Origin of the sequence: Streptomyces sp. JJ38 (assembly GCF_019303475.1) — a bacterium.
GTDB lineage: Bacteria > Actinomycetota > Actinomycetes > Streptomycetales > Streptomycetaceae > Streptomyces.
On sequence record NZ_JABLSI010000007.1, the window covers coordinates 1 to 57,671 of the forward strand.

The following is a 57,671-nucleotide window of genomic DNA, read 5'->3' on the forward strand; positions in this document are numbered from 1 at the left end:
ACGCCCCGACGATCCCGGCCGCGGCCCCGGCGGCCCGGGAGGCTCGCGCTGCCGACGCCCCCGGGACGCCGGCCGGGCCCGCTGAGGCCCCGGCGGCCCCCGCGCCGGGCGAGGACGCGTACGCGACCCGGGCACAGCTGGCCGAGCTCTCCGCCCGGATCGAGCAACTGGCCGAACACCAGGCCCAGCTGATGCGACAGCTCACGCTGCTGCTGGACGCCCAGCTCGCCGCCCGCCCGAACGGCCAGGTGGCCCGATGAACGCCCTGGACGAGGTCGCCGAGCTCTCCGCCCGGATCGAGGCGCAGCTCGCCCGGCTCCACGGCACCGCGCCCGCCGGGCCATCCCCCGCCACACCCCCGGCTCCACCCCCGTCCCCCGCCGCCGAGGCCGACCCGCCCCCGGTGGTGCACGGGCCCCGCGTGTCGGTCCCGCGGGACGCCTCGATGGCGGCCGACGGCGTCCCCGGCACCCGGGCCCACCTGGCCGACGTCATCCAGCGCTTCACCGCCCGCACCGCCCGGTCCAAGGAGCTGGCCCAGCGGCACCGCCGGGTGCTCGCCGACAGCCGGGCCACGGTCGGGTTCCGCAGCAGCACCAAGGAGATGCTCTACCCCCTGGCCGCCGCCGCGGCGCGCGGCGCGCGGCTCACCGACGTGGACGGCAACGACTACGTCGACATCACCATGGGCTTCGGCACCCTGCTCTTCGGCCACGAACCGGAGTTCCTCACCGAGGCGCTGCGCGAGCATCTCGCCTCCGGGCTCCGGCTCGGTCCGCGCGGCCCGGAGGCCGGGGAGGCCGCCGAACTCCTGGCCTCCCTCACCGGGATGGAACGGGTCGCCTTCGCGACCTCCGGCACGGAAGCCAACGCCTCCGCGATCCGGCTGGCCCGCGCCGCCACCGGACGGGACAAGATCGTCGTCTTCCACGGCGCGTACCACGGCCACGCCGACGCCACCTTGGGCCGCGGCGTCGTCCAGGGCGGCGAGCGCACGACCGTACCGCTGTCACCGGGCATCGCACCCGGCGCGATGAGCGACCTGATCGTCCTCGACTACGGCGACGACGTCGCCCTGGAGGTCATCGCCGAGCACGCCGAGGACATCGCCGCCGTCCTGGTGGAGCCGGTGCAGAGCCGCCGGCCGTCGCTGCGGCCCGTGGACTTCGTGCGACGGCTGCGCGAGCTGACGGCGCGCCGGGGCATCGTCCTGCTGTTCGACGAGATGCTCACCGGGCTGCGTCCCCACCCGCGCGGAGCCCAGGAGCTCTACGGCGTCGTCCCGGACCTGGCCACCTACGGCAAACTGCTCGGCGGCGGCTACCCGGTGGGCGCCATCGCCGGGCGGGCGGACCTGCTGGACGGGGTGGACGGCGGCGCCTGGAGCTTCGGCGACGACAGCTACCCGGCCCGCGAGACCACCTTCTTCGGCGGCACCTACCTCCAGCACCCGCTGGTCATGACGGCCGCCCGCGCGGTGCTCGCCCACCTCACCGAGCAGGGACCCGTCCTCCAGGAGCGGCTGGGCGCCCGTACCCAGGAGTTCGCGGACTCGCTCAACCGCCTCTTCACCGAGGAGGAGTTCCCGCTGCGCGTGGCGCACTTCGGCTCGATGTTCCGCTTCGAGCACCGCGCCAACATGGAACTCCTCTACCACCACCTGATCCTCAAGGGCGTCTACGTCTGGGAGTGGCGGAACTTCTTCTTCTCCACCGCGCACGACGAGGGCGACATCGCGCGGGTGCACGACGCGGTGGTGGACTCCCTGCGCGAACTGCGTGCGGCGGGCTTCTTCCCCCGCCGCACCCCGGCCGCCACGGCCCCCGTGGCTTCCGCGGCCGCCCGCACCGCCGCCCCCGCCCCCGCCGCGGCGGCCGGCCGGGGCGCTCCGGAACGTCCGGCCCCGGAACTCAGCCTGTACTTCTTCGGCGACTACCCACAGGACGCCGGGGAGGCGGGGGGAGCCACCGCCGCCGCGTCCTACGAGACCATCACCGAGGCCGCCCGCTTCGCCGACCGGGCCGGCTTCCACGCGCTCTGGCTGCCCGAACGGCACTTCCACTCCTTCGGCGGCCTCTTTCCCAACCCGTCCGTCCTGGCCGCCGCCCTGGCCCGCGAGACCGAGCGGATCCGGCTCAACGCCGGTTCCGTGGTGCTGCCGCTGCACGACCCGGTCCGGGTGGCCGAGGAGTGGTCGGTCGTGGACAACCTCTCCGGCGGCCGGGTGGGCATCGGCTGCGCCCAGGGCTGGAACGCCCGCGACTTCGTCTTCTTCCCCGAGCGCTTCGGCGCCCACCGGGAGCTGATGTACGAGCAGGCCGAGCAGGTGCGGGAGCTGTGGCGCGGTGGAACGCTGCGCAGGCGCACCGGGGACGGCGAGGCGGACATCACGCTGTACCCGCGGCCGGTGCAGCGTGAGGTACCGCTGTTCACCGCGATCGTGGGCAACCCGGAGTCCTACGAGCGGGCGGCCCGGCACGACCTGGGCGTGGTCACCAACCTCATGGGCCAGTCCCCCGAGCAGCTCGCCGAGAACATCGGCCGCTACCGGCGCGCCCGGGCCGCCGCCGGGCTGGACCCCGACGCCGGACACGTGGCAGTGCTGCTGCACACCTACCTCGACGAGGACCTGGAGCGGGCCAGGACTGCCGCGTACCAGCCCCTGCTGCGCTACATGCGCTCCTCGCTCTCCCTCTTCGGCCAGATGACCAGCAGCCTGGGCGGCAGGATCGACCTCGCCGCCCTGAGCGAGAGCGACCTGGAGGCCGTCTTCAGCCGCGCCTACGAACGCTACTGCGACCAGCGGGCGCTCATCGGCACCCCGGAGAGCTGCCGCCCGGTGATCGAGCGGCTGCGCGCGGCGGGCGCGGACGAGGTCGCCGCGCTGGTGGACTTCGGCGTCCCCCCGCGGGCGCTGCTGGACGGCCTGCCGAGGCTGGGCGCCCTGCGCCGGGCCGTCCACGGCGCATCCCACGGCGACGACCACGCCGAGGCCGGACGGCCGCCCGGGGGACGGGAGTCCATACGGGCCACCGGATCACCCGCCCCCGTCGCCTCGCCACCGGACCCCCCGGACCCCCGGGAGGGGCCGCTGTCACCGGGCCAGCAGCGCATCTGGATCAGCCAGCGCACGCACCCCGCCAGCACCGCCTACAACGAGGCGGGCGTCGTCCGCCTGGACGGCGAACTCGACGTGCCCGCGCTGCGCACGGCGTTCGCGCGTCTGGTGGACCGGCACGGTGCCCTGCGCACGGTCTTCACCACCGTCGACGGTGAACCGCGCCAGCGGGTCCGGCCGCCGGGCGCGGCCGGTGCCCCCGCGGTTTCCGACCTCACCGTCGAGGACGCCGCCGGGCGAGCCGAGGCCGACGTGGCGCGCGAGGCGCTGGCGGCCGAAGGCACGCACCGCTTCGACCTGGAGCACGGGCCGCTGTGGCGTGCCCGGCTGCTGCGGCTGGCCGAACGGCGCCACCTGCTCGTGCTGGGCTTCCACCACATCGTCGTGGACGCCGCCTCGCTGGAGGTGTTCAGCCGCGACCTGTCCGCGCTCTACCGTGCCGCCCTCACCGGCCGTCCCGCCGGACTCCCCGCCCCGGGCACCGACTACCTGACGCACACCGCCCGGCTGCGCGCGGGGCTCGGCTCGGCCCGGCAGCAGGCGGACCTCGCCTACTGGCAGGACACCCTGCGGGGCGCTCCGCCCGTGCTGGCCCTGCCCACGGACCGGCCACGGCCCGAGGTGCCGAGCTCCCGCGGCTCCTGGGTGCACCGCGACCTGGACCCCGAACTCGCCGATGCCGTCCGGGCACTGGCCCGCGGCTCCCGCGTCACCCCGTTCATGACCCTGCTGGCCGGCTGCGCCGCGCTGCTGGGCGAGGTGAGCGGGCAGCGGGACCTGGTCGTCGGCACCCCGGTCAGCGAACGGCCCGAGGACTGCCGGGAGACCATCGGCTTCTTCCTCAACACCCTGGCCCTCCGGCTCGACCTGACCGGGGACCCGTCCTTCCGGGAGCTGCTGACCCGGGTCCGCCACACCACACTGGACGCCTACGACCACGCGGCCGCGCCCTTCGACGCCGTCGTCCGGACCACCTCCGCGCAGCGGGACGTGAGCCGCTCACCGGTGTTCCAGGTGTTGGTGGAGTACGAGACCGGCGAGCCCTTCGCCCTGGACCTGCCGGGGGTGAGCGCGGAACCGGTGGCGATCGGCGCCGACAAGGCACTGGTGGACCTGGCCTTCTACCTCACCGCGAGCACCCGGGGCATCGGCTGCCGGCTGGAGTACCAGACCGACCTGTTCGACGAGGAGACCGCGTCCGGCCTCCTGGCCCGGCTCGAGGACGTGCTGCGGCGCGCCGTGGCCGCGCCCGACGCGTCGCTGAGCGCCCTGCGCGGCGTCCTGCACGGCCCGCGCCGGACGCTGCCCGCGACGACGGTCGACCGTCTCGTCGCCGAGCAGGCCGCCGCCCACCCGGACCGCCCGGCCGTGCTGGACGCCGACGGCACCCTCGGCTACGGGCGGCTCCTCCAACGCGCCGAGCGGCTGCGCCGTCGACTGCCCGCCCCGGAGTCGGACCCCGACGCCCCGGTGGCGCTGTGGCTGCCCCGCTCGGCCGCCCTGGTGACCGCCCAGCTCGCGGTCCTGCGCTCCGGGCGCGCCTTCCTGCCGCTCGACCCGGGGCTGGGCGCGCAGCGCGTCGCCGCCGTCCTGCGGGACAGCGGCGCCCGGCTCCTGCTCACGCACCCCGACGCTCCCCCGGTGCCGGACGTGCCGGAGTCGGTCACCGTGCTCTCCCTCGCCGACGAGACGGGAGCCGCGGGCCTGCCGGACCGTCCGCCCGCCGACCCGGACCCCGACCGAGCCGCCTGCGTCATCTACACCTCCGGCTCCGAGGGCACGCCGAAGGGCGTCGTCGTCACCCACCGCAGACTGCTCAACATGGTGCGCTGGCAACACCGCCGGTTCGGCACCGACGCGAACGCCCGGGCGGCGATGGTGTGCAGCCAGAGCTTCGACGCCGCGCTGCTGGAGGTCTGGCCCGCGCTGACCGCCGGGGCCTCGCTGGCCGTCGCCGGGGATGACGTCCGTCTCGACCCGCGGGCGCTGGCGCGCTGGTACGGCGAGCGGGAGGTCACCTTCGCCGTCCTGCCCACCGCGCTGGCCGAACAGCTGCTGTCCCTCCCCGACGACCGCCAGCCGCCCCTGCGCCACCTGGCCACCGGCGGCGACGCGTTGCGGGTCCGGCCACCGGCCGCCGCCCCGTACGAGACGGTCAACATCTACGGGCCGACCGAGGGCACCGTCCTGGTGACCGCGCACACCGTCGCCCCCCGGGGCACCGCCGAGGGGCCCGTCCCCATCGGCCGTCCGATCGACAACACGCGGCTGTACGTCCTGGACGCCGAAGGGCACCCCGTGGCCCCGGGTGAGCGGGGCGAGCTGCACCTCACCGGCGCCGGAACAGCCGCCGGCTACCACCGGGACCCCGCACGCACCGCCCGGCGCTTCCGCACCCGCCCGGACCTGGACCCGGACGTCCTCTACGCCACCGGCGACCTCGTGAGCACCGACGAGCAGGGCCGGCTGCTCTACCACGGGCGCCTGGACGACCAGGTGAAGATCCGCGGCTTCCGGGTGGAGCCCGCCGAGGCGTCCCACGCGCTGCGCAGCCTGCCCTCCGTCGCCGACGGCGCCGTGCTGGGCCGCAAGGACGGCAGGGGCGAGTCGGTCCTGGCCGGATACGTCGTCCCGCACGGCCCGCGTCCTGCCGACCCGGCGGCGTTCCTGGCCGGAGTGGAGCGCGAGCTGTGCGGGCTGCTGCCCGACTACCTGGTCCCCCGCGGCTGGGCGCTCCTGGAGGCACTGCCGCTGAACGCCAACGGCAAGCTCGACCGCACCGCGCTCCCGGAGGCGCGCGTCCCGCGGCCGGACGGCGGGGCGGGCCGGACCGCCCCGGCGCCGCTCGACGCGACCGCCCGGCTGCGGAAGCTGTGGGCCGCCGAACTCGACTGCGCCGAGCAGGAGCTGGAGGAGGACGCGTCCTTCTTCGCCCTCGGCGGCGACTCGCTCGGCGCGATCCGGCTCGCCGGACGGGTCAGCGAGGAGTTCGGCACCGACTACCCGGTGGTGGAGTTCCTGCGCCGCCCGACGCTGGACGCCATGCGGGCGCGGGTCACCGACGGCGCGCCCGGTGCCGAACGGGTCCGGGGGGCGGTGTGAGCACGCCGGAGGAGCTGGACCTCGAAGCGCTGCTGAACCACCTGGCCGCCCAGGACGTCAGGCTCACCCCGGACGGCGCCCTGCTGCGCTACGACGCCCCCGCCGAGGCCGCCGGGCCCGCCCTGGAGGCGGCGCTGCGGCGTCACAAGGAGCAGCTGCTCGCGTGGGCCGACGGGAAGCCGGTGGTCCTCGCCCGCGAGCGCGCCGCCGACGGGGCCGCCGACCTGGCCCTGCGCCACGCCGCCGAGACCCGTCCGGAGACGTGGAACGTCGCGATCGCCATGGACCTGCGCGGACCGCTGGACCCCGAGGCACTCGGCAGCGCCCTGACGGCCCTGACCGCCCGCCACGAGGCACTGCGCAGCCGCTTCGTCCCGGCGGCGGACGGGGTGTGGCAGGAGGTACTGCGCGCCGCCCCGGCCTCCCTGCCCACCGAGGACCTCCGCCCCCTCGTCCCCGCCGCCCGCGAGGCACGGCTCGCCGAGGCGTGCGCCGAACTCGCCGACCGCCCCTTCGACCTGACCGAGGGCACCCACCCCAGGACGCGGCTGCTGCGGCTCGCGGACGAGGAGTGGCGGCTCGTGCTCGTCCTGCACCACGTCACAGTCGACGGCCGGGCCTTCACCGTCCTGCTGCACGAACTCGGCGTCCTCTACCGGCAGGCGGCCGGCGACACGGGCGTCCCGGCGCTCCCGCCCGCCCCCTCCTGCGTCGCCCACGCCCGCGCCGAGGCCGCCCGGGCCCCGGACGAGGCCGAGGAACGGCGCCGTCTCGCCTTCTGGGCCCGCGAACTGGCAGCCGCCTCGGCCGAGTGCGGCCTCCCCCCGGACCGGCCCCGGCCCCCGCGGCTCTCCGGCCGCGGGGCCACCGACCGCATCGCGGTCGAGCCCCGCGTCCGGGAGGCCCTGGAGTCCTTCGCCCGCGGACACGGCACCACCCCCTTCGCCGTCACCCTGGCCGCGACGGTCCGCATGGTGACCACCCTGAGCGGCCAGCGGGAGGTCGTGCTCAACACCTCCTACGCCAACCGCCCCGACCCGGCCTCCCAGTCCCTCGTGAGCTGCACCGCCACGGCCCTGCCCCTGCGCATCCGTTGTGAGCGGGGCGACACCTTCGCGACACTCTGCGCGCGCGTGCACGCCCAACTCGTGGAGGGCATCGCCCACCTGCTGCCGTACGGCCGCATCCGCGAGGGCCTGGCCCGCCACCACGACCTGGACGTACCCGCCCCGCTGCCGCTGAGCATGACGTACCAGAGCTCCCTGGAGACCGCCCTCGACCTGCCCGGCCTGACCGTGACGCTGGTCGACCTCCACCCGCCCGGCGCCCGCCGCGACTGCACCTTCGGCTTCACCCCGCTCCCCGACGGCTCAGGCGAACTCACCGCCGAGTACAGCACCGACCTCTACGACCCGGGGACGGTCCGAGGCTGGCTGGACACCTGCGTCACCCTCCTGGCCGAGCTGGAAGCGACGGAGCCCGTCGCCTAACCGCCCCACGCATCCCGGGACCATCCCGTTGACGACGCGGCGAACGCTGCTTCCGCCCGCGCGGCTGGACTCGACCGTGTGGCCACCCGGGCACGACAATGCCCGTGCGAGCACGCCACACCCATGGCGGGCCGGGTGCCGGTCCGGAACACTGCTGAGGATGTGAACACGATGAGCGATCGGGGCACCGGAAGCGGCAAGGTGGTCGTCAACAGGTCGATGTCGCTGGACGGCTTCATCGCCGCTCCCGGCGACGAGATGAGCTGGATCTTCGACGTCATGGCGCCGGACGCGTTCCCGGAGATCGCGGCGGCCACCGGCGCCATGCTCGTCGGCCGACGGACCTACGAGGTAGGGGCCGCCATGGCGGCCGAACAGCCCGGCGGCGCGGACTATCCCTTCTCCGGCCCCGTGTTCGTCCTCACGCACAGGCCGCCGGACACGTCCGACCCGGCGGTCACCTTCCTCACCGGTGACATCGGGGAGGCGGTCGCCACGGCACGCGCGGCGGCGGGCGGCAAGAACCTGGAGGTTCTCGGCGCCGACGTGGCCGCCCAGTGTCTGCGCCGGGGGCTCGTCGACGAGATCCTGGTGTACGTACTGCCGGTACTGCTCGGCGACGGCGTCCGCTTCTCGCCCCCGGGCCTCGGCAGGGTCGACCTGGAACCGGTGAGCAGCACCCGTGCGGGCGCCGTCACCGTCCTCCGCTTCCGCGTCCCCGCCACTGCGGGGTAGGGGCCGAACGCCGGGCCCCAGCCAGCGATGATCGGCTACTCCCGCTGCCAGATCCACCGAGGTGAGTGGACGCCCCGGCAGCGGAGGAAGACCAAGAAGCGCTGACACCACCAGGCAGCGGACTGCCGCCAGGCCGCCGAGACGCTCGGTGGCCTGGGACGCCATCAGGATGACACCGGTGGTGCTCAGGCACGGCGGTAGGTGTCCCGCCAGCGCTTGCGGTGGGCTCGATCGCCCTGGCCGGTGCCGTTCAGCGGCACCATGGCCTGCAACGGGGTTCCCGTGTTCCACACACCGAGCAGATCGCGGTGGACGGCGAGCACCCCATGCCGCACCGCCAGAGCGAGGGCGGCCCTGCTGAACGGACAGGTGGCCGCGAAGACGGCTACGTCGGCCTTGTGGTGCAGCCAGGCGGTGCCGAGGAACTTCTGCATGTCGCCACTGGGCACGTAGCGGTGCGGAGCATAGTGCTTGCACTGGATGACCAGCAGCCGGCCGTCGGGCAGCCTGGCGACGACATCGGCCCCGAGGTCGCCCGACTTTCCGCTCACCTCGACGTCCGTACAACCGTCGCGGCGGCACAAGCCCGCAACGTACTGTTCGAACTCCTGCCAGGTCATCGCGTCCACCTCAGCCAGTAACCGCTGGCCTTCCTGGATCGCGTCCTCGCGCCGCCACCGCAGGTCCCGTCGACGCGCCAGCCGGTCCGTACGCCAGAGCCAGCAGGCCCCGCCGCACAGACACCCGAGGACCCCGATGCCCGCGAGGTACGGCCAGACCTGCGACCAGAACGTTGCCAGCAGGGCCGCCACCAACGCCCCAGCAAGCAGGACCGTGTCGCGTCGCCCCTTGCGTCTCGTCCACGCGACCGCTCGACGCCTGCGCTTCCTCGCCACTCTTCCCCCTGTGCTCTCAACCCGTTGCCGAAGTCTGGCGAGGGTCACGCCGAAGGAGAAGGCCGCCTTCCCGGCCAGTGGCTCGATTCCGCCGCGGAGCCATGCCCCACCCGGGGCGCGAGGAATCGCCGAAGGCCGCTACCCGTGTTCCGGGTGGCGGCCTTCGGCGCATTGCCTGATGCCCACGTTCGGCCCGGTTTCCACCCAGCCGCCCTCGGCTCTTAGATGTCGAAGTAGAGCTCGAACTCGTGCGGGTGGGGGCGGAGCTGCATCGGGGCGATCTCGTTGGTGCGCTTGTAGTCGATCCAGGTCTCGATGAGGTCGCTGGTGAAGACGCCGCCGGCCTGCAGGTACTCGTTGTCCTCCTCCAGGGCGTCGAGGACGGCCGGGAGGGAGGTCGGGACCTGCGGGACGCCGGCGTGCTCCTCGGGGGCCAGCTCGTAGAGGTCCTTGTCGATCGGCTCGGCCGGCTCGATCTTGTTCTTGACGCCGTCCAGGCCCGCCAGGAGGAGGGCGGAGAAGGCCAGGTACGGGTTGGAGGAGGGGTCGGGGGCGCGGAACTCGACGCGCTTGGCCTTCGGGTTCGAACCGGTGATCGGGATGCGCATCGCGGCGGAGCGGTTGCGCTGCGAGTACACCAGGTTGACCGGGGCCTCGAAGCCCGGGACGAGGCGGTGGTAGGAGTTCACCGTCGGGTTGGTGAAGGCCAGCAGCGACGGGGCGTGCTTGAGGATGCCGCCGATGTAGTAGCGGGCGATGTCCGAGAGGCCCGCGTAACCCTGCTCGTCGTAGAAGAGGGGGGCGCCGGCGCTCCACAGGGACTGGTGCACGTGCATGCCGGAGCCGTTGTCGCCGAAGATCGGCTTGGGCATGAAGGTGGCGGTCTTGCCGTTGCGCCAGGCGACGTTCTTCACGATGTACTTGAAGAGCATCAGGTCGTCGGCGGCGGCGAGGAGGGTGTTGAACTTGTAGTTGATCTCGGCCTGGCCCGCGGTGCCGACCTCGTGGTGCTGGCGCTCGACCTGCAGACCGGCCTTGGCGAGCTCGAGGGAGATCTCGGCACGCAGGTCGGCGAAGTGGTCGACCGGCGGGGCCGGGAAGTAGCCGCCCTTGTAGCGGACCTTGTAGCCGCGGTTGCCGCCGTCCTCGATGGCGCCGGTGTTCCAGGCGCCGGCCTCGGAGTCGATGTGGTAGTAGCCGGCGTTGGCCTTGGTCTCGAAGCGGACGTCGTCGAAGACGTAGAACTCCGCCTCGGGGCCGAAGAAGGCGGTGTCGGCGATGCCGGAGGAGGCGAGGTAGGCCTCGGCCTTCTTGGCCACGTTCCGGGGGTCACGGCTGTACTGCTCGCCGGTGATCGGGTCGTGGATGAAGAAGTTGATGTTGAGCGTGGCGTCCTTGCGGAACGGGTCCAGGCGAGCGGTGGACAGGTCGGCGACGAGGGCCATGTCCGACTCGTGGATGGCCTGGAAGCCGCGGATGGAGGAGCCGTCGAACATCAGGTTCTCGGCCGGGTCGAAGATGTCGGCCGGAACCGTGAAGTGCTGCATGATGCCGGGAAGGTCGCAGAAGCGGACGTCGACGAATTTCACGTCGTTGTCCGAGATGAACTTCTTCGCGTCGTCGGCGTTCTGGAACATCCAAGTCCTCCTAGTCCCGTCGTGACGGGACGGAATTGCAGCTTCAGGTCGCAGCCCGGTGCGGTGGTCCGCTGGGCTCGACCCTAGGCATGCGGGATTTCTCCAGCATGACCCGATTGTTTCGCCGATGTTAACCAGGTCGCGACGATCACCGGTGTCACCGGGCGCGCGGGTCGCGGTGGCATACGTTTCCGTATACCTCAAGGGTGCACCCGGCCGCCGTCGGGTGCGCGGGTCGGCCGGGTTACCGTTGTCGGGTGGACAAAAGGCAGGCAATCGGATCATGGCTCTCCGGCCCGCAGGCTGCCGCCGAGGAGCTGATGGGCGCGGACTTCGGGTACCGCGGTGAGCGGCTGGGGCTGCCGAAGGAGGGGCCGGGGTCGATCGCGCCGGTCGGGCGCCGGATCGTGGCGGTCTTCATCGACTGGATGCTGTGCCTGCTCATCGCCTACGGGCTCCTGTCGGGCGGCGGGCCGACGAGCGCGGGCAACTGGGCGCTCGTCGTCTTCGGCCTGATGTCGCTGCTGCTGGTCGGGACGCTCGGGGTCACCCCGGGCAAGCGGCTGCTGGGGCTGCGCGTCGTCTCGGTACACGGCGGCCGGCTGACCTTCCCGCGCGCGGCGCTGCGCACGCTGCTGCTGGTGCTCTTCATCCCGGCCGTGGTGTGGGACCGCGACTCCCGCGGCCTGCACGACCGGTTCGCGCAGGCGGTCCAGGTCCGGATGTGACACGGCCGCCGCCCGCGCGGCGGTTCCGCCGCGCGGAGGTCGCGCACCGTACGGGGCCGCGTCGCCGTGTGCCGCGTCGCCGTATGCCGTGGCGCGGTGTGCCGTGGTGCGGTGTGCCGTGGTGCGGTGTGCCGACTGTGCCCCTGCGTCGTGCCCCGTGGCTCGGCTGGGCCCCTGCCCGGCACGCCTCCCGGCACGCGACGAGGGGGCCGGACGTGGCGTCCGGCCCCCTCGGGGGAACGATCTGCGCGCGGCGGCGCGGGTCAGCGGCGGTTGCTGGGGCCCTTCGGCATACGCATGCCCTTCGGCATGGGGCCCTTGGGGACGGGCATGTTGCTCATCAGGTCGCCCACCGCCCGCAGACGGTCGTTGATCTCGGTGACCTGGGAGCCGGCCAGTACCCGCGGCTTCTTGACGATCGTGGTACGCAGCTTCTTCAGCGGCACCTCGCCCTCGTCGTTGCCGACGATGATCTGGTGCACCGGGACGTCGCCGAGCAGGCGTGCCATCTTCTTCTTCTCCGAGGCCAGGAGGCCGCGGACGCGGTTGGGGCTGCCCTCGGCGACCAGCACGACGCCGGGCCGGCCGACGGCGCGGTGCACGACGTCCTGGCTGCGGTTGATCGCGACGGCCGGGGAGACGTTCCAGCCCCGGCCGATGTTGTCCAGTACTGCCGCCGCCGCTCCCGGCTGGCCTTCCATCTGTCCGAAGGCCGCCCGTTCCGCGCGCCGTCCGAAGACGATCGCCACGGCGAGGAAGGCCAGCAGGAATCCGAGGATGCCCAGGTAGATCGGGTGCCCGATCAGGAAGCCGATCCCGAGGACGGCGCCGAAGGTGACCAGGCCCACGCCCAGCAGGATGAACCCGATCCAGCGATCAGCCCGCCGGGTCATCTTGTAGGTCAGGCCGATCTGCTTGAGTCGCCCGGGATTCTCGGGTTGTTCCTTCCTCGCCATACGAAAGAGTTTACGTGGCCGGAGAAGTGCCTTCCGCTGTGGCCTCCAGCACGTGCTCGGTCTCGTGGCGGGCCCGGGCCCTGCGCCGGTCCTCCTGGACGGAGATCCAGGCGTTGCGGCGGGCGGCGACGTGGCTGCCGCGCAGGAGGACGGACTCCAGGGCCCGCAGGACGCCGGGCAGCCCCGGCCAGGCGGCGGTCACGGTGAGGTCGTCGCGGGCGGGAGCATCCGGCATGGCGCAGCCTCCTGGGGTGACGGACGGGTGCGTGCTGTGGGTGACAACAGCATCACCCACCGGTGTTACCACCGTATGACCCGACCGTCACCACGGACCGAACATCCCTGGCCACTCACGGCCCGGGGGAAGCACTACGCCGCGGACTCGGCGTTCGCCGCGCGACGGTCGATCGCCTGCTGGTAGAGGCGTCCGGCGCGGTAGGACGAGCGGACCAGGGGCCCGGACATGACGCCCGCGTAACCCATCTCCTCCGCCTCCTGCTGGAGCTCGACGAACTCCTCCGGCTTCACCCAGCGCTCGACGGGGTGGTGGCGCGGCGAGGGGCGCAGGTACTGGGTGATGGTGATCAGCTCGCAGCCGGCCTCGTGCAGGTCGCGCAGGGCCTGGCTGACTTCCTCGCGGGTCTCGCCCATGCCGAGGATCAGGTTCGACTTGGTGACGAGGCCGTCCTCGCGGGCGCGGGTGATGACCTCGAGCGAACGCTCGTAGCGGAAAGCCGGGCGGATGCGCTTGAAGATCCGCGGCACGGTCTCGACGTTGTGCGCGAGCACCTCGGGGCGGGAGGAGAAGACCTCGGCGAGCTGCTCGGGGACGGCGTTGAAGTCCGGGATGAGCAGCTCCACGCCGGTGTCCGGCATGAGGCCGTGGATCTGGCGGACCGTTTCGGCGTAGAGCCAGGCGCCACCATCCTCCAGGTCGTCACGGGCGACGCCGGTGATCGTGGCGTACCGCAGCTCCATCTGCTGGACGGACTCGGCGACACGGCGCGGCTCGTCGCGGTCGAGCTCGGCGGGCTTGCCGGTGTCGATCTGGCAGAAGTCGCAGCGCCGGGTGCACTGCTCGCCACCGATGAGGAACGTCGCCTCGCGGTCCTCCCAGCACTCGAAGATGTTGGGACACCCGGCCTCCTGGCAGACCGTGTGCAGACCCTCCCGCTTCACGAGGGACTGGAGCGCGTTGTACTCCGGCCCCATCTTCGCCCGGGTCTTGATCCACTCGGGCTTGCGCTCGATGGGGGTCTGGCTGTTCCGGACCTCCAGGCGGAGCATCTTGCGACCGTCGGGTGCGACAGCGGACACGTCCGGCTCCTCAGCTTTCGATTCCTCGGCGCGTACCAGCGTACGCCCCGTGCTCGGTGTCCCCCGCACCCCGGTCGGCCGGGGGAAACAAGGTGGGTGGCTACCAACCGGTAGAACGCCCGTGCGATCAGATGGTCCGCGGTTCCGGCGACGACTCCTCCAGGACGGCCCGCAGGTGCTTCTCGACGACGGGCAGCACCTCGGTGACGGGCACGGGACGGCCGAGCTCCCTGGAGAGCGAGGCGACCCCGGCGTCCCGGATGCCGCAGGGCACGATGCGGTCGAACGAGGTGTTGTCGGAGTCACAGTTGAGCGCGAAGCCGTGCATCGTGACGCCCTTGGCGACCCGGATGCCGATGGCGGCGAGCTTGCGGTCCTCACCGCGCTGCCCGGCGTTGGACGGCGCGTACTCCGGCCCGGCCATCCGGGGGTCGAACTCTCCCTCCTCGCCCGCCTTCGGCGAGGAGGGGCCCACCTCCTCGCCCGCCTTCGGCGAGGAGGGGCCCGCGAGCCGCGGGTCGAAGTCGAGCGAGAGTCCGCCCGGCGCGGGCTTCGCGGGCAGGGGGTCGCCGAGGATCCAGACGCCGCTGCGGCCCTCGATGCGGCTGGTCTCGACGCCGAACTCGGCGCAGGTGCGGATCAGCGCCTCCTCCAGCCGCCGCACGTGGGCGACGACGTCCACCGGGCGGGGCAGCTTGAGGATCGGATACCCGACGAGCTGCCCGGGCCCGTGCCAGGTGATCTTCCCGCCCCGGTCGACGTCCACGACGGGCGTGCCGTCCAGCGGGCGCTCGCTGTCCAGCGTGCGGCGCCCGGCGGTGTAGACGGGCTGGTGCTCCAGCAGCAGGCAGGTGTCCGGGATCTCGTCGGCGAAGCGGGCCGCGTGCACCTCGCGCTGCCGCTGCCAGGCTTCGCGGTACTCGACCGCGTCCTCTCCGAAGCCCAGGTGGACGTAGCGCAGCTCACTCACGGCGGCTCTCCCTCTCGACGTTCACGCGCGTCGCCGGTGACGCACCTGTCCCTTACTGTACGGCGGCCCGCGGGCACACCTTCGGGCGTCCCCGTCTCACACGTATGGATGAATACCCGCCCGTGGCCACCGGAGCCGCTGCTCAGACGGCTACATTCACGCCCGTTCCGCAGGGCGCCCAGGCGTCCCCACCAGACCGACGGGCAGGAGACCGCACAGCCGATGCCGACGGAACGACCTGGGGCCCGCCCCTCCGCCCAGCGCACCCACAACCGGCAACTTGCCGCACTCATCGCGGAGGCGGGGTTCTCCAACGCGGGCCTGGCCCGGCGGGTGGACCAGCTCGGGCTGGAGCACGGGCTCGACCTGCGATACGACAAGACGTCCGTCACACGCTGGCTGCGCGGTCAGCAGCCACGCGGCACGACCCCGGCCCTGATCGCCGAGGTCTTCACCCGCCGACTGGGCCGCCGCCTGTCGGCGCAGGACCTTGGCCTGGACCCGTGCGCGCCGGTGTACGCGGGGCTGGAGTTCGCCGCGACGTGCACGGAGGCGGTGGACATCGTCAGCGGTCTGTGGCGCAAGGACGCCGGCAGCCACCGCGAGCTGCGCAAGATCGCGTTCACCCCGGCCGGGCTGGTGGTGCCGAGCCGGGACTGGCTCATCGGCCGCCCCGACGAGCACGTCGGGCGCGGTGAGCCGCCCGCACCGACACCCCCCGCACCGACGACCCCCGTGCCGACGACGGCGGGGCCGACGGCCCCGTCTTCCCCCGCCCGCATCCCGGCGCAGTCCCGACCCACCGGGGCGGTGCAGCGCGGGACGAGGGGGGAGCGCCCCGACCTGGTGGAGCGCAACCCCGGTCAGCCCGTCGGCGAGGGGGACGTGGCGGCGCTGCGTTCCGTGGCGGAGCTGTTCCGCTCGCTGGACGAGGCCCACGGCGGCGGCCACGCCCGCCAGGCGCTGGTGCGCTATCTGGAGCACGAGACGGAGCCCCTGCTGCGCGGGGCGTACGGCCACGCGCTGGGCCGCAGGCTCTTCGCGGCGGCGGCCGAGCTCACCCTGCTCGCGGGCTGGACGGCGTACGACGTCGCCGCCCACGGGCTGGCGCAGCGGTACTTCGTGCAGGCGCTGCGCCTGTCCCAGGCCGCGGGTGACCGCGCCTACGGCGGTCGGGTGCTGGCCACGATGAGCCAGCAGGCCGTCTACCTCGGGCACGGCCGGGAGGCGGTGCAGCTCGCCCGGGTGGCGCAGCAGGGCGTGGGGCCGGGCGGCCCGGGGGCCGTCCAGGCGCTGCTGCACGCGGCGGAGGCGCGCGGGCACGCGCTGCTGGGCGACGGGCGGTCCGCGGCGGCGGCGCTGTCCCGGGCGGAACGCTCGCTGGAGACGGCCGGGCCGGACGGGCAGGAGGACGAGGAGGAGGGACGGCGGTGGGCGCGGGTGTTCGGGCCGGCGCAGTTCGCGGACGCCGCGGGGCACTGCCACCGTGACCTGCGGCAGTACCGCGCGGCGGCGCTGCACGCGGAGCGGGCGCTGCGGCTGACGGAGCCGGGGCAGGAGCGGGGCGCGGTGCTGACCCGGCTCGTGCTGGCCGGAGCGCGGCTGGGTCTGGGCGAGGTGGAGGAGGCGTGCCGGCTGGCGGCCGAGGCGGCACGGGGGGCCTCGGAGCTGCGGTCGATGCGGGCGTACGAGTACGTGCGGGACTTCGAGCGCAGGCTGGAGCCGCACCGGGACGCGCCGCCGGTGCGCGGCTACCGGGAACGCGTCGCGGCCCTGGGCTGACGGGCCGGGGCCGCCGACGGGCGGGGCCGACGACGCGCCCCTCAGAAGGCAGCCGCGCCTCAGGCCAGCCGTGCCTCCGCCGCCGCGAGGATCTCGGTGACGCGGAGCCCGTACGCGGCGTCGCAGGGGTGCGGCTCACCGGAGAGGAGGGCGTCGACGGCGCGGCCGTAGGCGGCGGAGGCGGGCGCGTCGCGCTCGGGGAGCGTGGCCACGCCCGCCGCGCCGCGCAGTTCGGCGGTGACGCCGGAGGCGGCGGGCGGCACCGAGTGGCTGACGGTCGCGGTGCTGGACGCGCCGGAAGCGTGCCGCAGCAGCAGGTGGACGGTGTCGCCGGGGCCGCGGGCGGCGGTGACGGCGGCCGGGTCCTCGGGGTCGACGTCGCCGAGCACGCCGGTGAGCAGGGAGAGGGCGTGCGGGCCGATGTCCCACAGGGCGCCCTTCTCCCGCCGCCAGGGTGAGGCGGCGTACGGGCTGCCGCCCGGCTCGCCCTGGGGGTGGCCCGGGGCGAAGACGGGCGAGAACCACTCGGCGCGGCCGGTGGTCCAGTCGCCGGTGAGGCGCTGCTCGGCGATCCAGCGTGCGGAGGTCTCGGCGAAGCGGAGGGTGAAGAAGACCACCGAGCGGACGCCGGTGCGCCGGACGGCGTCGACGACCTGACGGGCCCCGGGGACGGTGGTGGCGAGCGGCTTGTCGAGCAGGAGGTGCCGGCCGTGCGCGGCGGCCCGGACGGCCAGGGCGGCCTGGACGTCTGGCGGGAGGGCGAGGGCGACGGCGTCGCAGTCCGCGAGCAGGGCGTCCACGTCGTGGTAGGCGCGGGCGCCGTGCTGCCGGGCGAGGGACTCGGCGGCTTCGGGGCGGCGACCCCAGACGCCGGCCAGCTCGACTCCGGGGTGGGCGGCGAGCGCGACGGCGTGGGTGCGCGCGGCCCACGTCCCGGTTCCCAGCAGGCCGAACCTCACGCGGACGCGGCCTGGTCGCGAGCGTCCTCCTGATGGGCGACGTAGGCCTGGCGGTCCAGGTCGGCGATGTGGACGGACAGGTCGAGGCGGCGTCCGGGCAGCGGGGCGACCCACTTGCGGGCCAGGTCCAGCACGGCGCGGGCCAGCTCCGTCTTGGCGTCCTGGGTGCGCCCCGAGAGGACGGCGACCTCGATGTGGACCATGTCGACGTCGGTGTCGCCGCCGGCGATCACGCACTCCTCGACGGGCCGGAAGCGGGTCTTGCAGGCGGCGACCGAGGCACCGACGGTCTCCTCGGTGACCCTGTGCAGCTCCCTGCCGAAGGAGGGGCGGTCGAAGGTGGCGGCGAGCGGCGCCGCGTAGTCGACGGTGATCTGCGGCACGGTGGAGACCTCCTGTTGGTCGTGGTTCGTGGGCCAGACTATGGCCTGCCTCACGGGGCGGCGCGCCGCGGGGCGCGGTGAGGCCGCCCGCGGCGCGCCGGGACCTCCGCGGTCAGCGGTGTCGCGCGCGAGGGCGAGTTCACAACCGTTTAACAGTGGAGCAACTGGCGGGAAATCGCTCCCGATGACGGTGGCATGCAGCGCGACACCCGCACCGAGCTGCCGAAGGACACCCGTCACGTGAGCTACAAGGCCGAGTACATCTGGATCGACGGTACCGAGCCGACCGCCAAGCTGCGGTCGAAGACGAAGATCCTGCCCGACGGCGCCGAGCCGCCCGTGTGGGGCTTCGACGGCTCCAGCACCAACCAGGCCGAGGGGCACGCCTCCGACTGCGTGCTGAAGCCCGTCGCCTCCTACCCGGACCCGATCCGCGGTGGCGACGACAAGCTGGTGCTGTGCGAGGTCTTCAACATCGACGACACTCCGCACCCGTCGAACACGCGGGCGCTGCTGCGCCCGCTGGCGGAGAAGTACGCCGCCCAGGAGCCGATCTTCGGCATCGAGCAGGAGTACACCTTCTTCGACGGCGCCCGCCCGCTCGGTTTCCCCGAGGGCGGCTTCCCGGCCCCGCAGGGCGGCTACTACTGCGGCGTGGGCGCGGACGAGATCTTCGGCCGCGAGATCGTCGAGAAGCACCTGGACAACTGCCTGGCAGCCGGGCTGGGGATCAGCGGCATCAACGCCGAGGTCATGCCGGGCCAGTGGGAGTTCCAGGTCGGCCCGCTCTCCCCGCTGGAGGTCTCGGACCAGCTCTGGATCGCCCGCTGGCTGCTGTACCGCACGGCCGAGGACTTCGGCGTCTCCGCCACCCTCGACCCCAAGCCCGCCAAGGGCGACTGGAACGGCGCCGGTGCGCACACCAACTTCTCCACCAAGGCCATGCGCGAGGGTTACGACGCGATCCTGGCCGCGTGCGAGTCGCTGGGCAAGGGCGACAAGCCCGCCGAGCACATCCGCGAGTACGGCGCCGGCGTGGAGTCCCGGCTGACCGGTGCGCACGAGACCGCGCCGTGGAACGAGTACAGCTACGGCGTCTCCAACCGCGGTGCCTCGGTACGCATCCCGTGGCAGGTCGAGGTGGACAAGAAGGGCTACATCGAGGACCGGCGTCCCAACGCCAACGTCGACCCGTACGTGGTGACGCGGCTGCTGGTGGACACCGTCTGCACCGAGCTGGAGTCGCTCGACCTGGTCTGACACGACCTGGTCTGACACGAGCTGTCGGACACGAGCTGTCGGACGCGCGCCGGGGTGGCCGCCGTCCGACGCACCGGGGGCCTGTGGGGCCTTCCTCCGCACCGGAGGGAGGCCCCACAGGCGTCTTCGGTACGTGACCAACTCCGGGGTTCGCTCGTTCAGATGAACGTGGCCCTGAAGGATGCGACTACTCCCCCGTCCCCGTCCGCCGGTCCCGTGGATGTCGAGCGGGCCGAGGCGGCCCTCGTCGAGCACTACCCGCGGCTCGTGCGCCTCGGCTACCTGATCCTCCCGCCCTCGCTGGGTCGGCACCGCAGGTCCCTGACCGCGCACGCACTGGCGCAGCGCGCGCTGCCGCGCGGGAAGGCGGCCAAGGAGGAGCCACCGCTTCCGGTCCAGCGGTCCGGCGAGCGGCCCGGCCCCGGCGCCGGGTACGCGTATCTGCGGCTGCGGGTGGTGCGGGGCGCGCTGGCGGCGCCGCGTCCGCCGCGGCTGAGCCGCTGGGAGCTGGGCTGGCTGCCGAAGCCGCGTCCGCTGCTGCCGCAGGTGGCGGGGCTGCGACTGTTCCCGGGGGCCGGGGGCGCGGACGAGGTCTCCCTCGAGCAGGCGCTGGCCGCCGTCAGCGGCCCGGGCCGGGCGGCGTTCGTGCTGCGCGGGCTGGAGGGGCTTTCGGACGCGGACGTCGTCCGGCTGCTGGATGTGGCGGGGGTCGCCGCGCCGGAGGAGGCGCTGGCCGAGGCGGACGAGGTCAGGGTTCCGGCGGGCAGCCGGGATCGTCCGCTGCTGGAGTCGCCGGAGTTCGACGCCTGTTCGCTGCGGGCCCGGCCCACCGATCTGATGCGGCGCCGCCAGCACGTCCGGGCCGCGGTGGTGGCGGCGGTCGCGCTCGGGGCGTGCGGGGTGCTGCTGGGGCTGCCGGGGGACGGCTGGGGGCCGCGGGGCGCGGCGGCGCCGGTGTACGCGCAGAACCCCTCGGCCGAGCGCGCGCTGGACCCGGGGAAGCTCCAGCGGATCGCGCCCGCCGCGTGGCGGGACTCCTCGCGGGCCGACTTCTCGGTGTGGCCGACGCGCGGCGAGCTGGCGGAGGACGAGGCGCTGCTGCGCCGGGCGCTGGCGGTGTGGGCCCGGCCCGGGGAGCAGGTGGCCGTGACCGCGACGCCGGGTACGGCCTCGGGCCCGGCAGCCGGTCCCGCGCAGCTGCTGTACGCCGGTGAGGTGGACGGCGCCGCGGTGGTGCTGCTGTACGACGGCCTGCGGGTCGTGCGGTACGCGGAGCCCGTGGACGGTACGCGGGGCCCGGTCGCGCTGGACTTCGCCCGGGCCGACGCCGCCCTCGCCGAGGCGGCCGGCGCCGTCCTGCTGACCCGGAGCGACGGGAACGCCCGCTACCTGGTGGCCCCCTGGGTGACGGGGCTGGCCCTGACGGACCTGCTGAACCCCGAGGACACGACGACGCCGGTCAAGCGGCGCGCCGACGGCGTGACCGAACCGGTCACCAGCCCGCCGCTCGGGCAGCGCACGTGCACGGCCTGGTCGGCACTGCGGGTGTCGACCGCGGGGCGGGAGCATCCGTACCTGCTGACGGACCTGGGCGAGATCATGCCGGCCCGGCTGACCTTCGGGGAGCCGGGGGCCGGGCAGCCGGACGCTCCCCTGGACGCGGCGGCGAAGACGGTGCTCGCCCGTGGCGCGTGCGGGCTGAACGCGCTGGCCGGGGGCGGGGTGAGCACCGTGAACACGTGGGCGTTCGCCGCGCAGGAGCTGCCGGAGTCGAACGGGACGGCGCGCTGGGTGTGCACCCGGGCGGAGACCTGGCGCGGGCCCGGCTCGAAGACCTCGGTGCAGTTCCAGGCCCCGTCCGACGACCCGACCGTGCCCGGGGCGGTGCTCGTGCGGGCGACGGACGAGCCGGCCTGCGGCCCACGGGAGCCCCGGGTGCTGAGCGGGGTGCTGTGGAGGGCGTCGGGCGGCTCCTGGTACCTGTTGGCGGCGGGGAGCTCCGAGGTCACGTCCATCACGGCCGCCGGAGAGGTGGAGGCCGCCGAGAGCGGCCGGCTGCTGGCCGTGCCGGCGTCGCAGGGCGCCGAGGCCGAGCTGACGGCCTCGCTGGAGGGCGGGGGCGAGCTCAAGCCGCTGGAGGCCACCGAGGCCCCGTAGCCGCAGCCCCGCGGCCGGAGCCCCGCCGCCCCCGTGTCGGGGCCCCGTGAACCGGACGCCCGTCGTTCCTCCTCCCCGCGACGGGCGTTCCGCACGTGTGGGGCCCGTTGGCCGAACGTCGCGGCGTGGTCTGCCCGCTCCCGGCGGCCCTCGTTAGGGTGACCTCATGACTTCCGGGGTTCGGCGCAGAATGGGTGTCCAGGAGCGGCGGGAGCAGCTCATCGCGGTGGCGCTCGACCTGTTCAGCGAGCGCTCCCCCGACGAGGTGTCGATCGACGACATCGCATCGGCCGCGGGCATCTCCCGTCCGCTCGTGTACCACTACTTCCCCGGCAAGCACAGCCTCTACGAGGCGGCGGTGCGGGTGGCGGCCGAGGAGCTGGCCGGGCGGCTCTCCGAGCCGTGCGAGGGGCCGCTGGGCGCCCGCCTGCTGCGCGTGATCGGCCGGTACTTCGACTTCGTCGCCAAGAACGGCCCCGGCTTCGCCGCGCTGCTGCGCGGCGGCATGGCCATCGGCCCGGCCCAGGCCAACGCCATGATCGACCGGGTGCGCCAGCGGGCCTACGAGGAGATCCTCCGGCATCTCGCGATCGTCTCCCCCGGCCCGCGGCTGGCGCTGGTGATCCGCTCCTGGGTGGGGCTGGCCGAGACGACGGCGCTGACCTGGCTGGACGGTCGGACGATCCCCCGCGCCGAGCTGGAACGCCAGCTGGTGCACGACTTCCTGGCGCTGGCGGCGGTGGCGGCCGCCACGGACGAGGAGACGGCGGACGTCGTGCGGCACATCGTGGCGCAGGAGCCCGCCGACAGCCCGTTCACCGAGCTCGTCGACCGCCTGCTGGCCCTCGTCCCCGACGGCCGGAGCGGGGCCGGCGGCTCCTGAGCCACGCCCTGGCGTCCGGTGGACCTCCCCGGCGGTACCCGGGCCTGAGCCCGGGGTACCGCCGGGGAGAGCCGTCGGCGCGCCGTCGCGGCCGCCCGCGTGCCCCCGGATCGTGGGCGTTCCCCCGGACGGGGCCGTGACCCCGCCGGCCATCACTCAGCCGGTGCAGGCGCAGCCGGCGGCGGCCTTGGCGTCCGCGGGGCTCTGCGCGGGGTCGAGGGCCTGCTCTTCGGGCGTGCAGCAGGCTGTGGTGCCGCAGCAGGCGTCCGGGGAGGCGTCGGCCTTCTCCATGGAGTCGGTATCGCCCTTGACCACGTACACCTCCCACGGCTCCTGGCCCGGGCCCGTCACCCACACCTTGTCCTGGAGGGCGTAGCAGCAGGACGTGTCGTTCTCCTCGAACGTGGCCAGGCCCGCTTCCTTCAGGCGGGTCGTGGCGGCGTCGACGTCCTCGGTGCTTGCGACCTCGACGCCGAGGTGGTCGAGACGGGTGTCGGCGCCGGCCTCGCCCTCGATCAGGACCAGCTTCAGCGGGGGCTCCGTCAGGGCGAAGTTCGCGTATCCCTCGCGCCGCTTGGCGGGCTCGGCGTCAAGAAGCTTGGAATAGAAGGCGATCGAACCCTCAAGGTCGGCGACGCGCAGGGCGAGCTGGACTCGGGACATGACGGTCTCTCCTCTGAGATGGACGCTGCATCGACATTTGTCGATACAGGAGAGCCTGACATCTATATAGACAGTCGTCAACATAGAAGTGCGTCAAAGCAAGCCGATGGGCCGACGTCCGGCTGCCGGAGCAGGGGCTCGGCTCTCCGCAGGGCGAGGCGCACGACGGCGGCCCGCCCCCGCGAGTGGCGGGAGCGGGCCGTGCGGACGTCGCGCGGGCCTGGCCCGGTGGGCCGGTCAGGCGGCGGTGAAGACGGCCACGGTGCGGGCGGGGACGGTGAAGGTTCCGGTCTCCTTGTCATGGGTGGCGGACTTGACGGTCGCGTCGGAGCCGGTGGCCTGCCGCTCGTGCAGGGTGTAGCCGGTTCCGGCGGTGGCCGCCAGGCGCTGGTCCTGGCTGTCCGGCGTCGCGTTGAAGACGACGACGAGGTCGTCCAGGCGCATGGTGATCACGCCCGGGGTCTCCCCGCGCCCGGACAGCGGGAAGCTCAGCCGCCGCTGGACGTCGGCGGTGCTGCCCAGGGAGAAGGCGTCCTCACCGGCCCGGATGGCGAGCAGGTCGCGGTAGGCGGCGGAGGCACCGTCGATCTCGGCGCAGCCGGGGACGGCGTTCGGGTTGGTGAGGAGCGGCTTGGCGTAGGACCACTTGTCCCGGTTGTCCCAGGCCGGGGGCAGCCCGCGGCCGAAGCCGTTGCCGCGTTCGCAGGTCCAGTTGAGGACGTTGAACCAGTCGCCGGAGTTGTAGCTGTTGCGGTCGAGCGACTTGCTGCGCAGCAGGTCGGAGCCGGCCTGGCTGAGGGCCGGGCCCTGGGAGAGCACGGCGGTGGCCATGGCGAGGACCTGCATACGGGCGCGGTCGGCGGCCGGGGTGTCGGCGGGCAGCTTGAAGGTGAGGGCGTCGTAGAGGGTCTCGTTGTCGTGGGCGTCGGCGTAGGCGAGGGCGTCGCCGGGTGCCTGGGCGTACCCGGCGGGCGAGCCGTTGTAGTCGACGTCGGCGCCGGTCAGGGTGCGCCCTGAGCTGTCGGTGAACCGGTAGTCGGCGAGGTTGCCGGTGAGGCCGACCTTGATGAGGTCCTGGTAGTGCAGGAGGCGGGCCTTCTGTTCGGCCTCGGTGCCGTTGGCGGCAGAGCCGTTGGGGTCGGTGTAGAGGCCGGAGGCGAAGCCCTGGATGCCGGGGTCGGCGTCGAAGGGCCCGCCGCCCCGGACGGCGTCGCGAGCGCGGTCGGAGAAGGTGGCGACGCCGGTTCCGGCCATGTTCGCCTGGGTGGCCTGCTCGAAGCGGGCGTCGTCAGCCACCTCGCCGAAGTTCCAGCCCTCGCCGTAGAGGATGATGCTCTTCCCGTCGACGCCGTCCTTCTCCAGCGTCAGCGCGTCGAGGGCGGCGCGGACGGCGCGGATGTTCTCCTTCGGGTGATGGCCCATGAGGTCGAAGCGGAAGCCGTCGACCTTGTACTCCTTGGCCCAGGTGACCACGGAGTCCACGGTGAGCTTGCCCATCATGGTGTGCTCGGGCGCGGTGTTGGGGCAGCAGGTGGACGTGGCCACGCCGCCGTCGGCCGTCAGCCGGTGGTAGTAGCCGGGCACGATGCGGTCGAGGACGGACTTCTCGTCCTGCCCGGCGGCGTAGGTGTGGTTGTAGACGACGTCCAGGACGACGCGCAGTCCGGCACCGTTGAGCCCCTGCACCATTTTGCGGTACTCGAGGGTGCGCCCCGGCCCCTCCGGGTCGGTCGCGTAGGAGCCCTCGGGCACGGTGTAGTGCAGCGGGTCGTAGCCCCAGTTGTAGGCGTCCCGGTCGCGGATCTCGCCGACGCACTCCTGCTGCTCGGCCGAGTCGGCCGGGTGGGAGGCCAGGTCGCAGTCGGGGCGGGCCTGGTCCTCCGGGCGCTCGGGGGTGGTGGCGATGTCGTAGGTGGGGAGCAGGTGGACGTGGGTGGCGCCGGCGTCCGCGAGGCCGCGCAGGTGGGTCATGCCGTCGCTGTCGGAGTCGGTGAAGGCCAGGTAGCGCCCGCGGTGTTCGGCGGTGGGGTCGGCGGCGGAGAAGTCGCGGACGTGCAGTTCCTGGATCTGGGCGTCGCGCAGGGCGACGGCGCCCGGCTTGTCGAGATCGTCCCAGCCCTCCGGGGCCAGTTCGGCGTCGTCGAGGTCGACGACGAGGCTGTGCTCGGAGTCGGTGGTGAGCGCCGTCGAGTAGGGGTCGGTGACGTCGTTGGTGACGACCTTCTGGACGGTGGGCGCCCACACCTTCACCTGGTAGCGGTAAGGCCTGCCCGCCCAGCTCCGGTTGCCCCGGACGCTCCACACGCCGGTGGTGTCGTCGCGGCGCATGGCGACGGTCCGCCCGTCGAGTTCGAGGGAGACGGACTGCGCGGTGGGCGCCCACACGGACAGCGTGGGCCGTCCCCGCTCGTCGAAGACGGGCCCGAGTTCGGCCTGTGCGGCCTGGGTGCCGTAGAGGTCGTCCAGGACGCCGGGGAGCTGCACGCCGGTGGCGGCCAGCAGGGCGCCGTCGGGTGCGCGCCGGGTGGCGACGACCTGGCCGCGCAGGGCCTCGCGCACCCGGTCGCGGTCGCGCGGGTCGACGCGGAAGGCGGCGTACTCGCTCAGGTGCGGGTACTGCTCGCGCTGTTCCTCGGTGAGGCCGCCGGGCACGGGAGTGAGGCGCAGCCAGCGGCCCTCGTGGGTGAGGGTGCCGTCGTCGGCGAGGGCGATGCGGCCCTCCCGGTCGTAGAGGAGCTGCGTGGTGGCCGCCGCCTCGCTGTCGGAGACGTTCCAGGCGAGGGTGGAGCGGTCGATCCACTGGGCCTCGGCCTTGCCGAGGTCGAGGTCGGGTGCGCCGCCGGTGGTGGGCAGCAGGTAGCCGGGGGTGCCGGAGAGCTTCCACACCTCGCGGCCGTGGGTGGCGAAGTCGATTGACTGGTCGGCTTGTTCGTCCTTCTCGTCGCCGCGGTGGATGATGTGGCTGAGCGTCGTGGCGCCCTCGGCGAGCGGCACCTCGAAGGTGAGCCCGAAGGCGTCGCTGCGGGCGGGCGCGAGCGGCTTGGTCCACTCGGTGGGCTCGGCGGCGCCGGTCCAGGTGTGCAGGCCCCAGCCGTCGTAGTCGCCGTCGGGGCGGTGGTAGTGGAGGACGGCGGTGGTCTCGTCCTGCGGCGGGTAGACGCCGTCGGGGCGGGTGTGCGCCGCGCCGTCGCCGCCCTGTTCGACCCAGACCTCTCCGGAGCGGGCCAGGTCGATGGTGCGGGTGGCGCCGTCGGCGGTGCCGTTCTGCTCGATGGTGAAGGAGAGTTCGCCGCCGCGTTCGGCGTCGGTGGGCTTCACCCAGGCGAAGGCGCCGTAGGCGTCGCGTCCGGTGAAGGCGGCGGTGCGGTCGCCGGCGACGAGCTGCCAGTCCGCGTAGTCGCCCTCAGGGCGGTGGTAGTGGACGACGGCCCAGTCCCGCTCGACGGCGGAGGGCGCCTCGGGGGCGGGCGGCGTGCCGGAGACGCTCTCGGCCCGGGCGGCGGCGGTGCGCCCGGCGTGGTCCACGACGACGGCCTTGTACCGCAGGGGCGTACCGGGGGCGAGCTCGGCGTCGAGGTGCTGGGTGACGGTGTGGGGGGCGTGGTCGGCGGTGCCGAGGGTCTGCCAGCGGCCGTCACCGACCTGGGCGGAGAACACGACTCGGCTGAGGGCGCCGCCGTCGACGTCGGCCGTGACCTCGACGGTGCCGGTGGCTCCGTCGGCCGGTGCGGTCAGGGTGACGCCGGGCTCCTCCTGCGAGGCGGGCAGCGGCCGGTCGGCCCGGTGGACGGTGGCGGACAGGGCCGGGACGGTGATCTCGATGGCCCCGTCGCGAGTGGTGACGGCCTCCGTGTCCGTGCCCGTGCCGCCGTAGAGGCGGGTGAACGCGGCGCCGTCGGTGGCGACGGGCACCCTCACCGTGCGCGGCTCCTCCGCGTTGTTGAGGGCGACGACGTACTCGACGGGCTGCTCGTCCGCGCCGAAGCGGGAGGTGGCGTGGACGCCGGCGCCGTCGTCGGCGTACCGCTGGATCTGGGTGCCGTCGCGCAGGGCGGGGTGCTCGGCGGTGAGCCGGGACAGCTCGGCGATCGAGCGGTACAGCGGGTGCCCGGTGTCGTAGGCGTCCTGGGCGTGGGTGCGCTCCGGGCTGCCGATCTGCCGGTTCTTCTCGGCGTCGAGGTAGTCGGGGGTGCGGGAGGCGAAGAGGGTCTGGCGGGCGTCCTTGTCGCCGCCGGCGCCGGTGAAGCCCTGCTCGTCTCCGTAGTAGACCACCGGGTTGCCGCGGCTGAGGAACATCAGCTCGTGGGCGAGGGTGGCGCGGCGCAGCAGCTCGGCGTCGTCGGCCCCGGGGTTGTCCTGGGCGACGAAGGTGCCGATGCGGCCCATGTCGTGGTTGCCGAGGAAGGTGACCTGCTCGTAGGCGTTGGACCGGGCGGTGGTGTAGCGGTAGTCCTGTGCGAAGACGTCGGAGAGCGCGCCGGCGTCGCCGCTCAGGGACGCGAAGGTGCGGGCGGCGCTCTGGAAGGGGAAGTCGAGGGTGGAGTCGAGCCTGCCCTGCGTCACGTAGGGCGCGGTGACGGCCGGGTCGGCGGAGTAGACCTCGCCGAACATGAAGAAGTCCTCGTTGCCGCGCTTGGCGGCGTAGGCGTCGAGGGCCGTGGCCCACTGCGTCCAGAACTCCATGTTGACGTGCTTGACGGTGTCGACGCGGAAGCCGTCGATGCCGAAGTCCTTGACCCACCGCTGGTAGATCCGCTCCATGCCCTTGACGACCTCGGGGCGTTCGGTCCACAGGTCGTCGAGGCCGACGAAGTCGCCGTGCCCGGAGGACTCGCCCGCGAACGTCGAGTCGCCGCGGTTGTGGTACATCGTCGGGTCGTTGAGCCAGGCGGGGACCTTGAGGTCCTTCTCGTCCTCGGGCACGACCGGGGTGCGGGGGAAGGAGTCCTCGTCCACCTCGGGGAAGGACGTCCCTCCCGCGTACGCGGCGTCGTCGAAGGGTTCGCCGTCCTTCGTCAGATAGGGGAAGGCGCCCTTGGAGAGGTAGTGGGAGGAGTCGCCCTCGTAGCCGACGACGTCGGCGGTGTGGTTGGTGATGACGTCGAAGAAGACCTTCATGCCCTTGTCGTGGGCGGCGTCGACGAGTGCGCGCAGCTCGTCGTTGGTGCCGAAGTGCGGGTCGACGCGGGTGAAGTCGGTGATCCAGTAGCCGTGGTAACCGGCGGAGGCGTGCTCGCCCTCGCCCTGGACGGGCTTGTTCTCGAAGATCGGCGCCATCCAGATGGCGGTGGTGCCCAGGCCCTCGATGTAGTCGAGCCGGTCGATGAGCCCGCGGAGGTCCCCGCCCTGGTAGTAGCCCTTGTCGGTGGGGTCGAAGCCGGTGGTGGCACGCCCGCCGGTCAGCCCGCCCCGGTCGTTGCCGGCGTCGCCGTTGGCGAAGCGGTCGGGCAGAACGAAGTAGAACTGCTCGCGGGTCAGCTCGTGCCGGGTCGCGGCGGCCGCGAGCTTGTCGTCCGACGGCGGCGGGGGCGCCGTCTTCGGAGGCTCGGCGGGGCCGCAGGCCGACAGGAGCGTCGTGAGCAGGCCGGCCACGAGGGTGGCGGCCGTGCCTCCTCTGCGGCGCGCGGTGGGACGGTTCACGGCGGTGGTCTCCTTGCGGGAAGGGCGGGCGGGTCGTGCGGGAGGTACCGGACGGGTGGGGTCGTGCGGGAGGTACCGGAGAGGCGGGCGGGCCGCCCGGCCCCGTCGGCGGGGACGGTGGACGGGGCCGGGCAGCCGGTCTGTGGGGTCAGGCGCGCCAGGTGTCGTTGAGACTGACGCGGCCGTGCGCGGGAACCGTGAAGGAGCGGTTGGAGCCGCTCTCCCAGGTCACGCCGCCGCTCTCGTCCTTGCGGATGTACTTGTAGGCGCAGGTGGTGCCACCGGGCAGGTCGAGGTCGAGCTTCCAGACCGGGTAGGCGGCGGGGTCGAGTGCGGGGGCCGCGCCGGTGTCCCAGCCGCCGAGGGCGGAGCAGTCCCCGGCGACGTGGATGTTCTGGCCCCACTGGGTCGTCGCCTCGACGTTGAGGGAGACGCCGGTGTCGGTGCCGGTGCCGCCGTCCGAGCAGTCCCGGGCGCCGGTGTGCAGGGCGAGGGCGGTGCCGGGCGCGAGCGTCGCGGTGAACCGGCCCGCTCCGTCCACGGTGACGGGGTTGCCGCTCTGCACGTCGCAGTACGTGCCCCCGGGCAGCGAGGTCTGGAACGTGTGGGTCAGCGAGGAGCCCTCTTGGTTGAGCGCGACGTAGGCGACGTCGCCGCGGCCGAAGGCGATGGCGTCGTTGCCGTTGTCCCACCAGTTCGTGACCGGCTGGCCGTGGGCCGTGTTGCGCAGGCCCACCATGGCGGAGATCTCCGGCCAGGCGTGCTGGCACTTCCAGCCGTCCTGGTAGCAGGCGTTCACGGTGCCGCCGTTCGGCGGACCGGCGTCCTTGTGGTCGAAGGTGTAGCCGGAGTGCACGTCGGGCGCGCCGTAGGGCCAGGCGAGCATGAAGACGTGCGCCAGGGTGTAGTCCGCGCCGTCCTTGTAGGTGAGCGTGTCTCCGACGCGCTCGGTGTCGTGGTTGGTGACGAACACGGCCGACTGCCCGGAGTTCAGGAAGCCCCAGCTCTCGCCGTAGTTGCTGAGATAGGCGAGCTTCTCGTGTCGGAAGACGCGCTTGAGGTCGCGGGCGTAGCGGAACTCCTGGACGTCGCCGGTGCCGAGGTACTCGTCGGGCTGGACGGCCTCGCCGGCGCCGTGGATGGCCTCCTGCTTCCAGTAGACGTCCGGCTGGTCGAGCTTGGACTTGATGGCTTCGAGGTCGGAGGCCGGGATGTGCTTGACGGCGTCGACACGGAAGCCGTCGACGCCGAGGGAGAGCAGGTCGTTCAGGTAGTCGGCGATGCGCTGGCGCACGTACTCCTTGCCGGTCCGCAGGTCCGCGAGGCCGACGAGTTCGCAGTTCTGGACCTGGTAGCGGTTGCCGTAGTCGATGGAGTCGTCGCGGCAGTCGCTGAAGTCCCCGTCGCTGTAGGGGGCCGCCGGGTAGTCGTACTTCGTGTACGACGAGCCGCCGGTGCCGGTACCGCTGCCGGCGGACATGTGGTTGACGACGGCGTCGGCGATCACCTTGACGCCCGCGCCGTGGCACGTGTTCACCATGGCGCGGAACTGGTCGCGGTCGCCCAGACGTCCCGCGATCTTGTAGCTGACCGGCTGGTACGCCGTCCACCACGCCTCGCCCCGGATGTGCTCCTGGGGCGGCGAGACCTGGACGTAGCCGTATCCGGCGGGGCCGAGGGTGTCGGTGCACGCGCGGGCGACGGAGTCGAACGTCCAGGAGAACATCACCGCGGTGACGTCCCTGGTTCCCGGGGGTGCGGCCTGTGCCGGGGCGGGTGAGTGGGCTATGAGCGCGCCGGCGGCGCTCGCCACGAGGGCGAGGGCGGCGGCCGTGGTGCTGCGGACCACGATTCCTCCTGCCTGAGGGGAGCCTGCTGCGGATGCCTTCGCAGGCCACGCGCCGCGCCCGTAAGGCTGATGAGGGGGCGGCCCCGTGGGGTGGGGAGCCACTGAAAATCTCTGAAAGAACCTGGAAGCTCTTCCGACGAGAGACCGTAGAAGACGCCGACACGGCGGTCAAGACTCTGGACAAACCCTGGAAACAGAGCGGTTACCTGGCCGCAACCGCTATTGCAAGCGCTTGCAGGCTGCTACCTTCCCCTCAACCCCGGCCCGGTGGTGACGGGGGCCCGACAGGGCCCCACGCGCCCGCCCCCGCCGGGCCGGGGCCGCCTCCGCACCCCCGCGCAGCGTCCGACGCGACGGAGCCGGCACCCCAACTCTTGACGCATTCACGTCAGTTAGTAAGGGTGCGGGCTACCGCCCGCGTCGCCCACCCCGTGACGCGACAGTCGTCGAGACGAAGGACGTCGATGAAGAGGCTTCCCGTCGTACTCATGGCCGTGCTGGCCGCGCTCCTCCTGGGAACGCTGCCCGCCACGGCGCACCCCGGACACCCCGGCGAAGGCAAGGACGCACCGGCGGAGGAGTTCGACCCGGACTTCCCCACCAGCTCCGACAACCCCGCGACCTCGCGCCAGCCGTGCGTCGGCGGCCAGGCCGGATACTTCCCCTGCGACAACGTCAACCTCATGGCCTACCTGCCGATGGACGAGATCGGCGGCGGCCGGGGCTCCGACGTATGGGGCTGGACCGACCCGGTCACCGAGCGCCGCTACGTGCTCGCGGGCCGGGACAGCGGCACCGCGTTCGTCGACGTCACCAACGCGACCAAGCCCGTCTTCCTCGCCGACCTGCCGAACTCCGGCACCGTCGACGTCATATGGCGTGACATCAAGGTCCACGACGACCACGCCTTCATCGTCTCCGAGTCCAGCGAGCACGGCATGCAGGTCCTCGACCTCACCCAGCTCCGCGACATCGACCCGGCCGACGCCCCCGTCACCCTCACCGAGACCGCCCTCTACCGCGGCTTCGGCTCCGCGCACAACATCGCGATCAACGAGGACAGCGGCTACGCCTACGCCGTCGGGGCCCGGGCCGACGTCGAGGAGTGCGCGGGCGGCCTGCACATGGTCGACATCCGCCGGCCCGCCTCCCCCCGCTTCGCCGGGTGCGCCGCCGAGGACGGGTACACGCACGACACCCAGTGCGTCACCTACGACGGCCCGGACGCCCGCTTCACCGGCCGCGAGGTCTGCCTCAGCTCCAACGAGGACACCTTCACCATCATGGACGTCACCGACAAGTCCGACCCGGTGATGCTCTCCCGCATCGGCTACGACGGCGCCGCCTACACCCACCAGGGCTGGCTCACCGAGGACTCCCGGCACTTCCTCATGGGCGACGAGCTGGACGAGTACTTCGACGGTGAGAACACCCGCACGCTGATCTGGGACGTCTCCGACCTCACCGCGCCGCAGCTGCTGGGCAAGCACACCCACCGCACCGCCGCGATCGACCACAACATGTACGTCCGCGACGGGCTCGTGTTCCAGTCCAACTACCGCGCCGGGCTGAGCATCCTCAGCACCGGGGAAGCGGACTCCGGCAAGCTCACCGAGATCGCGTACTTCGACACCTGGCCGATGGACGACAAGACCGCCTTCGGCCACGGCACCTGGAGCAACTACCCGTTCTTCGAGAACGGCGTCGTGGCCGTCCACGGCTTCGACGGCCTGTTCCTGCTCCGGCCCACCGTCGGCCTCGGTTGACCCACCGCGGCGGCGCGGGCATCCTGCCGGGGTGCCCGCGCCGCCCGCCGTCCCTCCCTCCCCGGCTCACCGCCGGGAGGCGAGGACGGCCCCAGATCTTCCCGACGTACCGCGCGCCGCCGACCGGCCAGGCAGCGCGCCCCACGTGGACCCCGCGCTCACTCCCGCCGCCCTCCTCCCCTCCGGCCCGCCGCCAGCCTCGGCGTCCGCCGTCACGCGGGCCGGCACGGCGGGTCGGCGCACAGGAACCGTCCGATGCTCGGACGAGCGGCGACAGCCGTGGGTCCCGCGACTGCGGCCCCGGTACACACCGCCGCCTCGCCCGGGCCTGGGGGTGTTTCGAAAGTCCCGTCCGGCTGGGAACATCTGGCACCCGTTCCCCGGCTGACGCTGGGAGGTGCCCCCAGCCTCCTCCCTCCCTCCGCCTGCGATCGCACGCACCAGACGCCCCCAGCCCGCCCCCGGGGAATGACGCTGCTTTCGAAACACCCCTAGCCGATCGGCTACCCCTCTCGGCCACTTCTGCGGGCATGAGCCAGCGGGATAATCTTCATCGCGCGCAGCCGGCCGAGGTGGCGGAAAGGAAGACGCGCCCGTGTTTCACGGGTGGACCCGTTCGTGGTCTTTGGGGGTTCGAGTCCCTCACTCGGCACCGTATTCGCGGAGACCGACGAATACCTTCAGGCACCTTAACAATCCTTCACACGAGGGGGATTCATGAGCGCCACCGCATTCACCAGCGACTCGATCGTCACCGAGCTGTCCGACACCGTCGGCAGCGAACTCGAGAACAGTGCGTTCTGGAGTGCCTTCACCGCCGGTGAGCTCCCGCTGGAGCACGTCAGCAGGGTGTTCCAGCAGTACTACCTCTGGCGCAACACCTTTCACCGCTGGTTCGGGGTGTGCATCGCCAAGAGCCCGGCGTTCGGGAGCACTTACGACACCGACTACATCCTCCGCGAGCTGAGCGAGCACATCGAGGAGGAGGTCACGGGCGACCACCACGGGCTGGCCCTGCAGTTCCTCAAGGTGCTCGGTGTGGACAACCCCCAGGCCATCGAGCCGCTGCCCGTCACCACGGCGTACGAGAACCACTTCGCCGAGCTGTACCTGGCCCCCGAACGCACCGGTCAGGAATCCCTCGCGGCCCTGGCCGGACGGGAGTTGGTGGCACCCCGGCGCAACCGGCTCACACTGGACGCCTTCCAGGACCGGTACGGCGTCACCGAGTCGCTGGAGTTCTTCCACCTGCACGAGGAGCTGGAGGTCGAGCACTTCCGCGGGCTGTGGGGCGCGGTGGCGACGCAGTCCGAGAAGGACCGGAAGCTGGTCGAGGCCGCCAAGGACCAGATCGTCCGGCACGTGCGCTTCTGGGACGACGTACACGCCGCAGTCTGACGTCCACGCGAGCGTAGGAGGAGATGGACCGTGTCCGCCCCCACTGTTGGACATCACGCCCCGCCGGCCACCGAAATCGCCCGGCGCCGCTGGCAGGAACTGAGCGAGACCGAACGCGAAGAGCTCCTCGGAAAACTCCAGGAACAGGTGGTCGTGCCCCGGCCGCTGCAGTTCTTCGTCGGTGAACTGTCCGTCGACAACGACGGAGCGGTCGAAATGATCGCGGACTGCCGGCGCGCACCGGTGGCCGAATGGACCGACGAGTCGTTGATTCTCGTATCCACGCTGTGGCTCTGGCAGATCAGCAAGGTCGCGGTGAGCGAACTCAACCAGGCGGACCTGAGTTTCAGTCTGCTACAGGAGTTCTTCCTCACCAAGCGCCGTGGCTACCGGAAGATCCTCGCCGAGCCGGACCCGGGCCTGGCCCCCGGTGAGACGCTGTTCGACCTGGCCGCCTCGCTGGTGGCACTGCGCAAGCGGATCGAGCGCGACCGCATCCGCTGCATGCGCATCAACGGGGCGACGTGGGAACGGCGCGAGTGGTTCCTGCCGAAGGCGGACATCCGGGCGGACGAGCTGCCCGAGGGCCTCCAGCAGCACCTGGAGGCCCGCACGGGCCACCGGCTGCCGCCGGGGGACGGCCACGTGGAGCGCTTCACCGCCTTCACCGAGCAGGTCATGGACAGCGGGACGAACCCGGCGGAGATCCTGGTGGCGCTCGCCGAGTACGCCCTGACGCTGCCGGAGCTGGGCGCCGACTACTCCATCATCACCTGTGCCCGCGGCAACAAGCTGGAGACGCCCTACGACATCGCGATGAGCGACGTCATGTCGTACACGGCGGTGCGGCAGGACTTCGATCCGGCCTCCCGGGGCGTGCGGCTCAAGCACGACCAGATCATGAACGCCATCAGCCAGCGCATGCGCTACAACGTGGTCTGCCGGGTGCGCAACTACAGCCCCGACCCCGCCCAGCGGATCCAGGCACAGGCCTTCCAGCACCCGGACATCGCGGTGATGGAGGACGCCCACCACAACGGCCACCGGGCCAACGGTGTGCGGTTCGTGACCCGGGCGCCACTCGTCTTCGACGTCGACCTGCCCGGCGGCACGCGGCGGCTGAAGGGGCTGGCCGACTTCCGCATCAACCGCGCCACGCACGACGACGACGGCCAGTTCACCCCCAAGGAGCTGGCGATCGTCATCCGGATCAGCTGGTGGATGAAGGCCGTGACCGAGGCGACCTGGCGCCGCGGCCTGTGGTTCGACGAGAAGTACTGCGTGAAGCTCGACAGCTACGAGGACAAGGACGGCGGCAAGCTCGCGCGCCGCAAGGCGATCCTGGGAGAGGGCCGATGAGCCACCGCACCGAGACGAGGACGGCGGAGGCGCGGGGCGCGGCCCCGGCCGAGGCGTCCGCCGACGCGCTCACCCTGCCGCTCGCCGACATCCCGGAGTTCACCCCGCACCCGGTGACGATCGGCCGCCGCGCGCTGCTCCTCTTCCGCTACGGCGAGCGGGTCTACGCGACCGCGGCGCGCTGCACCCACCAGGGCGTGGAGCTGCTCGGGGGCGAGCTGGAGGGCGCCCTGATGCGCTGCCCGTGGCACGGGGTGCGGTTCGACGTGCGCACCGGAGCCCGGGTCAACGAGCCCGCCTGCCGCGACCTGCGCACGTTCCGCACCGAGGTGCGTGGCGGTGAGGTCACCGTGTTCAACGAGGCGATCAGCAGGCCGACGGGAGGTGCGGCATGACGTACGTCATCACCCAGCCGTGTGAGGGAGTCAAGGACGGGGCCTGCATCGACGTGTGCCCGGTCGACTGCATCGAGGGCACGCCCGACACCCCGATGCTCTACATCGACCCCGAGGTGTGCGTCGACTGCGCCGCCTGCACGTCCGTGTGCCCGGTGGACGCCATCTACCCGGACGACGAGGTGCCCGAGGAGTGGGAGCGGTACACGAAGATCAACGCCGACTACTTCGGCCGGGGGGAGGCCGGAGACGATGACGAGTAGCCCGAAGCCGCCGCGCGTCGGCACGCCACCCGCCGACGCGGCCGGGGCCCCGCAGCTCCGCACGGACTCGCTGGACGACTACGGCCCCATGGTGGCGCTGGCCGTCCGGCGGCCCGACGTCGTCCCGCTGCCCTACCTGCGGGCGCACCACTCGCCGCTGCCCGACCCGCCGGGCGCGGTCACGATGCACGACTTCCTGGCCCGGGCGGACGACGAGACGCTCGACCTGTGGCGGCACTTCCAGCGGCTGTGGCACCGCTGGGCTGCGCCGCTGGACTCCTTCCACCCCGTCCGCTGGTATCTCACCGCCTGTGCGACGGGCCCGCACCGGTCGGTGCACACCACGGTCGACGGCTGGCTCCAGCAGCTCGCCGCGCTGCCGGAGGGGCAGTTGGAGGCGACGGCCGCGCTCCTGGGCCTGGAGCCGGAGGACGGCGAGCTCGGCGCGGTGCTCGGCTGGGGCGCGCCCGAGTGGTCGCTGCCCGCGATGCTGCTCGCCGCGCGCACCGGGCGGCCGTTCCGCTGGGTACCCGACGCCGCGCAGGCGCGGCGGGAGGCGGAGCGGTGGCCGGGCACCCTGACGCTGGCCTTCCCCCACGACGAGATCGGCGTCCAGGACCTGCCCGCGCTCACCCTGTCCCGCTCGTACCACGCGGCCGGCCGGCTGACCGACGGCCTGGAGCTGGCGTCCCGTCCCGTGGGATTCCTCACCGCCACCTCGCTCCAGGTGCTCAGCTCCGTCACCAGCCGCCGGCTGGCCCTGCCGGGCCCGCTGCCGCCGACCAGCGCCGCCGTCTTCACCGGCCTGGACGCGGACCCGGACGTGGGCCCGGACAGCTTCCTGCTCAACCGGGAGCGTTCGGCGGCCGGGTATCTGGAGGCCGTGGGCGAGGTGAGCGCGCTGTTCCTGTCCGGGCACAGCCGCGAGGACCTCTTCCACCTGGGGCCGGACGCGCTGTGCGGCCGTTCCCTCCAGCCCGCGCCGTCCGGTCCCAAGACCCGGCTGCCCGCGTGTGTGCTCGACGGCGACTGCGTCAAGGGCGGCGAGGTGCTCCCCGCGCACACGCTGTCCGCCCCGGTCGCCTTCTTCAACAGCTGCAACGTGATGCGGCTGGGCGGGGACGGTGCGTTCGACGAGCACTTCACGCTGCCCTTCACGTACCAGGAGGGTGAGGGCGTGGCGCTCGTGGGCAGTCGTCGCACCCGGTTCGGCGACGACAACGTGGAACTCGTCCTCGCCGAGCGGCTCGTGCGCACGGGGCGGCCCATGGGCGAGATCGTGCGCACGCTCAACAACGCCATTCCGCTGTGGGGCCGCGAGGCGCCGGACTACCTGCTGCTGGGCGACCCGGAGTTCCGGCCCTTCCCGCCGGGCCCGGACGCGGCCGAGGTGGCCGTGCGCCCCGGTGCCGAGGGCGGGGGCGAGGGCATCGAGGTGGAGTTCTCCGGCGTCGACGCTGAGCTGCTGGAGGTGCTCCTCCCCGACCCGGGCCCGGCGCCCTCCGTCCGGGTCACCGGGATCACCGCGGCGGACGGCGGGAGCGACGAGGTGGACCTGCGCACGGCGCTGGTGCGGGAGGAGGACGGGGGCGTGCGCCTCTTCGTCTTCTCCTGGAAGGCGCTGCGGTTGCGGCGGCTGGCGCTGCGCGTCGACCCCGGCCGCCCCCACCGGGAGCTGAGCGACGACGTCGCGCGGACGCTGGGCAACGCCTCCGCCTACCGGCGGCTGCTGCGCGGCTACCTCGGCGGCTTCGACAACGCCGAGCAGGAGCTGCGGTCGAAGGCCACGGCCCTGTCGCGGCGGCGGGCCGAGGCCCGGACGGCGCCGCTGGCGCTGCGGGAGGCGGACGCGGCGGCCGACGAGCTGCGCTCGGGCCTCTCGCGGCTCGACGAGGCCCTGTGCACGCACCTGCTGGACCGGATCGCGGCCGGGGCGTTCGTGTGGCTGGAACAGTGCGAGTCGGCCGACGGGAACTTCCACGTCGCCCGCCACCTGCCGCCCACCACCTGCCCCTACTGCGCGGCACGGGTGGTGCTGCGCGAGTACCGCAACGACCACCACCCGCAGGCCAGCCGCGAGTTCGCGCTGTGCGCCAGCTGCGGCAACATCTGGGACGTGCCCGGCGCGGTGTCGCCCCCGGTGGTGCTGGGTGCGGACACCGCCCGTCGGGGCGGCGAGCACCGGCAGGGCGTCCGGGTGACCAACGACGCGGACGCCCCGCTGTACGGGGCCGTGGGCATGCGGCTCTACCAGGCCGACCAGCACGGGGTGACCGTCACTCCGGGCGTGCGGGAGGTCGCGGTTCCGCCACGCTCCAGCCGCGAGTTCTGGTTCACGCTGAAGCTCCCCGAGGGCGTTCCGGCCCACATGGAGTTCCTGCGCGGCTTCCTCGTCTCCAACCTGGACGTGGCCATGTTCCAGCGCAACCTGTGGACCCGGCCGGCGGACGAGGACGCGACGGCGCCGGAGGCGGAAGGCGACTCCGCCGTGCCGCCGGTGTGGCCGCCCTCCGGGACGGTGGTCAGCAGCGTCGTCCGCGGGCGCGAGCGGTGACGGCCCGCGGACGGCGGCGGGTCGTCCCGATGCCCCCGCCGAACGTCACCGGGACCCTGCACGTGGGTCACGCGCTGACGATGGCGGTGCAGGACGCCCTCGTGCGCTCGCTCCGGCTGGACGGCACCGAGGTGCTGTACGCGCCGGGGACGGACCACGCGGGCCTGGGCACCTACGCCGCCGTCCGCAGGGCCACCGGCTTCCGTCCCGAACTCCCCCCGGACGAGCGGGTCCGGGCCTGGGCCGAGCAGCACCGCGGCCTCATCTCCGGGCAGTTGCGGGAGCTGGGCCTCGGCTGCGACTGGGACGCCGAACTCCACACCCTCGACCCGGACTACCGCACGCTGGTGGACGGCACCTTCCGGCGGCTGGGCGAGGCCGGGCTGCTCTACCGGCAGGCCCGGATCTCGCCCTGGTGCCCGAGCTGCCGCAGCACGGTGCCGGACGTCGAGCAGTCGGCCGCCGAGGCCCGGGTGCCGGTGGCGCTGCTGGCCCTGAAGCTGGCGGGGCGTCCGCACGTGCTGGAACTGCCGGCCGTCGAGGAGCTGTGGGGCGCGGTGGCGGTGGCGGTGCCCACCGGGCACCCGGCCTCCGGCGGCACGGCGGCCCTGCCCACCCTCAGGTGGGAGCTCCCGGCGCTGGCGGCACCCGTCGAGGCGCCGCGGCTGGTGGTCCCCGCGCTGCGAGAGGCCGACCGGGAGCTGGCGGAGGCCCACGGCCTGCCCTGCCCCGAGCTGCTCGACGCGGGGGGCCGCTCCCTCGTCGGCACCCCGCCCGAGCCGGACGGGCTGACCGGGCTGGCCGGGCTGTCCCGGGAGGAGCTGCGCGAGGCGACCGTGGCCCGGTTCCGGCTACGGCGGACCACTCGTCCGGTACGCGTCGTCAGCTGCGGCCTGTGCGGTACGGAGTTGACCACCCGCCGGGGCTACCAGTGGTACCTGAGACTGCCCGAACTGCTCGGTCCGGTGCGGGAGGCGCTGGACAGCGGCACGCTGCGCATCGGTCCCGCGGCCGTGGAGCGGGAGGCCCGGCACTGGCTGGACACCGCCCGCGACTGGTGCGTCAGCCGCCAGATCGCCTGGGGGCAGCCGATTCCGGCGCTCGTGTGCGACGCCTGCCCCCGCTGGGCCCCCTCCCCGCCCGAGGGCGCGGCGCGGGAGGCCACCGGCCGCCCGGACTGCCCGGTATGCCCGGACTGCGGGACGCCGCTGCGCCCGGAGACCGACGTCTTCGACACCTGGTTCAACTCGGCGCACTGGCCCCTGGCCGTCACCGCCCGGGAGGGCGCCGACCCGGACGGCCGGCCCGTCCCCGCCTCCCTCATGACCTCCGGGCGCGACATCCTGTTCTTCTGGTTCGTGCGGCTGCTGGCCGTCGGCACGTTCGTGCGGGGACGGCCGCCGGTGGAGGAGATCTGGCTGCACGGGCTCGTCCTGGACGAGCACGGCCGGAAGATGAGCAAGTCCCGGGGCAACGTGCTGACCCTGGCCGACGGGCTCGCCGAACACGGGCGGGACGTGCTGCGCGCCGCGCTGCTGTCCGCCTGCCGGGAGGCCGAGGACGTGCGGCTGCGGCCCGAGCTGTTCACCGCGCAGGCCGCCGTGCGCTCCGCCGCCGTCGAGCTGGCCGCGCTCGTCGCCGCCGGGACGGGCGGGCCGGTACCCGGCCCCGGACCGGACCGCGAGCCCGACGCGGTGGAGCACCACTGCCGGCGCGCGGCCCGGCACGCCCGCGCCGAGGTCCGCCGCCACCTGACCGCACGCCGCTTCGACCGGGCGACGGAGGCCGTCACCCACTTCGCCGCCCATGTCCTGCGCCGCTATCTGCGGCTGCGCTCGACGACGGGTGCCGCCGCCGTCACGCGGGCGCTCCTGCTCGACGTCGCCACCGTCTACGAGCCGTTCATGCCCGACGCCGCCGACCGGCTGCGGCGGGCGGCCGAGTGCCGTCCCGGGGCGGTCTGGGAGGTGGACGCGGCGCTTGCGGACGCCGTGGCCGCCGTCGTCGGCGCGGCGCGCGAGGCCGAACGTCTCCACGGTGTGACCGGCTACCCCCGGGGCGAGCCCGTCGCCGTCGACGCCGCCGATCCGGCCGTCCGCCGCCTGCTGGGCACGGCGTGGCTCCCGCACCTCGGCGGCGTCCCGCTGAGCCCTGCCGCGTCCCGGCCCGAGCGGGGCTTCACCGTCCACGTGCCCGGGTTCCGGGACGTGCGGCTGTGGCTGCCCGACGGCGCGGCCCGCGCGGTGCGGCGCGACGGCCGCCGGCGGCTGCGCCGCCTGATGCAGACGCGCCGCCGCCTGGCCCAGCGGCTCGGCCAGCTCGCCGCCCCGGCGGGCGGGGACGAGGCGGGTGCCGGGGCCGCGGTCGCTCGCCAGGAGCTGCGGGCGCGGCTCGCCCGGGCCGAGCAGGACACGCACGAGCTGCGGCTGTTCATGAAGGCGGCACGGGAGGCGCAGGGCCGCACGTCCCCGCCGGCCTCGCGCCGGCCGGACGCGGCCGCGCGAACCTGATCACCATGACCCATCCCGCTCCCACCCCTTCCCACCCCCGTTCAGGAGAGCAAGGTCTACCCCCATGGACGTGATGACGGCCGTGCTGACGCGGCGCAGCGAGCACGTGCTCGGCCAACCGGCCCCCACCCCGCAGGAGTTCGGCTATCTGCTGGGCGCCGCCTCGCGCGCCCCCGACCACGGCGAACTGCGGCCGTGGCGCTGGGTGCTCGTGGGCGGCGAGGACCGGGCCGAGGTCGGCCGGGCACTGGCCGAGAGCAGCGGCAAGGACGCGGAGTCGATGCGCGTCAAGGTCGAGCGGGCGCCCCTGCTCGCCGGCCTCGTCTTCTGCCCGCAGCCGCACGCCCGCATCCCGGAGTGGGAACAGCTGGCCGCCACCACCGCCATGACGACCTCGCTGATGCTGCTGCTGCACGCCCGCGGCTTCGGCAGCATCTGGCGCACCGGAGCACACGCCGACGCCGCGGCGATGCGCCGGCTCCTGGACGTCGAGGGCAGCGAACGGGCCCTGGGCTGGCTGTATATTGGCACCCCCGATCCCCGCCGGAAGGCGATGCCCCGCCGTCAACCCGTCAGTCCGGACGGCCGGTTGCGGGTGTTCCGGCGCGAACCGGCCTCGCACACGCTCCCGTCACGAAGGCTCGCGATCCATGACACTGAATGAGGACATGCGACGGCTCGTCTCGGCCCAGGGGCTGGGCTTCGTCGCCACGGTGCGCCCCGACGGGACGCCGAACCTCTCCCCCAAGGGGACGACGGAGGTCTGGGACAGCGAGCACCTCGTCTTCCTCGACCTCCACTCCCCCGGCACCGTCGCCAACCTCGCGGTGAACCCGGCGGTGGAGATCAACGTCGTCGACCCGGTCCGCCGCAAGGGCTACCGGTTCCGGGGCGTGGGCCACGTGCACACCGAGGGCGAGACGTACGACCGCGTGGTCCGCCGCTTCCGCGAACAGCGCGGCACCGACCCGGCGAAGGTGCGGTCCGTCGTGCTCGTGCGGGTCGAGGAGGTCGGGGAGCTGATCTCGCCCGCCTACGACGACGGCACGAGCGAGGCCGAGATCGCCGCCCGCTGGCGCGCCCGCCTCACCGCGGAACCCGCCGCGGAGTCGACCTCCGGGCCGGGCACCGGGCCCACCGCGGGCCCGGCCCCGGCCGCGGCACCCGGAGCGCCGTGACCGAGAAGACCGCTGACGAGGGCCCCATAGCCCCGGCCGCTGGCCCTGCCCCTGCGTCTGCCACCGCCCCCGGCTCTGCCCCCGTGCGGTCGGCGCGGGAGGCCGAACGGGCGGTGCGCCCGCTCCTCCTCCAGTACGTCATCGCCTTCACCAGCCGGTTCGCCCTGGCCCCGGTGCTGCCCGTCCTGCTCAAGGACGGCCTGCAACAGCCGGGACTCGTCGTCGGGTTGGCCCTGTTCGCGTTCGCCTGCTCCTCACGCGCGGGCTCCATCGTGCTCAGCCCGTGGCTCGCCGGGCGGTCCGGCGTCCGGCTGCTGCTGATCGCCAACCTGCTGTCCGGCGGCGCGTTCGGGCTGCTCGCGCTGACCTCCTCCGCCGTCCCGCTCATCGTGCTGCTCGCCGCCGGCGGCACCGGAGTGAGCCTGAACGGGCTGATCGTGCGGTCCGTCGTCGCCGAGTGGACCTCCGGGACCGGCTCCCAGGTGACGGCCTTCGCCAAGCTCAACGTGATGCTGAACCTCGCGGCCTCCGTCGGGCCGCTCATCGGCACCGCGCTGCTGGACACCTCCGCACCGCGCCGCCTGCTGCTCGTCCTGGCCGCCGGGTACCTGGCGGCGGCGCTCGTCATGCTCGTCGTCGCCCGCCGCGGGGACGAGGGCTACCAGCCGGACGACCGCCGCCGGTTCTCCTTCCGGGAGCACTGGGGCCTCCTGCGCACCTCGCCGTTCCTGCGCCGCCTCATGGTGACCTCCACCATCGGCTGGTTCCTCTACGCGCAGCTCTACTCGGCCCTGCCCATCTACCTGTTCTCCACCTCCGACTCGAAGCTCCAGGTCGCCAGCTACTTCACGATGAGCGCGGTCCTCATCGTGCTGGTCCAGGTTCCGGTCTCCAAGGGCGTCGCCCGCCTGCTCGACCGGGGCCTGGACCTGATGACGGTGCTGTTCACCGGGCTCGCCCTGTTCGCCGCGGCCTTCGTCGTCCTCGCCCTCTCCGGCGGCAACCCCGTCGTCCTGTACGTGGCCGTCGCCGTCTTCACCCTGGGCGAGATCCTCTTCGCCCCGACCGTGGACAGCGCGTTCGCGGCAGCGGGCGAAGCCTCCTCCAGCAGCTTCGTCGCGACGTTCACCGGCAAGCAGATCACCCTCGCCACCGGCGAGAGCATCGGCGCCCTGATCGGCGGCAGCGTGTTCCTCGCCGTCCGCGACAACCTCTCCCCCGCGCTCTACTGGTGGCTGTGCGCCGCCGTCACGGCCGTCGCCGTAGCGGCCCTGGTCACGGGGCGGGTACGCATCCCCGTCCGGAAGAACTCCCCGGTGTCGTAAAGCGGACGCGCGCGTTTACCACACGCCCTCTCAAGGGATGATTGCGGTTGGCGCGAAACATGAGCATGACGCAAAACGTTCGCTTTCATCGCTGGCCTGGACCCGCACGGGGGAGAGATCGTGACCCACGATCCGTACTCAGCACGGCCCGACACGGAACCGGAGACCCGCCCCGGAGTCTTCATCGTGATCCGGAACCTCCTGGAGCGGTACCGGTTGGAGCACCTGTTGAACGGGATGCCGCGGCACGGTCCCGTCCGCGGCTCCGCCGCCATCACGGTCACCGCCAGGGAGGCGACCCGGGAGGCGGTACGCGACGAGGCCCCGACCGTCCTGATCGTCACGCTGCACGAGATCGACGACGCCGCCCGCTCCGAACTCGCTCTGGCCTCGGCGAAGGGCGTCAAGGTACTCGTCCTCGTGGACCAGGAACGGCAGGCCGAGTGGGGCCGGCTGGCCGGCATACCCGTGGGTGGCTGCCTCTCCACCGGCGAGCTGTCCGAGAGCACCCTGCGCACCGCCATCGCCCGCATGCTGCGCGGCGAGGTGCCCATCTCCGCCAACCTCGTCCACGCCCTCCTCAACCGGGCCCAGCACACGGCCTCCCCCACACCCGGCAAGCCCGCGGCCGTGCGCATGACGCCACGGGAACGCGAGGCGCTGGAGCTGCTCGTCGACGGACTCAGCAACCAGCAGATCGCCAGCCGCCTGCACATCTCCCTGCACGGCGCCAAGCGCCTGGTGTCCAACATCCTGGCCAAGCTGGACTGCAGCAACCGCACCTCGGCGGTCACCCGAGCCGTCCGCGACGGCCTCTGCGACACCCGCACCCCCTCCGCCTGCGGGTAGGCCCCGGATCCGCCGTTGTCGTGACACCCTGACGAGGGAGCGGACGCCCGGTGTGGCGACGCCACGTCCCGCGCGCCTGGACGAGAACACCCGATCACCGGTCGAACTCCCACGGCAACAGGCCCGTTGACCTAGGCTCGGCGTTGTGGACCTTGGAACCTCGGGGCTGCGGATCGCCTCTTCGGCGCTGCTGCCGCTGATCAGGAAGCTGCTGCGCAAGGATGAGCCGGTCGTCGTCGACCAGCCGGTGCGGCTGGGCGTGCTCCTCGCCTTCCGGGGCCCGGGCGCCGCGGTGCGGGATTCCGAACTCCGGTTACTCGCGGACGAGCTGGTGCGGCGTGCCGCCCGCGCCGCCGGGCCGCACGACGTACTGCCCTCCGACGAGCTGACGGCGGTCGCCCACTCGCTGACCGGGACACTGGGCACACTGGGCGAACTGGAGATGGACGACCTCCAGGCCGTGCGGCTGGGCCACCGGGAGCTGGCCCGGAAGCTGCTGCGCTCCGCCGGACGGCCCACCGCGCTCTCCCGGGACGCGGAACTCCTTCATGACCGGCTGCTGGAGACCGCCTGCCTGCACCTGCTGAACCACTTCACCCAGCGCTCCCCCTTCGTCGCCCGCACGCTGGTGGAGCAGACCCGGCAGTTGGCCCACCTGATCCGCCGCGTCGACCTGCTGGCCGAACGCGTCGCGGACCGTTCCGCCGAGGACACCGCGTTCGAGGAGCGCTACGCCCGGTACGTCGCCGAGCAGCACGGTCGGCTCACCATCTTCGGCCTCGACCTGGAGGAGGAGTGGCCGTTGGACGACGCCTACCTCAGCCTCCGGTCCACCGAGACCGCCCCGGCCGGCCCGGCGCACGGCGCCGACGACGGGAAGGTCGCGGCTCCGGGACCGCCGCAGCGCGCCGAGCTGGCCCTCCGCGACTGGGAGCGCGTGCTGATCCGCGGGGCCGCCGGTTCCGGCAAGACCACCCTGGTGCAGTGGCTCGCCGTGACCACCGCCCAGGGCAGTCCTCCGGACGGCCTGGGCTCCCTCCTCGGTCGCGTGCCGTTCGTGCTGCCGATGCGCAGTCTGACCCGCGGCGGCCGGGAGCTGCCCACCCCCGGCGAACTCCTGAGCGCGGTGCGGTGCCCGCACACGCCGCCCGAGGGCTGGGCGGAACGGGTGCTGCTCGCCGGGCGTGGTCTGCTGCTGCTCGACGGCATCGACGAGGTCCCGGAGGCCGAGCGGGAGACGGCCCGCCGCTGGCTGCTGTCGCTGGTGCGCTCCTTTCCGTCCAACCTGTGGCTGGTGACCTCCCGGCCCTCGGCCGTTCCGGCGGGCTGGCTGTCCCGGCACGGCTTCTCGGACCTGTCCCTGGCCCCGATGGGCCGTGCCGACATCGCCACCTTCGTTGAGCGCTGGCATCACGCGGCCGGAGCGGACCCGGCCGACGCCGACGACCTGCTGGAGACCGTCCGCACCCGCGGCGACCTGGCGCGGCTGGCCACCAGCCCGCTGATGTGCGGGCTGCTGTGCGCGCTGCACCGCGTCCGCCACGCCTACCTGCCGCGCGGTCGGCAAGCTGTGTACGACGCGGCGCTGCGCATGCTGCTGGAGCAGCGGGACCAGGAGCGCCGCGTACGGGCCGGTCTCATCCTGGACACCGAGTCCCAGACGGTGCTGCTGCAGAAGCTGGCCTACTGGCTGATCCGCAACGGCCGGTCCGAGATGGAGCAGACGGACGCCGTGGAGCTGATCGACCAGTTGCTGCCGTCGATGCCGCAGGTCGCCGAGCAGGGCGACGCGCCGATGGTCTTCCGTCACCTGCTGGTCCGCTCCGGGCTGCTGCGGGAACCGGCCGAGGGCGTGGTGGACTTCGTCCACCGGACCTTTCAGGACTACCTCGGCGCACGGGAGGCGGTGGACGGCCGCGACCTCCCGTTCCTGGTCGGTCACGCGCACCTGGACCTGTACGAGGACGTCATCCGGATGGCCGTCGCCCACGGCCGGCCCCGGGAGCGCGAGCGCCTGCTGACGGGCCTGGTCGAGCGTGGCGACGAGGAGAAGCCGCACCGCGTCCGGCTGCACCTGCTGGCCATGGCCTGCCTGGAACACGCGATCCAGCTCGACCCGGAGGTCCGCCGGGAGGTGATGGAGCGGGCGTCCGCGTACCTCCCGCCCCGCACTGCGGGGGAAGCCGAGTCGCTGGCGGCCGTGGGCCCGGTGGTGCTGGAACTGCTGCCCGGACCGGACGGGCTCGGCGAGGAGGAACAGATCGCCGTGGTGCGCACCCTGGCCGCCCTCGGCGGAGACGCGCCCATCCCGCTCCTGCGCCGCTACGCGCGAGGCGCCACCCCGGCCGCCCAGTGGCACGTCGCCCAGGCGTGGCCGGACGTGGACGTCCCGCTCTTCGCGGAACAGGTCCTGCCGGACCTTCCGCAGGATGCGTTAGCCCGGTTGTCCGTCCCCGCGCAGATTCCGTTGGCGCGAGGGCGGGAGCACCTCTACGTGCTGAAGCCGCTGGCGGACCGCGTGGCCGAGATCTGCGGTCCCGGCACGCGCACGCTCAACCTGATCGGCCCGACGGACCTGTCCGCTGTCGCCCAGCTGCCGAATCTCCGCTCCCTGTCGGTTCAGCAATCCGGTGTCTCGGATCTCTCGCCGCTCCGCGTCCTCCCCCTGAACGAACTGCGTCTGTTCCGGTGCCCCCGGATCAGCGAACTGGACCACCTGCACCGACTCCCGCTCGGCCGCCTGCACGTCGACCAGGTTGGGCAGATCCCTCCGGAGGCCTTCCTCGCGTTCGCGGAGGTACCGGACCTGGAGATCGGCCTACGCGAAGCCCGGGAACCCATGGCGCTGCTGCCGCCGAGGTGCCCCGCGACCGCGCTGATCCTCGCCCCCCACTGCCGGGAGCTGCGCGGCGTCGAGAACTTCCCGCGGCTGCGGCGGATCATCCTGGAGGACGCCGGCCACGAACCGGCGACCGGGGTGGACGACTGGCGCCATGTCGCCGCCGTCCCCGGCCTGGAGTACGTGTCGCTGTCCGGCGCAGCGGTCAGCCTGCTGGTCGAGGCCGGCCTCTTCTTCCCCGGTGTGCGCAGCGCCATGGTCCGTCAGGGAGCCGAGGTGACTCTGGCCGCGATCGCGAGGGTGTTCCCCCGGGTGGAGCGGGTGTCAGTAGATGCGGCGGACAAGCTGGACCTGGCTGACCTCAAGGAGCTGCACAGCCTCCGTCGGCTCCGTCTGAGCAACGTGGCACACCTTCGCGGCACCGGGCACCCGGGCCATGTCGACGTGTCCGTCAAGCCGCCGCCCCGCTACTGACCGTCGGCCTCGCCGTGAAGGCTTCGGCGAAGCCGCCCTGCCAACCGGCCCGGCCGTCGCACTCCGGGGTCGCGGCAGCGGCCCGAAAGGCCTAACCAGCCGCCGGGGCGGGGCGGAGGGATATCCGCACGGCGCTGGCGAGGCGGTCGGCGTTGGCGACGGCCTCGGCCGCCGTGTCGCCCCTGGCGCAGACGAAGGACGTGCGGTCGAACGAGGACTTCAGCGGCGGCACCTCGCTGCCCGGCTCCAACGTGAGCTTGCCGCTCAGGAACTCCGGCGCGGACGTGACCTCCGCCCACCCTCCGACGTCGGCCACCGTGCCCGGGGGCGGGGTGAGGAAGCGGATCGCCGCGGCATGCCGGGGGCGCCAGGAGTCGGCGTCGACCGGGTTGCCGAGCAGCTGGTCGAAGACCACCCCGTGCATCCCCACACCGGTGATGCGCTGGGCCATGACGTAGATGGAGTCGCCACCGGGGCGCACGTGGAACTCACCGAGCACGATCCGACCGTCGCCGGTGAGCCAGAACTCGATGTGGAACACGCCCCAGGACAGACCGAGCGCCTTGGCCGCGGCGGCGAGGGTCTCCTGAGCGTGCTCGGCGACCGCGGGTGAGACGGGCGCGGGCATCGAGTGGCCCAGCTCGACGAAGTGCGGGCCGCCCGTGGTGACCTTGGCGGTGAGCGCGAGCACCCGGGGCACGCCGTCCACGAAGACGCCCTCCGCGCTGAACTCCTCCCCCTCCTGGAACCCCTCGACCAGCACCCCCGCCTCGAACGCGTCCGGCGCCTCGACGGTCACGCCCTGCCGGTGCAGGTCCGCCGTCAGCTCGCGGTGGGCGGCGATGAGGTGGTCGAGCGCCGCGTCCAGCTCCGTCGCGTCCCGGACGAGGGACACGCCCGCGCTGCCGCGCCCGGCGGCAGGCTTGACGATCCACGGCCCCTTCGGGTGCGCGGCCAGGAAGCTCCGCAGGGCCTGTGCCGAGTGGCACCGGGCCGAGGGCGGCTGTGGGAAGCCCGCCTCCACGAGGGCGGCCCGGCACGCGTACTTGTCCTGGATGCGGCGGACGGCCTTCTGCCCGTTGCCCGGAAGGCGCAGCACCTCGGCGGCCGCGGCCACGGACTCGGCCGCCGTCTCCCGCGTCCCGTACACCCCGAGGTACCGCTCGCCCTCGGCCGCGGCTGCGGTGGCCCACGCCCGGACCTCCTCCGGGTCGGAGTAGGTCAGCTCCACGGTGTACAGGGCACGCTCGACCACCTCGGGCGCCCTGCGCAGGTTGTCGGCCGTGTCCGCGACGACCACGTCGATGCCCCGCTCGGCGGCCTGGTCCATGCAGTCCAGCCCGGTCGGCTTGAGGGCTCCGCCCAAGAGCAGCAGCGGGAGATGGGGTGCCATCGGTTCGCCTGCCTCCCGGTCGGGGTCCCCGACCATGTCGTCACCGGTATCCCGCCATCATTCCCGACCCGGCCGAGGTGTCAACGGCCTTGATCGGCACGGCAGATGGGGCTCCGGAGCTCAGCAGGCAAGCTGCGCGTCGGACTGGAAGGCCGTGACCACGGGGGGCCGTCCCCGTGGTTCCATGGCGCCGTCCGGTGCTACGCCGCACCGAGCCGACCGCGACCGGGCCATGCTGCCAACAGCATGGCCCGCCACGGGAGATGAGGTGACGGCTCAGGCAGCGCCCTGCCTTCTCGGACTACTCGTTCCGCAGGGCCGGGAGGGACCCCGTGGTCAGACCCGACACGAAGGCGGACCAGCCCGCAACGCCGAACGCCAGCGCCGAGCCGTGAGGCCGCTTGCTGTCCCGCACGGGGACAACCCCCGGCATACCGTCGCCAACCTCCAGGCAGTTGCCGCCGTTGCTGCTGCTGTAGCTGCTCTTACGCCACGAAACCGGCAACCCGCTTGCAGTATTCATCCGTCTTGGTACCTCTTCAAATAGGTGCCGATCAGTTCGGCAGAGTCCTCATGCGACAGAGCGACGGCCCTCAACAAATCATAGGCGTGCGCCGCTTCGGTGACCTCGGAAGCATCCAGCTCGATCCGGCCCTTCCTGAAGCCGTCCACGTAGAGCACCTTGGGGCCGTCGTCGAGCGTGAGCATGGTGAAGGCCCCTTCGACTCCAGGGTGGGCCGTGACTCTTTCCGGCACAACCTGAATGACGGTGCGTGGTTCGCGACCGGCGTCGAGCAGCCTCCCAAGCTGCCTGGACATCACGGCGTTACCGCCGATGGGGCGCCGCAGAACCTGCTCGTCCAACACGAACCAGGCGCGGGGACGCTCTTCGGCGTCCAGAATCTCTTGCCTGCTCAGGCGTGCGGCCACCAAGTCGTCCAGGTGGTCAGGCCGGGCCCCGGCCAGCAGAGGTCGCGCGTAGTCCTCCGTCTGCAACAGCCCGGGGATCACCTGGCTTTCGAACGTCCGGATCGAGATGGCCTCCCGCTCCAGCTCCACGTAGGGCAGGAACCAGGACGGGTAGGCGTAGCGGAGGACGAGCGGGTGCAGGCGGGTGAAGTGGCCGCCGGAACCGAACGCGGAGTCGAGATCCTTCGACAGTTCCTCGGAGGGCACGCGCCGGGCTGCCTCCACCTTGCTGATCATCGACTGTGTCGTGTGCGCCCGCTTGGCGGCCTCGCACTGACGAAGGCCCGCTTCCGTCCGGATCCGGCGCAGCTCGGAGCCGAAGAAGGCGAGCATGGACGAGGAAGGGTCCGGCCCTTCGATTTCAACTGCCATGATCTGTTCCCCTCATGACTGCTCGATTGTCATAACCACCCTCGAATGACAGGCGGTTGGTCATCCAGTCCCCGCTTTTCGAGTTTACGCCGACCGGTAATGCTGTGAATGCGAAACGTGACATCACGACAGACGGGACGGGAGCAGTGGACGAAATCGAGTTGGCCGAACAGGTGTGTGGCGAACTGGCCACGGCGTTGCGGAAGGCGGGCATCGTTCTGCCGCCGCTCGGCCTTGACGTGGCCTCATGCGCGGGAGAACCGCCAAGCCCACTCGTTGAGCTGGGACGTTGCCGCCCCGAGACGGCGAGGGCACTGGTGGCGGTCGTGCGGGCGGGGGCGCACCGGTGACGTCGCCCGATGGCCTGAGTGGCCGCCTCCGGCGGCTGAGCCAGGAAATCGACGCCCATCTGGAAGGGCTCGGGAAAGGCGTGCCCCGTGCCACGTACCGGTTCCGGGAGTTCCGCATCGAGCCGGACAGGGAACCCGACGCCGAGGAGATCACGTTCAGCGCGCAGTGCGCCGTGTGCGGGGCCTCTGGTGACTCCAGCACTGACCCGGGAGAGGCTCAGCGATGGATTCCGCGTCACCTCTCCACTCACCCCGAGCATTATTCATACCGGGAATTGATCAGCCGTCCGTATCGAGCCGTTCCGGGGGTTTGGCGGTGAGCCCGGGGGCCGACGGCTACCTGTGCTCGGCGCTCGCCCTTCCGGTCGCCACGGGGCACGAGATCGTCCTCGGCCGTCACCGCGCCTGGACGCCACGGCTGGCGCTGCGCTGGCTCCAGGGGCAGGCCGGGCGGCTGGCCGATGCCCTCGACCCGGTGCCAGGACACGGCCCATTCCCCGCGTGGGTGCTGCGGCCGGTACCGACTGACGCGCCCGACCCCGGCGGCGTCATCCGAGCATGGCTGAGAGACCACCAACGGCAGTCGGAGCAGCTCGCGTCGTTGCGTGCGGGAGATCACGTGAGCGTCATCGCTCGTGACGCGGAGCTGCTCTACGCTCTGTGCGCGCAGCCCATCCCGGCGGAGGTCCCCCGGTCGAGGAACTCGACGGCCCTGAGCACGCAGGCGCGGGCCTCCGCCCCGTAGACGGCCGGCCGCACCAAGGCTCCCGGAGTTACCGCGACTCGGCCGGGTGTGGATCCCAGCGGCGGCGGATGCCGTTGTGGTCGCTCCAGATCCACTGGTCGTGCTCGGTGCGCGTCATGCCGAAGTCGTACAGCGACGGGCTTCCCTCCCGCTCCCATCGGTCCCAGCCGAGCGTGACCTCGGTGTCCAGACGGCGGGGGCCGCCGTGGGCGACCGTAGTGCGGCCGTCCGGGTGGTCGGTGAGGAGTGCCCAGGATGTGTGGCCGTCATGGAGCCACGCCGTTCCCAGCTTCCCGGCCGAGCGGGTCGCTACCCGCACGTCGGGGAGCTGAACGCGCAGGGCGAACTGGAGGCTGGGGTCGGACAAGGGGGCGGCGGAGCGTGCGAAGGGCTCCTCCGTTCCGGCTTCTTCGGCGCGGCGGCGGACCTCGTGGAAGGCCCGACCCTGGTCAACGCCGCGGCTGGGCATAAACGTCGCCAGGCCCTGGACCCAGCCGGACGCCGATCCACCGTCCTCGGCGACGGTGAGGGCGACGTGTCCCAATCGCCCCCACGGGGTCACGATCCGGCCGCCGGGCCGGGTCTGTCTCACCCAGGCCCACGGCACCCGGTCCACCGCGTAGGTGGCGATCAGCCGGTCGTACGGGGCACCGTCCGGCCAGCCCAGTGCGCCGTCACCGGCCTGGACCGTCACGCCGAGCCCGGCATCCGTCAGGCGCTTCGCGGCCTCGGCGGCGAGTCGTGGGTCGACCTCCACGCTGGTCACCCGATCCGAACCCGCCCGCAGGGCGAGCAGTGCCGCGTTCCAGCCGGACCCGGTCCCCAGCTCCAGGACCAGGTGGCCGGGCTCGACCACGAGCGAGTCCAGCATGTCGGCGACGACCGAGGGGCAGGAGAGGCTGGAGGAGGGCAGGCCGTCCTCGACCTGGGTCACGGTCGAGTCGTACGGACCTCCGTACACGGCCGCCGCCCAGCGCTCCGGCGACAGGGAACGGTCCACGGGGACCCACTGCGTGGCCTCCCACTCCCAGACCCGTTCCGGGGCGAACCGGTGCCGCGGGGCCGTGTCCATCGCCGCCCGCACCCATGGGGAATCGGTCGGCCAGCAGCCCTCGTTCCCCATCTCCTCCGCCAGGCGCCGCCAGCGCGCGTCGAGGCTCACTTCTTCTTGTGCTTGCCGTTCGAGGGCTGAGGGGGCGGTACCTGGCCGTCCGAATTCCCCGGCGGCGGGGTGCCCTCCGACGGGTCCGGCTCGGGTTTCCGATGCTCACCCATAGCGACCTCCTGGACACAGGTGGCTTCTGCGACGGCATCATCCCGCAGCTGGGCACCGCCCGGCCACGGCTCCCGACGGCATGGCCGAAAACAGCTCCGCCGAGGCAGGGTGTCCGCTCATCCCGGCGCCTGGGTCCGTGTCCGCTCAGCCGACCCCGGGGTCAAACCCAGGATGAAAGGTCCTCAGTGAGACGGCCCGATCCAGCCCGAGAGGAGGGTGAGCGATGTCGGCCACGTTTCTGTTGGGAACAGGTCAGTCCGGCACGCCGTGAGGGGAAGTGCCTTGACGGGCTTCTCGGGAAGCCGCTTCCGTTCGGATGGTCTGATCAACCAATAAGGGGAGGGAATATGACGCCCAAGAGGCGTTACATCGTCGCGGCGGTCGGCGCCGCGATGACACTCGGATTAGGAACTCAGGCCATCGCCGCCCCGGCCGATTCGCCGCGCTCGTTCGCTTCGTACGAAGATGCCGTTCCCGGCGTTGCCCCAATAGGCGCTGAGGCGACAGCGGTCTACCTGGACAGCTCGGGCCAGGAGATCGCCATGGAGGAAGCGGCCAAGGAGACTTCCGGCACGTCGGCGCTTGCCGGCTGCACGCCCTACAGCGGCAGGGACAACCCGCACTACTCCGGCGGAGACGTCTCCGGCCACGGGTGGTGGAAGAAGGGAACGTGCACCGAGAACCGGGCTGTGGTGTACAACTGCCTCTACGAGTGGTACACGGACAACTCCTGGCGACGAAAGGCCTGCTCGGAGAAGGAAACCCTCAAGCCCTACACCGGCAGTGGTCAGCGCACTGTGGCCCGTGCGAAGTGCGACAACAGGGCACAGACGTCCTGGCGCAACCACGTTGACGTCGACGTGATCGGCCAGGGCGACACCGCCGAGCGGCCCTACCGCCAGGCCGAGGTCGACTGCCGGGTCTACTAGGGAGCCAGGCAGCGGCCACACAACGAGCGAAGGAGCCAGCGTGTCGGAGAGCGGAAGCCCTGCCCAGCCAGGTGTCATGCCCGGAGTCCCACGGACCGCGGGAACCATGATCGCCGCTCTCTACGGCACGCTGGCTCCTCACGCCTGGCGTGACCCCGGCTCACAGCTCGACGCCTCTTCGCTGTTCTACCACTACTCGATCGCCATGGGCTGGCTCGACGACCGGTCGGCCGGGGGCTGCGAGGACCAGGTGGCCCGCGCTCCCGGACTGTGGGCCATGAACGATGCCGGGTGGAGCCACCCGCTCACCGTGCCCGGAGCGGGACTGATCTCCTGGTTCCAGGTGGAGGTCAGCGCGGTGGCAGATGACCGGCCGCTGCCGGTGCAGCCGTTCCTGCGCTGCGCCCAGACCGCGACGGCGCGGGCCGGCGCCGTGGACCTGGCCGCCATCCAGCTGCTTCTGCCGGTCCACGGGCTCGACCCTGCGGCACGCGCACCCTACGCACCCGTGCCGGCGATTCTGACCCAGGAGTGGTTCGCCGAAGGCGCCGCGGAAGCGAGGACTCAGGTGGAGGTCAACGTCAACAGTGGTCAGGACCAGTCGGTGGCGATGGCCGCACAGGACCTCATCGACCGCATCGTCCACCTCGACCAGGACGTCTTCAGACACGAGTCCTACGAGGTGACCGGTCAGAACGCCGTCGTCCACCCGCCGTTCGATGACCGAGCCTGGAATGGGCCGCCCCTGCACAGCGTAGTACTGCGCGGAGAGCTCGCAGAGTGGTCACCAGAGGCGATCGGATGGGTCAGCGAGATGATCGCCGACTCCGGCTCCCAGTCCGGGATCCGGTCCCCACTCCTCCTCACCATCACGCGCAACCCCACGGCTGAGGGCACCTCCGGCACACCGCTGGTGCCGTAACGCTCCAGCCGATCGTCCGGGTGGACGGCCACCGCAAGGCCCACCGCCCTTCCGCTTCGGTGTGTTCGCGGCCGGAGGCCCCCCCGGTCAGGCCGGGGCCTGGGAGGTGGAGGAGCGGACGACGAGCTCGGGCTGGAAGACGAACTCGGTGCGCGGGACGGGGCTGCCGCCGATCTCCTCCAGCAGGGACTGGACGGCGGCGTGGGCCATGGCCCGGACGGGCTGGCGGACGGTGGTCAGCGGCGGGTCGGTGAAGGCTATGAGCTCGGAGTCGTCGTAGCCGATGACGGAGACGTCGCGGGGGACGTCGAGGCCGCGGCCACGGGCGGCGCGGACGGCACCGAGGGCCATGAGGTCGGAGCCGCAGACGATGCCGGTGCACCCCGCGTCGAGCAGGGCGCCGGCCGCGGCCTGCCCGCCCTCGACGGTGAAGAGGGTGTGCTCGACGCGGCCCTCGACGTCGGGGCCGGCCTCGGCGACAGCGGCGGTGAAGCCCTCCGTCTTGCGCAGGGACGGGACGAAGCGGGTCGGGCCGACGGCGAGGCCGATGCGGCGGTGGCCGAGGTCGGTGAGGTGGCGGACGGCCATGCGGGCGGCGGCGTCGTCGTCCGGGGAGACGAAGGGCGCGCTGACGCGTTCGTTGTAGCCGTTGATGAGGACGAAGGGGACGCCGCGCCCGGCGAGGCGGGTGTAGCGGCCGGGGTCGGCGGAGAGGTCGGCGTGCAGGCCGGACATGAAGATGATGCCGGTGACGCCGCGTTCGACGAGCTGGTCGACGAGTTCGTCCTCGGTGACGCCGCCGGGCATCTGGGTGCCCAGGACGGGGGTGTAGCCGTAGCCGGCGAGGGCCTGCTCGATGACCTGGGCGAAGGCCGGGAAGATCGGGTTGGTCAGCTCGGGGATGACGAGGCCGACGAGGCCCGCGCTGCGCTGGCGCAGGCGGACGGGACGCTCGTAGCCGAGGACGTCGAGCGCGGCCAGCACCTTCTGCCGGGTGGCCGTGGCGACGCCGGCCTTGCCGTTGAGGACGCGGCTGACGGTGGCCTCGCTGACCTGGGCCTGGGCGGCGATGTCGGCGAGCCGGGCGGGCGCGACGGCCGCGCCCGGCTCGGTGACGCTCACACGGACCACCAGATGGTGGTGTCGGCGGGCAGGACGGCGTCGCCGGCGCAGGGCCCGCTGGCGAGGAGGACGGTGCCCGGGGTCTGGGGCAGCGTGACGGGCTCGGCGGTGGTGTTGGCGGTGCAGACGAAGCCGCCGCGCCGGAAGGCGAGGACGCCCTCGGGGGCGTCCAGCCAGGTCACGGCGTCCCCGGCGCCGAGGTCGGGGTGCTCGCGGCGGATGCGCAGGGCACCGCGGTAGAGCTCCAGGGTGGAGTCGGGGTCGCCGGTCTGCTCCTCGACGCTGAGCCCGGCCCACTCGGCGGGCTGGGGCAGCCAGCTGTCGCCGGTGCCGAAGCCGTAGGAGGGGCCGGTGGCCGTCCACGGGATGGGGACGCGGCAGCCGTCGCGCAGGCCGTCCTGGCCGTCGGACTTGAAGAACGACGGGTCCTGGCGCACCTCGTCGGGGAGGTCGGTGACCTCGGGGAGGCCGAGCTCCTCGCCCTGGTAGACGTAGGCGGATCCGGGCAGCGCGAGCATGAGGAGGCTGGCGGCGCGGGCGCGCGGCAGGCCGCCGTCGAGCCGGGTGCGGTGCCGGACGACGTCGTGGTTGGAGAGCACCCAGGTGGTGGCGGCACCGACGGGCCGCAGGGAGTCCAGGGACTCGTCGATGACGGCGCGCAGCTCGGCGGCGTCCCAGGGGGCGCCGAGGTAGTGGAAGTTGAACGCCTGGTGGAGCTCGTCGGGGCGCAGGTAGAGGGCGGTGCGGTCGGCGCTGGGCGTCCAGGCCTCGGCGACGCCGATGCGGTCGCCGCCGTACTCCTCCAGGATGCGGCGCCAGGAGCGGTAGATCTCGTGGACGCCGTCCTGGTCGAAGAAGGGCAGTACCTGGTTGCCGAGGAGCTTGAGCTGTCCGCCGTGGCCCATGTCGGGCAGGCCGGGGGCCTTGACCATGCCATGGGCGACATCGATGCGGAAGCCGTCGACGCCCATGTCGAGCCAGAAGCGCAGCACCGAGCGGAACTCGTCGTGGACGGCGGGGTGGTCCCAGTTGAAGTCGGGCTGTTCGGGGGCGAAGAGGTGGAGGTACCACTCGCCGGGGGTGCCGTCGGGGTTCTCGGTGCGGGTCCAGGCGGGGCCGCCGAAGATGGACTCCCAGTCGTTGGGGGGCTCTTCGCCGTGTCCGCCCTTGCCGGGGCGGAAGTGGTAGCGCTCGCGCAGCGGGGAGCCGGGGCCCTCGCGCAGGGCCTGCCGGAACCAGTCGTGCTGGTCGGAGGAGTGGTTGGGGACGAGGTCCACGATGACGCGCAGGCCGAGGGTGTGGGCGTCGCGGATGAGGGCGTCGGCGTCGTGCAGGTCGCCGAACATGGGGTCGATGGCCCGGTAGTCGGCGACGTCGTAGCCGGCGTCGGCCTGCGGGGAGGCGTAGAAGGGGCTGAGCCAGACGGCGTCCACACCCAGCTCGGCGAGGTAGGGGAGCCGGCGGCGGATGCCGGGCAGGTCGCCCATGCCGTCCCCGTTGCCGTCGGCGAAGGAGCGCGGATAGACCTGGTAGATGACGGCGTCGCGCCACCAGCCGGGCCGGTCGGTCGAGTCGGCCGGGACGGCCGTCCCGGGCGCGGGTGCGGCGAGGTGCTGGGTCATGTCATCCCTGGGTGTCGTGAGGCGGGTTGAGCGATGCGGTCGGACAGCGGCTCCGGGCCGGGCGTCAGGACTTGACGGCGCCGGCGGTCATTCCGGAGATCAGGTAGCGCTGGGCGAAGCCGAACACGAGGGCGGCGGGGACGGCGATGAGCACGGCGGCGGCCGTCATGGAGCCCCAGTCCTGGGTGTACTGGTTGACGAAGGTCTGTAGGCCGCGGGCGAGGGTGAGTTCGTCCTCGCCGGTCATGAAGGCGGAGGCGTAGGCGACCTCGGCCCAGGCGGTGACGAAGCTGTAGAAGCCGGTGACGGCGATGCCGGGCTTGGCGAGCGGCAGGACGAGCCGCCAGAAGGTGCCGAAGGGGCTGAGGCCGTCGACGCGGCCCGACTCGTCGATGGAGACGGGGATGGTGTCGAAGAAGCCCTTCATCATCCAGGCGCAGAAGGGCACCGCGATGGTGAGGTAGGTGATGACCAGGCCGATGGGCTGGTTGAGCAGCTGGAACTTGGCCATCAGGTTGTACAGCGGCACGATCAGC

42 protein-coding genes and 1 tRNA gene (1 of these 43 running past the window's edge) are annotated in these 57,671 nt (G+C 72.9%); 25 read left to right on the top strand and 18 right to left on the bottom strand.

Annotated features, from left to right (window positions below; translation table 11 throughout):
* The 4 genes from HPT28_RS05210 to HPT28_RS05225 all read left to right on the top strand — a co-directional run.
* Positions 1-260 (top strand): hypothetical protein (locus HPT28_RS05210; protein WP_374226920.1); only part of this gene is annotated, 260 nt, incomplete at its 5' end.
* Entirely contained in the window at positions 257-6,220 is a 5,964-nt protein-coding gene (locus HPT28_RS05215) for a non-ribosomal peptide synthetase (RefSeq protein ID WP_219089723.1), read from the top strand. The genes HPT28_RS05210 and HPT28_RS05215, both read left to right, overlap by 4 nt.
* A complete protein-coding gene (locus HPT28_RS05220; protein ID WP_219089725.1) occupies positions 6,217-7,710 on the top strand; it encodes a condensation domain-containing protein in 1,494 nt (497 codons plus the stop codon). The genes HPT28_RS05215 and HPT28_RS05220 overlap by 4 nt, the downstream gene beginning before the upstream one ends.
* A gap of 171 nt (positions 7,711-7,881) precedes the next feature.
* On the top strand, positions 7,882-8,445 hold the full coding sequence (locus HPT28_RS05225; protein WP_219089727.1) for a dihydrofolate reductase family protein: 564 nt from the start codon (positions 7,882-7,884) through the stop codon (positions 8,443-8,445).
* Positions 8,446-8,630: 185 nt separating this feature from the next.
* Here the strand turns inward: HPT28_RS05225 and HPT28_RS05230 are convergent, their stop codons facing one another.
* Positions 8,631-9,257, bottom strand: a complete 627-nt coding sequence (locus HPT28_RS05230; RefSeq protein ID WP_308119086.1) for a restriction endonuclease — start codon at positions 9,255-9,257, stop codon at positions 8,631-8,633.
* Positions 9,258-9,562: 305 nt separating this feature from the next.
* Positions 9,563-10,978 carry a type I glutamate--ammonia ligase gene (gene glnA / locus HPT28_RS05235; protein ID WP_219089728.1) on the bottom strand — a complete coding sequence of 472 codons (1,416 nt, stop codon included), beginning with the start codon at positions 10,976-10,978 and terminating at the stop codon, positions 9,563-9,565.
* A gap of 257 nt (positions 10,979-11,235) precedes the next feature.
* Between glnA and HPT28_RS05240 the strand changes: the two genes are divergently transcribed.
* Complete coding sequence (locus HPT28_RS05240) at positions 11,236-11,706, top strand: RDD family protein (protein ID WP_219089730.1); 471 nt, start codon at positions 11,236-11,238, stop codon at positions 11,704-11,706.
* A 263-nt stretch (positions 11,707-11,969) separates the two neighbouring features.
* On the opposite strand, the gene HPT28_RS05245 is transcribed toward HPT28_RS05240, so the two are convergent.
* From HPT28_RS05245 to lipB, 4 genes are all read right to left on the bottom strand, one after another.
* The gene (locus HPT28_RS05245; protein WP_219089732.1) at positions 11,970-12,662 is read right to left on the bottom strand and encodes a DUF4191 domain-containing protein; all 693 of its coding nucleotides are present in this window, start codon (positions 12,660-12,662) and stop codon (positions 11,970-11,972) included.
* A 10-nt stretch (positions 12,663-12,672) separates the two neighbouring features.
* Positions 12,673-12,897 (bottom strand): hypothetical protein, encoded by a 225-nt coding sequence (locus tag HPT28_RS05250; RefSeq protein WP_219089734.1) that lies wholly within the window; start codon positions 12,895-12,897, stop codon positions 12,673-12,675.
* Positions 12,898-13,031: 134 nt separating this feature from the next.
* On the bottom strand, positions 13,032-13,979 hold the full coding sequence (lipA, locus tag HPT28_RS05255; RefSeq protein ID WP_219089736.1) for a lipoyl synthase: 948 nt from the start codon (positions 13,977-13,979) through the stop codon (positions 13,032-13,034).
* Positions 13,980-14,106: 127 nt separating this feature from the next.
* Positions 14,107-14,949 (bottom strand): lipoyl(octanoyl) transferase LipB, encoded by an 843-nt coding sequence (lipB, locus tag HPT28_RS05260; RefSeq protein WP_219089737.1) that lies wholly within the window; start codon positions 14,947-14,949, stop codon positions 14,107-14,109.
* A gap of 222 nt (positions 14,950-15,171) precedes the next feature.
* Between lipB and HPT28_RS05265 the strand changes: the two genes are divergently transcribed.
* Complete coding sequence (locus HPT28_RS05265; RefSeq protein WP_219089738.1) at positions 15,172-16,731, top strand: regulator; 1,560 nt, start codon at positions 15,172-15,174, stop codon at positions 16,729-16,731.
* Between the two features lie 59 nt (positions 16,732-16,790).
* Here HPT28_RS05265 and HPT28_RS05270 read toward each other — a convergent pair whose 3' ends face one another.
* A complete protein-coding gene (locus HPT28_RS05270; protein WP_219089739.1) occupies positions 16,791-17,690 on the bottom strand; it encodes a Gfo/Idh/MocA family protein in 900 nt (299 codons plus the stop codon).
* On the bottom strand, positions 17,687-18,127 hold the full coding sequence (locus HPT28_RS05275; RefSeq protein WP_308119087.1) for an isomerase: 441 nt from the start codon (positions 18,125-18,127) through the stop codon (positions 17,687-17,689). Before HPT28_RS05275 ends, HPT28_RS05270 begins: the two co-directional genes overlap by 4 nt.
* 186 nt (positions 18,128-18,313) lie before the next feature.
* On the opposite strand from HPT28_RS05275, the gene glnII reads away from it, so the two are divergent.
* The 3 genes from glnII to HPT28_RS05290 all read left to right on the top strand — a co-directional run bounded on the left by glnII (position 18,314) and on the right by HPT28_RS05290 (position 22,373).
* The gene (glnII, locus tag HPT28_RS05280; protein WP_219089815.1) at positions 18,314-19,333 is read left to right on the top strand and encodes a glutamine synthetase; all 1,020 of its coding nucleotides are present in this window, start codon (positions 18,314-18,316) and stop codon (positions 19,331-19,333) included.
* Positions 19,334-19,495: 162 nt separating this feature from the next.
* On the top strand, positions 19,496-21,490 hold the full coding sequence (locus HPT28_RS05285; protein ID WP_219089740.1) for a hypothetical protein: 1,995 nt from the start codon (positions 19,496-19,498) through the stop codon (positions 21,488-21,490).
* Between the two features lie 166 nt (positions 21,491-21,656).
* The gene (locus HPT28_RS05290) at positions 21,657-22,373 is read left to right on the top strand and encodes a TetR/AcrR family transcriptional regulator (RefSeq protein WP_219089741.1); all 717 of its coding nucleotides are present in this window, start codon (positions 21,657-21,659) and stop codon (positions 22,371-22,373) included.
* Between the two features lie 156 nt (positions 22,374-22,529).
* Here HPT28_RS05290 and HPT28_RS05295 read toward each other — a convergent pair whose 3' ends face one another.
* The 3 genes from HPT28_RS05295 to HPT28_RS05305 all read right to left on the bottom strand — a co-directional run bounded on the left by HPT28_RS05295 (position 22,530) and on the right by HPT28_RS05305 (position 30,525).
* Positions 22,530-23,036, bottom strand: a complete 507-nt coding sequence (locus HPT28_RS05295; protein ID WP_219089742.1) for an ArsI/CadI family heavy metal resistance metalloenzyme — start codon at positions 23,034-23,036, stop codon at positions 22,530-22,532.
* A 237-nt stretch (positions 23,037-23,273) separates the two neighbouring features.
* On the bottom strand, positions 23,274-28,676 hold the full coding sequence (pulA, locus tag HPT28_RS05300) for a pullulanase-type alpha-1,6-glucosidase (RefSeq protein ID WP_219089743.1): 5,403 nt from the start codon (positions 28,674-28,676) through the stop codon (positions 23,274-23,276).
* A gap of 148 nt (positions 28,677-28,824) precedes the next feature.
* Positions 28,825-30,525, bottom strand: coding sequence for a carbohydrate-binding module family 20 domain-containing protein (locus HPT28_RS05305; protein WP_219089744.1), 1,701 nt, complete (start codon positions 30,523-30,525; stop codon positions 28,825-28,827).
* Between the two features lie 464 nt (positions 30,526-30,989).
* On the opposite strand from HPT28_RS05305, the gene HPT28_RS05310 reads away from it, so the two are divergent.
* The 13 genes from HPT28_RS05310 (at position 30,990) to HPT28_RS05370 (ending at position 47,435) form a co-directional block, all read left to right on the top strand.
* A complete protein-coding gene (locus HPT28_RS05310; protein WP_219089745.1) occupies positions 30,990-32,291 on the top strand; it encodes a choice-of-anchor B family protein in 1,302 nt (433 codons plus the stop codon).
* A 566-nt stretch (positions 32,292-32,857) separates the two neighbouring features.
* A tRNA-Lys gene (locus HPT28_RS05315) sits at positions 32,858-32,943 on the top strand.
* A 65-nt stretch (positions 32,944-33,008) separates the two neighbouring features.
* Entirely contained in the window at positions 33,009-33,689 is a 681-nt protein-coding gene (locus tag HPT28_RS05320; RefSeq protein ID WP_219089746.1) for an iron-containing redox enzyme family protein, read from the top strand.
* A 30-nt stretch (positions 33,690-33,719) separates the two neighbouring features.
* Positions 33,720-35,048, top strand: a complete 1,329-nt coding sequence (locus HPT28_RS05325; RefSeq protein WP_219089747.1) for a hypothetical protein — start codon at positions 33,720-33,722, stop codon at positions 35,046-35,048.
* Positions 35,045-35,443 carry a Rieske 2Fe-2S domain-containing protein gene (locus HPT28_RS05330; RefSeq protein ID WP_219089748.1) on the top strand — a complete coding sequence of 133 codons (399 nt, stop codon included), beginning with the start codon at positions 35,045-35,047 and terminating at the stop codon, positions 35,441-35,443. Before HPT28_RS05325 ends, HPT28_RS05330 begins: the two co-directional genes overlap by 4 nt.
* Positions 35,440-35,706 carry a ferredoxin family protein gene (locus HPT28_RS05335; RefSeq protein ID WP_219089749.1) on the top strand — a complete coding sequence of 89 codons (267 nt, stop codon included), beginning with the start codon at positions 35,440-35,442 and terminating at the stop codon, positions 35,704-35,706. The genes HPT28_RS05330 and HPT28_RS05335 overlap by 4 nt, the downstream gene beginning before the upstream one ends.
* On the top strand, positions 35,696-38,260 hold the full coding sequence (locus HPT28_RS05340) for a C25 family cysteine peptidase (RefSeq protein ID WP_219089750.1): 2,565 nt from the start codon (positions 35,696-35,698) through the stop codon (positions 38,258-38,260). The genes HPT28_RS05335 and HPT28_RS05340 overlap by 11 nt, the downstream gene beginning before the upstream one ends.
* Positions 38,261-38,289: 29 nt before the next feature.
* Positions 38,290-40,770, top strand: a complete 2,481-nt coding sequence (locus HPT28_RS05345) for a class I tRNA ligase family protein (RefSeq protein ID WP_219089751.1) — start codon at positions 38,290-38,292, stop codon at positions 40,768-40,770.
* 64 nt (positions 40,771-40,834) lie between these two features.
* Positions 40,835-41,434: a nitroreductase gene (locus HPT28_RS05350; protein WP_219089752.1), complete on the top strand. Its 600-nt coding sequence runs from the start codon at positions 40,835-40,837 to the stop codon at positions 41,432-41,434.
* Positions 41,421-41,948, top strand: coding sequence for a pyridoxamine 5'-phosphate oxidase family protein (locus tag HPT28_RS05355; protein ID WP_219089753.1), 528 nt, complete (start codon positions 41,421-41,423; stop codon positions 41,946-41,948). The genes HPT28_RS05350 and HPT28_RS05355 overlap by 14 nt, the downstream gene beginning before the upstream one ends.
* Positions 41,949-42,031: 83 nt before the next feature.
* A complete protein-coding gene (locus tag HPT28_RS05360) occupies positions 42,032-43,273 on the top strand; it encodes an MFS transporter (RefSeq protein ID WP_219089754.1) in 1,242 nt (413 codons plus the stop codon).
* Between the two features lie 120 nt (positions 43,274-43,393).
* The gene (locus HPT28_RS27585; protein ID WP_308119088.1) at positions 43,394-44,122 is read left to right on the top strand and encodes a response regulator transcription factor; all 729 of its coding nucleotides are present in this window, start codon (positions 43,394-43,396) and stop codon (positions 44,120-44,122) included.
* A 145-nt stretch (positions 44,123-44,267) separates the two neighbouring features.
* Positions 44,268-47,435 carry an NACHT domain-containing NTPase gene (locus HPT28_RS05370; RefSeq protein WP_219089755.1) on the top strand — a complete coding sequence of 1,056 codons (3,168 nt, stop codon included), beginning with the start codon at positions 44,268-44,270 and terminating at the stop codon, positions 47,433-47,435.
* Between the two features lie 91 nt (positions 47,436-47,526).
* Here HPT28_RS05370 and HPT28_RS05375 read toward each other — a convergent pair whose 3' ends face one another.
* From HPT28_RS05375 to HPT28_RS05385, 3 genes are all read right to left on the bottom strand, one after another.
* Positions 47,527-48,828 carry an ATP-grasp domain-containing protein gene (locus HPT28_RS05375; RefSeq protein WP_219089756.1) on the bottom strand — a complete coding sequence of 434 codons (1,302 nt, stop codon included), beginning with the start codon at positions 48,826-48,828 and terminating at the stop codon, positions 47,527-47,529.
* A gap of 301 nt (positions 48,829-49,129) precedes the next feature.
* A complete protein-coding gene (locus tag HPT28_RS05380) occupies positions 49,130-49,351 on the bottom strand; it encodes a DUF397 domain-containing protein (RefSeq protein ID WP_219089757.1) in 222 nt (73 codons plus the stop codon).
* A complete protein-coding gene (locus HPT28_RS05385; RefSeq protein ID WP_219089758.1) occupies positions 49,348-50,169 on the bottom strand; it encodes a helix-turn-helix transcriptional regulator in 822 nt (273 codons plus the stop codon). The genes HPT28_RS05380 and HPT28_RS05385 overlap by 4 nt, the downstream gene beginning before the upstream one ends.
* Positions 50,170-50,835: 666 nt before the next feature.
* On the opposite strand from HPT28_RS05385, the gene HPT28_RS05390 reads away from it, so the two are divergent.
* Positions 50,836-51,264 carry a hypothetical protein gene (locus HPT28_RS05390; RefSeq protein ID WP_219089827.1) on the top strand — a complete coding sequence of 143 codons (429 nt, stop codon included), beginning with the start codon at positions 50,836-50,838 and terminating at the stop codon, positions 51,262-51,264.
* 28 nt (positions 51,265-51,292) lie between these two features.
* Here HPT28_RS05390 and HPT28_RS05395 read toward each other — a convergent pair whose 3' ends face one another.
* Entirely contained in the window at positions 51,293-52,426 is a 1,134-nt protein-coding gene (locus tag HPT28_RS05395) for a methyltransferase domain-containing protein (protein ID WP_219089759.1), read from the bottom strand.
* A 656-nt stretch (positions 52,427-53,082) separates the two neighbouring features.
* On the opposite strand from HPT28_RS05395, the gene HPT28_RS26635 reads away from it, so the two are divergent.
* Positions 53,083-53,469: a hypothetical protein gene (locus HPT28_RS26635; protein ID WP_257578072.1), complete on the top strand. Its 387-nt coding sequence runs from the start codon at positions 53,083-53,085 to the stop codon at positions 53,467-53,469.
* A gap of 106 nt (positions 53,470-53,575) precedes the next feature.
* Positions 53,576-54,391 (top strand): hypothetical protein, encoded by an 816-nt coding sequence (locus HPT28_RS05405; RefSeq protein ID WP_257578073.1) that lies wholly within the window; start codon positions 53,576-53,578, stop codon positions 54,389-54,391.
* An 87-nt stretch (positions 54,392-54,478) separates the two neighbouring features.
* Here HPT28_RS05405 and HPT28_RS05410 read toward each other — a convergent pair whose 3' ends face one another.
* The 3 genes from HPT28_RS05410 to HPT28_RS05420 all read right to left on the bottom strand — a co-directional run.
* Positions 54,479-55,513, bottom strand: coding sequence for a LacI family DNA-binding transcriptional regulator (locus HPT28_RS05410; protein ID WP_219089761.1), 1,035 nt, complete (start codon positions 55,511-55,513; stop codon positions 54,479-54,481).
* Positions 55,510-57,135 (bottom strand): glycoside hydrolase family 13 protein, encoded by a 1,626-nt coding sequence (locus tag HPT28_RS05415; protein ID WP_219089762.1) that lies wholly within the window; start codon positions 57,133-57,135, stop codon positions 55,510-55,512. The genes HPT28_RS05410 and HPT28_RS05415 overlap by 4 nt, the downstream gene beginning before the upstream one ends.
* Before the next feature lie 64 nt (positions 57,136-57,199).
* A protein-coding gene (locus HPT28_RS05420; RefSeq protein WP_219089763.1) for a sugar ABC transporter permease crosses the window boundary here: on the bottom strand, positions 57,200-57,671 show its 3' portion. Its footprint extends 455 nt past the window's final position; 472 of the gene's 927 nt are visible here — the last part of the coding sequence; its start codon lies off the right edge, out of view — the gene reads right to left on this strand; the stop codon is at positions 57,200-57,202.

Excerpts from the sequence above, each read along its gene's own strand:
- HPT28_RS05215 (WP_219089723.1), top strand. The coding sequence starts at position 257 with ATGAACGCCCTGGACGAGGTCGCCGAGCTCTCCGCCCGGATCGAGGCG.
- HPT28_RS05225 (WP_219089727.1), top strand. The coding sequence starts at position 7,882 with ATGAGCGATCGGGGCACCGGAAGCGGCAAGGTGGTCGTCAACAGGTCG.
- glnA (WP_219089728.1), bottom strand. The coding sequence starts at position 10,978 with ATGTTCCAGAACGCCGACGACGCGAAGAAGTTCATCTCGGACAACGAC.
- HPT28_RS05245 (WP_219089732.1), bottom strand. The coding sequence starts at position 12,662 with ATGGCGAGGAAGGAACAACCCGAGAATCCCGGGCGACTCAAGCAGATC.
- HPT28_RS05250 (WP_219089734.1), bottom strand. The coding sequence starts at position 12,897 with ATGCCGGATGCTCCCGCCCGCGACGACCTCACCGTGACCGCCGCCTGG.
- HPT28_RS05265 (WP_219089738.1), top strand. The coding sequence starts at position 15,172 with ATGCCGACGGAACGACCTGGGGCCCGCCCCTCCGCCCAGCGCACCCAC.
- HPT28_RS05285 (WP_219089740.1), top strand. The coding sequence starts at position 19,496 with ATGAACGTGGCCCTGAAGGATGCGACTACTCCCCCGTCCCCGTCCGCC.
- HPT28_RS05290 (WP_219089741.1), top strand. The coding sequence starts at position 21,657 with ATGACTTCCGGGGTTCGGCGCAGAATGGGTGTCCAGGAGCGGCGGGAG.
- HPT28_RS05295 (WP_219089742.1), bottom strand. The coding sequence starts at position 23,036 with ATGTCCCGAGTCCAGCTCGCCCTGCGCGTCGCCGACCTTGAGGGTTCG.
- HPT28_RS05310 (WP_219089745.1), top strand. The coding sequence starts at position 30,990 with ATGAAGAGGCTTCCCGTCGTACTCATGGCCGTGCTGGCCGCGCTCCTC.
- HPT28_RS05320 (WP_219089746.1), top strand. The coding sequence starts at position 33,009 with ATGAGCGCCACCGCATTCACCAGCGACTCGATCGTCACCGAGCTGTCC.
- HPT28_RS05330 (WP_219089748.1), top strand. The coding sequence starts at position 35,045 with ATGAGCCACCGCACCGAGACGAGGACGGCGGAGGCGCGGGGCGCGGCC.
- HPT28_RS05335 (WP_219089749.1), top strand. The coding sequence starts at position 35,440 with ATGACGTACGTCATCACCCAGCCGTGTGAGGGAGTCAAGGACGGGGCC.
- HPT28_RS05340 (WP_219089750.1), top strand. The coding sequence starts at position 35,696 with ATGACGAGTAGCCCGAAGCCGCCGCGCGTCGGCACGCCACCCGCCGAC.
- HPT28_RS05345 (WP_219089751.1), top strand. The coding sequence starts at position 38,290 with ATGCCCCCGCCGAACGTCACCGGGACCCTGCACGTGGGTCACGCGCTG.
- HPT28_RS05350 (WP_219089752.1), top strand. The coding sequence starts at position 40,835 with ATGGACGTGATGACGGCCGTGCTGACGCGGCGCAGCGAGCACGTGCTC.
- HPT28_RS05355 (WP_219089753.1), top strand. The coding sequence starts at position 41,421 with ATGACACTGAATGAGGACATGCGACGGCTCGTCTCGGCCCAGGGGCTG.
- HPT28_RS05375 (WP_219089756.1), bottom strand. The coding sequence starts at position 48,828 with ATGGCACCCCATCTCCCGCTGCTGCTCTTGGGCGGAGCCCTCAAGCCG.
- HPT28_RS05380 (WP_219089757.1), bottom strand. The coding sequence starts at position 49,351 with ATGAATACTGCAAGCGGGTTGCCGGTTTCGTGGCGTAAGAGCAGCTAC.
- HPT28_RS05385 (WP_219089758.1), bottom strand. The coding sequence starts at position 50,169 with ATGGCAGTTGAAATCGAAGGGCCGGACCCTTCCTCGTCCATGCTCGCC.
- HPT28_RS26635 (WP_257578072.1), top strand. The coding sequence starts at position 53,083 with ATGGAGGAAGCGGCCAAGGAGACTTCCGGCACGTCGGCGCTTGCCGGC.
- HPT28_RS05405 (WP_257578073.1), top strand. The coding sequence starts at position 53,576 with ATGATCGCCGCTCTCTACGGCACGCTGGCTCCTCACGCCTGGCGTGAC.
- HPT28_RS05415 (WP_219089762.1), bottom strand. The coding sequence starts at position 57,135 with ATGACCCAGCACCTCGCCGCACCCGCGCCCGGGACGGCCGTCCCGGCC.